Source organism: Streptomyces megasporus, assembly GCF_000718985.1.
In the GTDB taxonomy this organism is placed as follows: domain Bacteria; phylum Actinomycetota; class Actinomycetes; order Streptomycetales; family Streptomycetaceae; genus Streptomyces; species Streptomyces megasporus.
Genome location: NZ_JODL01000019.1, coordinates 1 through 55,846, shown reverse-complemented (window position 1 = coordinate 55,846; position 55,846 = coordinate 1). Strand labels below are relative to the sequence as shown.

Sequence of the window (55,846 nt, the reverse complement as noted above, 5' to 3'; positions counted from 1 at the left end):
GCGACGCAGAAAGGCATGGAACTGGTGTACGACGAGCCCGGGTTGCAGTCGGTGGAGAGCGCGACGGTGACGCCCGCGTCCAGCAGCCGGCGGGCGTCCGGGTAGGGCGCGCGGGTGGAGAAGTCGCAGCCGGGCAGCAGCGTGGCGACCGTGCGGCTGTTCGCCAGCGCGTCGACGTCGGCGTCGGTCAGGTGGGTGCAGTGGTCGGCGGAGGCGGCGTCGAGCTCGACGGCGAGCCGGACGCCGGGGCCGGGGCCGAGCTGACCCGCGTGGACGCGCGGGACCAGGCCGCGGGCGATCCCTGCGGTGAGGATCGCGCGGGCCTGGTCGCCGTCGAAGGCGCCCCGCTCGCAGAAGACGTCCACCCAACGGGCGTGGAGGGCGCAGGCGTCCAGCATCGGGCCCGTGACGAGGTCGACGTAGCCGTCCGGGTCGGACGCGTACTCGGGCGGGACGACGTGGGCGCCGAGGTAGGTGACCTCGTCCACGTGCTCCTCGGCGATCCGCAGGGCGCGGGCCTCGTCCTCGACGGTGAGGCCGTAGCCGGACTTGGTCTCCAGCGTGGTGGTGCCCTGGCGCAGCGCCTCGCGGACGTGGCGGACGAGGCCGGCGGCGAGTCGCTCGTCGTCGGCGGCGCGGGTGGCCTCGACCGTGGTGCGGATGCCGCCGGCGGTGTAGGGGCGGCCCGACATGCGGGCGGCGAACTCCTCGGTCCGGTCGCCGGCGAAGAGCAGGTGGGAGTGGGAGTCGACGAAGCCGGGCAGCAGCGTCCGGCCTCCCACGTCCACACGGCTGTCGGCGGCGGGCGCCCCGTCGGCCCGGCCGACCCAGGCGACGCGGTCGCCCTCGATGACGACGGCCGCGTCGCGGACCACGCCGAGGAGACCGTCCTCGGCCCCCTCGACGGTGTCGTGGTCGTTGGTGACCAGGCAGGCGACGCCCGTGACGAGGGTGCTGGTCTCGGCGCCGAGGGGGGCGGTCGTGGTGGTGGTCATCAGCGGGAGACTCCTTGCTGGATGGCGTCCGCCAGGGCCGCGGGGACGTCCGGCACGCTCCGGTGTACCCCGTCGCGGACCACATGGCGACCGCCGACGACCGTGTGGCGTACGTCGGCGCCGGTCGCCGCGAACACCGCGGTCTGGGCCGCCAGCCGGGGCGGGGGCCCGGCGGTGCGCACCGTGTCCAGGGCGATCGTGGTGAAGTCGGCGAGCCAACCGGCCTCCAACCGTCCGGCCTCGGGCCAGCCCAGGGCGGCGTGCCCGGACTCCCCGGCGAAGCGCAGCAGTTGGGCGGCGGTCCAGTGGCCACGGGTCCGGCTGCGCAGCCGCTCGTTCAGCTCCAGGGCGCGGGCTTCCTCGAACAGGTCGATCACGGCGTGGCTGTCGCTGCCCAGGCACAGCGGCGAGCCCGCGTGCATCAGGTCGACGGCCGGGCCGATGCCGTCGGCGAGGTCGCGTTCGGTGGTGGGGCACACGCACACCCGGGTGCGGGTCCCGCCGAGGAGTGCGGTGTCGGCGTCGGTGAGGTGGGTGGCGTGGACGGCGGTCGTGTCGGGACCGAGCACGCCGTGGTCGGCCAGGAGGCGGGTGGGCGTGCGGCCGTGGACGGCCAGGCACGCGTCGTTCTCGGCGGGCTGCTCGGAGAGGTGGACGTGCAGGGGAGCGCCCCGCCCCCGGGCCCACTCGGCGACGGTGCCCAGCTCGGCGGCGGGCACGGCGCGCACCGAGTGGATCGCCGCGCCCACCCGGGCGTGGTCCCCCGCCGGCGCCAGGGCGTCGATCCGCTCGGCCCAGGCCGCGGCGGTGCCGTCGCCGAAGCGGAGCTGGTGGCGGTCGAGGGCCTTGCCGCGGCGCTCGTCCAGGAGGCCGGAGGCCAGGTAGCAGGTGTCCAGGAGGGTGATGCGGATGCCCGCGTCGGCGGCGGCGGCTATCAGGGCGTGCCCCATGGCGTTGGGGTCGTCGTAGGGGGTGCCGCCGGGCGCGTGGTGGAGGTAGTGGAACTCGCCCACACAGGTGATGCCGGCCAGCGCCATCTCGGCGTACACGGCCCTGGCGAGGGCGGAGTAGCTCTCGGGGGTGAGGCGGTCGGCGACGGAGTACATCACCCGGCGCCAGGTCCAGAACGTGCCGGAGCCGATCTGGGCGGTGCCGCGCAGGGCGCGGTGGAAGGCGTGGGAGTGGGCGTTGGCCAGTCCGGGCAGGGTCAGGCCGCGCAGCGGCTCGGCGCCGTCCGGCGGGGTGGGCGCCCCGGTGCGGACGGCGGTGATCCGGCCGCCGGCCGTCTCGATCACCGTGCCCGGCTCGACGGTGCCGCCGACCCAGGCGTGCTCGGCCCAGTACACGGCCTCGGGCTCCACGGGGGCCGCTCGGCGAGGGGGTGTCGGGCGCGTGGGGTTCACCGGCATGCCAGGTCCTCCAGTACGGCGACGAGTGCCCGCACTCCGGCGGCGCAGTCGTCCTCCGTCGCGGTCTCGGCGGGCGAGTGCGAGACGCCGGTGGGGTTGCGCACGTGGAGCATGGCGGTGGGGACCACCGCGGACAGGACGCCCGCGTCGTGGCCCGCGCCGGTGGGCAGCACGGGCGCGCCGCCGAGCCGGGCGGCCAGACGGTCGCGCAGGGCGTGGTCGAACTCCACGACGGGGGCGAAGGACTCGCGGACGACCGTGACGCGCACCCCGTCGCGCGCGCCGCGTTCGACGGCCGCGCGTTCGACCTCGGCGACGACGGCGGCGAGGGTCTCCTCGTCGGGGGCGCGGGAGTCGAGCCAGCCGCGCACCAGGGAGGCGATGGCGTTGACGCCGTTCGGTTCCACGGCGACCTTGCCGAAGGTGGCCAGCGCCCCGGCCAGGCGGGCCTTCTTCCGGGCGGCCAGCACGGTGTTGGCGTAGGTCAGCATCGGGTCACGGCGGTCCTCCAGCCGGGTGGTCCCGGCATGGTTGGCCTCGCCGTGGAAGTCGAACCGCCAGCGGCCGTGCGGCCAGATCGCGGAGGCGACGCCCACCGGGTGGTCGCCGGGGGCCTCGGCGAGGAAGCGGCCCTGTTCGACGTGGAGTTCGACGAACGCGCCGACACGGGCGAGCCGTCGCGGGTCGGCGCCGATGGCGTCGGGGTCGTGTCCGGCGCGCTCCATGGCCTCCGGCAGGGTGACGCCGTCGGCGTCGCGCAGTGCGCGGGCCTGCTCGGCGGTGAGGGCGCCGGTGGCCAGGCGGGAGCCGACGCAGGCCGGTCCGAAGCGGGCGCCCTCCTCGTCGCAGAAGTTGACCACGGCCAGCGGCCGGACGGGCCGCGTGCCCCGCTCGTGGAGTTCGTCGAGCGCGGCGAAGGCCGAGACCACGCCGAGCGGGCCGTCGAAGGCGCCGCCGTCGGGCACGGAGTCCAGGTGGGAGCCGGTCACCACGGCGTCCCCGGCCTCCTCGTCGCCGAGCCAGGCCCACTGGTTGCCGTTCCGGTCCACCTCGTACGTCAGCCCGCGCGCTTCGGCCTGCTCCCGGAACCAGGCGCGGCACTCGGCGTCCGCGCTCGTCCAGGCGTGGCGCCGGTAGCCGCCGCCGGGGGACCGTCCGACGGGGAGCAGGTCCCGCCACATCTCCTGGAACGAGGCGCCCCTCCGCCACACCGTCGGGGTCGGCGGGGGCTGCGGGGTCGGCGGGGTCTGCGCGTCGGGGCTCACGCGGCGCTCCCGTCCGTGCCGTCCTCCCGCATGGGGACGCGGACGCCGCGCTCGGCGGCGACCTCCTCGGCGCGCTCGTATCCGGCGTCGACGTGGCGGATGACGCCCGTGCCCGGGTCGTTGGTCAGCACCCGGCGGATCTTCTCCCCGGCCAACGGCGTGCCGTCGGCGACGGTGACCTGACCGGCGTGGATCGAGCGGCCCATGCCGACGCCCCCGCCGTGGTGGACGGAGACCCAGGAGGCGCCGGAGGCCACGTTGACCATGGCGTTGAGGAGCGGCCAGTCGGCGATGGCGTCGGAGCCGTCGAGCATGGCCTCGGTCTCGCGGTAGGGGGAGGCCACCGAGCCGCAGTCCAGGTGGTCGCGGCCGATGACGATCGGCGCGGAGATCTCGCCGGAGGCGACCATGTCGTTGAAGCGCTCCCCGGCCTTGTCCCGCTCCCCGTAGCCGAGCCAGCAGATGCGGGCGGGCAGGCCCTGGAACCGCACGCGTTCCCCGGCCATCCGGATCCAGCGGGCCAGGGACTCGTTCTCGGGGAAGAGGTCGAGGACGGCGCGGTCGGTGGCGGCGATGTCCTTGGGGTCGCCCGAGAGCGCGACCCAGCGGAAGGGGCCCTTGCCCTCGCAGAACAGCGGTCGGATGTAGGCGGGTACGAAGCCGGGGAAGGCGAAGGCCCGCTCGTAGCCGGCGAGTTCCGCCTCGCCGCGGATGGAGTTGCCGTAGTCGAAGACCTCGGCGCCGGCGTCCATGAAGCCGACCATGGCCTCCACGTGGCGGGCCATCGACTCCCGTGCCCGCGTGGTGAAGTCGGCGGGCTTCTCGGCGGCGTGGGAGGCCATGTCCGCGAAGTCGACGCCCAACGGCAGGTAGCTCAGCGGGTCGTGGGCGGAGGTCTGGTCGGTGACGACGTCGATCGGGGCGCCCATGGCCAGCAGGCGCGGCACCACGTCGGCGGCGTTGCCCAACACGCCGATGGACAGCGGGCGTCGGGCGTCGCGCGCCTCCGTCGCCAGGCGGAGGGCGTGGTCGAGGGAGTCGGCGCGGACGTCGAGGTAGCGGTGTTCGATGCGGCGCTCGATGGCGCGCGGGTCGCAGTCGACGCAGAGGGCGACGCCGCCGTTCATGGTGACCGCCAAGGGCTGGGCGCCGCCCATGCCGCCGAGTCCGGCGGTGAGGGTGATCGTCCCGGCCAGGGAGCCGCCGAAGCGTTTGGCGGCGACGGCGGCGAAGGTCTCGTAGGTGCCCTGGAGGATGCCCTGGGTGCCGATGTAGATCCAGGAGCCGGCCGTCATCTGGCCGTACATGGTGAGCCCGAGTGCCTCCAGGCGGCGGAACTCCTCCCAGTTCGCCCAGTCGCCCACCAGGTTGGAGTTGGCGATCAGCACGCGCGGCGCCCATTCGTGGGTGGTGAGCACACCGACCGGGCGCCCCGACTGGACGAGCATCGTCTCGTCCGGCCCCAGGGTGGTGAGGGTGCGGACCATGGCGTCGAAGGAGCGCCAGTCGCGCGCCGCCTTGCCGGTGCCGCCGTAGACGACGAGCTTCTCGGGGTGCTCGGCGACCTCGGGGTCGAGGTTGTTCCGCAGCATCCGCAGCGCGGCCTCCTGCTGCCAGCCCCGGGCGGTCACGGTGGTGCCGCGCGGCGCTCGCACGGGTCGCGGTCCCGACGGCTCCGACGGTTGTGTCATGACCCCTGCCCTCCGTGTGAATTGGACACTACAGTCAGCCTATGCAGTGAATAGATCTAGTCAAGAGGAGGGGTCGTCCGCACGCCCCGACCGTGTTTGTCTTGTTCCATGGCTTCCCCGCATCACGCCGCCCCGCCCGCCGGTTCCCCGGACGTCACCCCGGGTGCCGCACGGGACGCCGCCATGGACGCCGCCTCGGACGCAGCCCCGGAGGTCACCGCGGACGCAACCCCGGACGTCACCGCGGCCGTCTCCCGCCGCCGCCTCGCCATCCGGGCGGCGGTGGAGCAGGGCCTGCTCTCCGACGCGCACCCGGTCGTCGCGCTGCTGGACGTGGCGTCCGTCCGGGAGTCGGCCGCCCGCCTGCGCGCCGCCTTCGCGGAGGTGACCGCCCCCGGCCGGCCCGTGCTCCACGCCTTCGCCGTCAAGGCGGCCTCCCTGGTCCCCGTGGTGCGTCTGCTCGCCGACTGCGGGCTGGGCTGCGAGGTCGCCGGCCCCGGCGAGCTGGCCCTGGCCAGGGCCGCCGGGGTCGCTCCGGAGCGCATCGTGCTGGACTCGCCCGCCAAGACCACCGGGGAGTTGCGCGAGGCCCTGGAGCTGGGCGTCGCCCTCAACGTCGACAACCGGCAGGAGCTGGAGCGCCTGGACGCCCTGCTGGCCCCCGGCGCCCTGCCCTCCCCTCCCGTCTCACCGGTCGGTCTGCGCGTCAACCCCCAGATCGGCGGTGGTGGCATCGCCGCGATGAGCACCGCGACGGCCACCTCGAAGTTCGGGTTCGCGCTGCGCGACGAGGGAGCGCGCGAGTTCGTCGTGCGCGCCTGCGTGGAGCGGCCCTGGATCACCCGGCTGCACTGCCACGTCGGCTCCCAGGGCATGCCCCTGGAGGCGATGGCGGCCGGGGTGGCCGCCACGTACGAGCTGGCCGAGGAGATCAACGCGGCCGTCGGGGAGCAGCGGATCGACACCCTGGACATCGGCGGCGGCCTCCCGGTGAACTTCGCCTCCGAGGAGATCACCCCGACCTTCGCCGAGTACGCCCGGCTGCTGCGCGACACCGTCCCCGGCCTGTTCGACGGGCGCTACGGGCTGGTCACCGAGTTCGGGCGGTCGCTGCTGGCCAAGTGCGGGCTGGTGCTGGCCCGCGTGGAGTACGCCAAGAGCGCCGGGGGCCGTCCCATCGCCGTCACCCACGCGGGTGCTCAGGTGGCCGTGCGGACGGTCTTCGCGCCCGAGGCGTGGCCGCTGCGGATCGCCGCCCACGACGGGCGGGGACGTCCCAAGGAGGGCCCCGGCCTGGTCCAGGACGTCGCCGGGCCCTGCTGCTTCGCCGGCGACCTGGTGGCCCGGGGCCGGGAGCTGCCCGAACTGGAGGCCGGCGACCTGGTGGCGCTGTTGGACACCGGGGCGTACTACTTCTCCACCCCGTTCGACTACAACAGCCTGCCCCGGCCGGGCGTGTACGGTTTCACCGTCGGCGGAGACGGCGGGGGCGGCGGGGGCATCGGAGACGGCGAGGACGGCGAGGCCCCGGGGAACGCCGACGGCGGCCGTACGGACACCGTGCGCTTCCTGACCGTACGACCGCCGCAGACCCTGGACGACGTCGTCGCCGCGTCCGGCGGGGCTCAGCGCGACGCGCTCATCGCGCCGCGGCCGTGACCTTGGCCCGAGGGCGGCGCTCCCGACCGGCCGCCGCCGAGGGACGGCGACGCGCACCGCCCGGCGCGGCGTCCCCGGCCAGCGGACCGGTGGTCATCCAGCCGCGCACCTTCTTCCGGGCCGGGCTGCGGCCCTCGGCCCACTCCGGACGGACCCACAGCAGCTTCTCGTTCGCCCGCTCCCAGGAGCCCAGCCACACCGCCTTGGCCCACAGACCGGCGCCGACCCCGGCCAGCAGCATCCCGCCCGCGGCGGGCAGGGCGGCGGAGGAGGCCACGGCCGCCAGGAAGGCGGCGGTCAGCCACCAGCGGCGGGTCCGCAGCCAGGTGCGGACCGTCACCGCCCGGTCGTGGAGCACCACCCACTTGCCCGCCGCGGACGCGCCCTCCACCAGGGTCGAGCAGCGACGGCGGCGCACCAGGAAGGTCACGGCGGCGGCGACGACGAAGAGCGCGGCACCGGCCGTCACCCCGATCCGTCGCCCGGTCAGGCCGGGCATCGCCACCCCGACCACGGCGGCCGCCAGGCCGGTCCACCACAGCGCGACGCCCGCCGTCCGCACGTACACCGCCACCCTCGCCAGCGCATAGGCTCCGCGTCCCACGGCAGTCCTCCTCGTCTCTCGGCGTTCTGCTCCGTTCACCTGCGTGACGTCACGGCTTTCCGTACGGAAAGCGTAGTGAACGAGCATGAGAGTCCGCTGAGAAACCGGTCAAGGGAGCGCGCACGGCGGCCCGCCGGCCGACCGGCCGACGCGGTCATTCGACGAACAGCCCCCGCTCGGCGGCGCGCGCGTCGAACTCCTCCAACCGGGCCTGCGCGTCCGGCAGTTCGTCGCACATCGCCTCCAGCAGCACCCGGCCCAGCAGCATGGGCGCGCAGGCGGTGTCGAAGGACAGCGCGGTGCCGACGGCGGCGGGCAGCAGCAGGTCCCCCGGACCGGCGACCGGAGCGAAGGCGCTGTCGGCGACGGTGACCACCCGCAGACCGGCCTCCCGCGCGTGGTCCAGCGCGGTCACCACCTCGCGCGGGTGGCGCGGCAGCGCGAAGCACAGCAGGGCGCTCGCCCCCGCCCGCACCGCCGCGTCGAGACGGTCGGCCAGCATCGACCCGCCCTCGTCCAGCAGCCGCACGTCGGGGTGCACCTTGGCGGCGAAGTACGCGAAGCCCCGCGCCTGCGCGGCGGCGGCCCGCAGGCCCAGGACGGGCAGGGGGCGGGAGGCGGCCAGCAGGCGTCCGGCCTCGGCCACGGGGGCGGGGTCGGCGAGCTGCGCGGCGAGCCGGCGCAGGTTCTCGATCTCGGCGTGCACGGCCTGCTGGTAGGCGTTGCGGTCGTCCCGCCCGTCCTCGCCGGCCGCGGGCTCCGCGCGGTCCTCGCGCAGGTGCCTGCGCAGCGCCGGGTAGCCGTCGAAGCCGAGCGCGACGGCGAAGCGGGTCACCGACGGCTGGCTCACCCCCGCCAGTTCCGCCAGCTCGACGCTGGAGAGGAACGGCGCGTCGTCGGCGCGCCGCACCATGCAGTGGGCGATCCGCCGCTGGGTCGGGGTCAGCCGGTGCCCCTCGAACAGTTTCAGCAGCCGCGCGCTCGCACCGCTCACCGCGCCCACCCGCACTCGTCCGCCCGCATCGGTCTGCCCCTCTTCAGCGCTCACCGCTCCGCATGACTCTATTCAGTATCGGCGCGGTCCGCCGTCCGGGCTCCGGCAGGGGCCGCCCCCCGCCCGTTCCGGGGGACAACCCCACTGACCCGACGGGCCGGTGTCCGTAGCGTGAGGCCATGGACGCACAGGGGCTCGGCCCGGAACTGAGGAAAGAGCTCGACGCGACCCTGCAGACGCGCGGGGAGCTCGGGCCGGAGTACGAGTCGGAGCTGGTCGACTCCTTCCTGGAGAAGGTGGACCGGCGTCTGGACTCCGTGATCGAACGCCGGGTGCGGCGGCAGGTGGCCGAGGAGCGGACGGCCGCGGCCCGGGGCGCCCGCGGGGCACGGGACGGCCACGCGCCGGACGGGCCCGGCGCCGTCTTCGGGCTGGCCGCGATCTCGCTGGTGCTGGCCGTCCCGCTGTCCGCGATCGCCGTGACGCACGCGGACCTGCCCGGGCTGCTGATCTGCTGGGCCGGGATCGTCGGCGTCAACGCCGTCCACTCCGCCGGGCGTCTGCCGTGGTTCCGCGACCGCCGGGAGCGCCACGGAACGTCCGACGCATGGGACTGAGCCCCCGTCCGGACGGACGGGGGCGGGGACGCGCGGGGACCGCCGCACCCCGGTGCGCGCACCGAGGGCGGGACGACGGCGGTCCCCGCGTGACGCGGGGCGGGTCGGGGACCCGGCCCGCGTCCGGGGCGCCCGAGGAAGTCCGGGAGCCGCTCCGGAGTTCCCGGCGCCGACACGTCCGACGATGCCCCACGAGTGTTGACCGCGCTTTGCGGGGCCGTGACACCCGGATTACTGGTTCTTCGTCGTGCCCCCCGCTCCCCGGGCCAGGAACGCCAGCAGGTCCTGCCGGCTGACCACTCCGGTCGGCTTCCCCTCGACCAGCACGATCGCCGCGTCGGCCCGCTCCAGCACCGGCATCAGGTCGGCGACCGGCTCGCCCGAGCCGACCTGCGGCAGCGGCGCGCTCATGTGCTTCTCCAGCGGGTCCTCCAGCTTGGCGCGCTGCGCGAACAGGGCGTCCAGCAGTTCACGCTCGACGATCGAGCCGACGACCTCCGCCGCCATCACGTCCGGGTGCCCGGCGCCGGGCTTGACCACGGGCATCTGCGAGACGCCGTACTCGCGCAGCACCTCGATGGCCTCGCCGACCGTCTCGTCCGGGTGCATGTGGACCAGCGACGGCATCGCGCCCTCCTTGTGGCTCAGCACGTCGCCGACCCGGGCCGCGGTGGGCTCGCCCTCCTCCAGGAAGCCGTAGTCCGCCATCCACTCGTCGCTGAAGATCTTCGAGAGGTAGCCGCGTCCGCCGTCCGGCAGCAGGACGACGACGGTGTCGTCCGGCCCGAGGCGCTCGGCCACGCGCAGCGCCGCCACCACCGCCATGCCGCAGGAGCCGCCGACCAGCAGGCCCTCCTCGCGGGCCAGCCGCCGCGTCATCTGGAAGGAGTCCTTGTCGGAGACGGCGATGATCTCGTCCGTCACCTCGCGGTCGTAGGCGCTGGGCCAGAAGTCCTCGCCGACGCCCTCGACCAGGTACGGCCGTCCGGAGCCGCCCGAGTACACCGATCCCTCCGGGTCGGCGCCGATCACCCTGACCTTCCCGTCGGAGACCTCCTTCAGGTACCGGCCGGTGCCGCTGATGGTGCCGCCGGTGCCGATGCCCGCCACGAAGTGGGTGATCCGCCCGTCCGTCTGCTTCCACAGCTCGGGGCCGGTGGTCTCGTAGTGGGAGCGCGGGTTGTTCGGGTTGCTGTACTGGTCGGGCTTCCAGGCGCCCGGCGTCTCGCGCACGAGCCGGTCGGAGACGTTGTAGTAGGAGTCGGGGTGCTCGGGGGCGACCGCGGTGGGGCAGACCACGACCTCCGCACCGTACGCGCGCAACACGTTGATCTTGTCCATGGACACCTTGTCCGGGCAGACGAAGATGCAGCGGTACCCCTTCTGCTGGGCGGCGATGGCCAGCCCGACCCCGGTGTTGCCGGAGGTGGGCTCGACGATGACGCCCCCCGGCTTCAACTCCCCGGAGCGCTCCGCGGCCTCGATCATCCGCACCGCGATCCGGTCCTTCACCGACCCACCGGGGTTGAAGTACTCGACTTTCGCCAGGACGGTGGCCCGGATTCCGGCCGTCACGCTGTTCAGCTTGACCAGCGGGGTGTCGCCGACAAGCTCGATCATCGACTCGTGATACTGCACCTGATTCTCCGCGATCGGGGGCAGTCGCCATCGCCTGCCCGTACGGCCCAGCCTAGGGGGGTGCCCGAGATCCGTTGACGCGCGTTGCGCGGCGGACCGCAGTGGGCAACACACCCATAGTGACGCGGACGGAACACGCGGGCGCACGGGGTGGCCGGGCCATGGGGCGCGGCGAGCGGAGCGGAGGTTCCCATGTCGAGAGCGAGAGTGGCGCGCAGGATCGCGACGGCCGCGGCGTACGGCGGCGGGGGCGTGGGGCTGCTCGGCGGGGCCGCCGTGGGCCTGCTGATGACCGAGGCACGGCTGGCGAGACGGCGGGTGGGCGACTCGGACGCCGTGCCGCCGACGGCGGACGGACTGTACGGCGCGTCCCTGGCTCACCAGGGGCCCGGCACGCAGCTCGGACCGCTGCGGCTGGCGCTGCTGGGCGACTCCACGGCCGCCGGGCTGGGGGTGCGCCGGGCGGGGCAGACGCCGGGCGCGCTGCTCGCCTCGGGGTTGGCGGCGGTGGCGGAGCGTCCGGTGCTGCTGCGCAACGTGGCGGTGCCCGGCGCGCGCTCGGAGGATCTGGACCGCCAGGTGACGGAACTGCTGGGCGTCGCCGACGCCGATACGGGCGGCGCCGGGGCGCCGGACGTGTGCGTGGTCATCGTCGGCGCGAACGACGTCACCCACCGCGTGCCGCCCGCCCGTTCGGTGCGGCTGCTGTCGGAGACGGTGGCGCGGTTGCGGACGGCCGGGTGCGAGGTCGTGGTGGGCACCTGCCCGGATCTGGGCACGATCGAGCCGGTCGCCCAGCCGCTGCGCTGGATCGCCCGTCGGGCGAGTCGCCGGCTCGCGGCGGCCCAGACGATCGCGGTGGTGGAGCTGGGCGGGCGCACCGTCTCGCTGGGCGACCTGCTGGGCCCGGAGTTCGAGGCCAACCCTCGGGAGCTGTTCGGCCCGGACCAGTACCACCCCTCGGCCGAGGGGTACGCGACCGCGGCCATGGCGTTCCTGCCCACGCTCTGCGCCGCGCTGGGCCTGTGGCCGGAGGACGAGCGGCCCGACGCCGCCCGCCGCGAGGGCATCCTGCCGGTGGACCGGGCGGCCGTGGTGGCCGCCGAGGAGGGCGGCACGGAGGTGACCGCGGTCCGCGGTCCCTGGGCGCTGCTGAAGCACCGCCGTCGGAGGCGGCTGCCGGAGGCCGAGGAGGCCCTCCCCGCGCCGCCCCAGGAGGCCGGGGCCCCTCCGCCGGCCCCCTGACCGTCCCCGACCGCCCCCGTCGCGGGGGCGCCCTCCCCGCAGACTGAGCAAGCGCTTAGAAAAGAGGCCCGGATCACACGCGGCGAGTCGTGACCGCCGTCTTACGTATGGGTAGGTTCCCAACCATCCACACCTCTCCGTCCTCGTTCCCTGGAGCCGTGATGCCCGAAGCAGTGATCGTCTCTGCCGCCCGCTCGCCGATCGGACGCGCCTTCAAGGGCTCGCTCAAAGACCTGCGGCCGGACGATCTGACCGCCGAGATCGTCAAGGCCGCGCTCGCCAAGGTCCCGCAACTGGACCCCACCGAGATCGACGACCTGATGCTCGGCTGCGGTCTGCCCGGCGGTGAGCAGGGCCACAACCTCGGCCGGGTCGTCGCCGTGCAGATGGGGATGGACCACCTGCCGGGCTGCACCATCACCCGCTACTGCTCGTCCTCGCTGCAGACCACGCGCATGGCGCTGCACGCCATCAAGGCGGGCGAGGGCGACGTGTTCGTCTCGGCCGGTGTGGAGATGGTCTCCCGGTCGGTCAAGGGCACCTCCGACGGTCTGCCCGACACCCACAACCCGCTCTTCGCCGAGGCCGAGGCCCGCACCGCCGCCCGCGCCGAGGCCGGCGGCGAGGGCTGGCACGACCCGCGCGAGGACGGCGAGCTACCCGACGTCTACATCGCCATGGGGCAGACCGCCGAGAACCTGGCCCGCCTCAAGGGCGTCACCCGCCAGGAGATGGACGAGTTCGGCGTGCGGTCGCAGAACCTCGCCGAGAAGGCCATCGCCGACGGCTTCTGGCAGCGCGAGATCACTCCGGTCACCCTGCCCGACGGCACGGTGGTCTCCTCCGACGACGGCCCCCGGCCGGGCGTGACCATGGAGGGCGTGCAGGGCCTCAAGCCGGTCTTCCGCCCCGACGGCCTGGTCACCGCGGGCAACTGCTGCCCCCTCAACGACGGCGCCGCCGCCCTGGTGATCATGTCCGACACCAAGGCGCGCGAGCTGGGGATCACCCCGCTGGCCCGGATCGTCTCCACCGGCGTCTCCGGCCTGTCTCCCGAGATCATGGGCCTCGGCCCGGTCGAGGCGTCGAAGCGGGCGCTGAAGCTGGCCGGGATGACCATCGACGACATCGACCTGGTCGAGATCAACGAGGCGTTCGCCGCCCAGGTCATCCCCTCCTACCGGGACCTGGGCATCGACCTGGACAAGCTCAACGTCAACGGCGGCGCCATCGCCGTCGGCCACCCGTTCGGCATGACCGGCGCCCGGCTCACCACCACGCTGATCAACTCCCTCCAGTGGCACGACAAGCAGTTCGGCCTGGAGACGATGTGCGTCGGCGGCGGCCAGGGCATGGCCATGGTCATCGAGCGGCTGAGCTGAACCGACCCGCCGGCGGTGTGACGCGGCCCACCGCCGGTGCGCCGGTGAGACCCCCGTGATACCGAAGCGCCCCCAGGATGTGACCTATGTCCTGGGGGCGCTGCGTTTTCCCTGCTCACAGGGGTGCCGGCACCCCGTCACGGGCCTCGAAAGCGGTCCCTGGGTGCCGTGCCGCAGCCCGCCGACAGGAGATTCCCGGCGGGCTGCGGTAGGAATTCAAGGGGTCGGATTCTCAACCGGGAGTACGTCAGTGAGCGCCATATCCATCCTTCTGCTGCTGGCCGCCGGCGTCGCCGCGGCGGTGGGCTGCGCGGCCCTGTGCGCCGTCCGCGGTCTGCGCCGCGAGCTCTCCGGGCTGCGCGCGCAGCTCGCCTCGGCAGAGGCACACGGCGCCCCGACGCACTCCACGGTGCCCCCGGCGCGCACGTCCCCCGACATCGAGGCCATCCGGTCCGCCGTCTTCGAGGCGCTCGCCGAGGAACGCGAGCGCGAACTGGCCGAGGCCCGCGCGTTCTGGGCCGCCCAGGAGGCGCGGGACGCCCTCGCCGAGGGTGCGCTGCTGGAGGGGCGCGGCGTCGAGTACGAGGGGACCGGCCTCGACGCCTCCCTGCTCGACGCGCTGCTGGAGCGCGCCCTGGGCGGCACGTACGAGGGCGAGGTCTTCGTCCCCCGCCGGCTCGACCTGGAGGGTGTGGAGCCCGGCCCGAGCGTCCCACGGCCCGCCGGCCCCGCGCACGGGCCCCGGACGGGCGAGGCGGGGACCGAGGAACCGGAGAGCGGGAGGACGGGGACCGACGGGGCCGACGAGGACCTCGACCCAACGGGAGACCCCACCGGACCGGCCGCCGCCCGCCGCCGTCACCCCTCCAACCCCGCCTACGGCCTCGACGGCGAGCCCGTCGACCACGGTCCCGGCCGCCCCGACGGCCCCGACGGGCCGGCCTCCGTCGACTCCACCCACCGGCGCCTGGTCGAGCTGGCCGACGCCGGCACGCCGCTGACCGACGTGCGGTCCGGCCCGCTGGGCACGCTGGACGTCTACGTCTTCGCCGACGGCACCACCGTCTGCATGACGCCGAGCCACCGCGAGCCCGTCGAACGGCTCGCCGCCGCGCTGCGCGAGGGAACCGAGCCGGTGCTGCTGGGGGGCTCGGGGGTCTTCGGCGCGTACACCCTGACCTTCGCCTGCGGCGAGGAGAACGTCTACGTCCTGGCGGACCGGGTCATCGCCTCGCTCTGAGCGCCCGCTCCTCCGCGGCCTCCACCAGGGCCACGGCCTCGGCCGACGCGGCCGAGGCGTCGAACCCGGTCCCGGCCGTGCCGGCGTCGGCCGTCCGCAGCGCCTCCGCCAGGTCGTGCCCGGCCACGGCCAGTTGATCGCCGACGGCGAAGACCCCCGCGTCGGGCAACACGCGCGGGGGGCGGTCGGGGAACTCCACGCGCTGGGCGCGCCGGGCCAGCTCCCTGGCCAGGGTCAGTCCCTCGGCCGCGGCCCCCCTCGTCAGGGCGCTCTGCGGCATGGCGCGCAGGCGGTCGGCGAAGCGGTCCACGGCGGCGAGCAGAGGGGTCACGTCGAGCACGGCGCAACCCTATGCGCCCCGCTCGGGCCGCCGCCAACGGAGCGGGCACGCCGGCGCGGGCGTACGGCGGGAGTGCGACAAGCGTGCGGCGGGGGCACGACGAAGAAGTCCACCGCCCTTCGCGAGAGGGGCGGTGCGGACGCGAAAGGGCCCGCGAGGCATGCGCCTCGCGGGCCCTGACCGCTCGGGGTGGGCCGGTCCCCCGGCCCACCCGGTCAGTCGCTGCTCTGCAGGATGGACACCAGCCGCAGGAGCTCCAGGTAGATCCAGACCAGGGTCATGGTCAGACCGAAGGCGGCCAGCCAGGACTCCTCGCGGGGAGCGCCGTAGGCGATGCCGTCCTCGACCTGCTTGAAGTCCATGGCGAGGAAGGCGGCGCCGAGCAGGACGCCGACGACGCCGAACAGGATGCCCAGGCCGCCGCTGCGGAAGCCCAGGCCGTCACCCCCGCCGAAGACCGCGAACAGCAGGTTCACCGAGGTCAGCAGGAGGAAGCCGATGGCGGCCGCCATCACGTAGCGGTAGAAGCGCCGCGTGACGCGGATGATGCGGGCCTTGTACATGATCAGGACACCGGCGAAGACCGCCATGGTGCCCAGCACCGCCTGCATCGCCGCACCGTTGACGAAGGTGTCGACGTAGTTGCTCAGGGCTCCGAGGAACAGACCCTCGAAGGCCGCGTACCCCAGGATCAGCGCGGGGGACGGCTTGCGCTTGAAGGACTGGACGAGGCCGAGGACGAACGCGACCAGCATGGCGCCGATGGCCAGGCCGAGCGTCATGTCCGTGACCCAGGCGACCGCCGCCATCACGACGACCAGGCCCAGCGTCATGCCCGTACGGGTCACGACGTCGTCCATCGTCATCCGGCCGGCGGCCGGCGGGGCCATCGGCGGGACGCCCTGGGGCATGCCGGCGGTCTGAGGCTGGGCGTAGGGGTTGGTCGCGTAGGGGTTGGTCGCATACGGGTTCGCGGCGTACGGGTTCCCGGCCTGCGGCTGCTGCGTGGCGTTGAAACCGGCGTAGCCGTTGTCTCGGCTGAATCCCCGTCGCGAGAAGACCGGGTTGCTGCTCCTCATCTCACTCCTCCATGGCCGCACCGCGCGGCCCTTCCTCAAGAGTAATGCTTTAGCAAAGACCGCACGGTAGTGCACTGGGACGAACGTTGGAAGGAGTCGCGATGTTCCTGATACCCGGCGCGACGCGCGAGAAGCCGGGGAGCCCGGTGTGCCCGGAGCCGGATTCGAACCCCCTCCGTCCAGCCCTGTGACCTGCGGCGATGCGCTGACCTGCCGCAACGCGCCCGCCCTGGCCCGTCCTGACCCGTTCCGACCCGCCCTGGCCCGCCATCGTGCTCCCGCGGGAACACACTTGGGGAACACACGCGGAGGGCCCGGCAGAAACTGCCGGGCCCACCTGCGGTCTTCTGTCCGAGCTTGCGGAGCATGGACCGAAGACCGCCCTGCCGCACCCCGCCGGGCACGGCACGCCTCACACCGCGACGGACCTTGACCGAAAGCCACGCCCCCGCCCGCGATAGCGCTCTCAACGAGAGAACTGACGATCCGTCTACTTCCACAGGATTTCACGATCCGCTGATACTTCAAAGCCGGGCCAAGACCCGTCAGGCCCCCTGCCCCAACTCCACCAGAGTGACCGGCGTCACTCCTACGGGCTGCACCACGCAACAGGCGGCCGCCATCTATCGCGGCTACTCCGAGAGGGCCGGGGCACTGGAAAGCTGTGGCCCGGCCTCGTGGCGGGGAGGCCGGGCCACTGGCGTGGGGGCCGCTACGGCGGCACCGCTACCAGGTCAGTGCCAGTCGGGTGCTGCGCTTGGTGATGACGAATGCCCCCGTGGCGATCTCCTCGTCGGGGGTGTCTGCCGGGTGGACGGCGACGGCGGGGGTGGCGTCCCGGTCCGCGTTCCAGGCGTGAATCTGCTCGCACAGGCGGTCGACGAGGTCCGGTCCGGCCGGGCCGTGGCCGATCGCTCCCAACTCCCAGCGCCGGTCATCACCGTCACGGTCGAGGGGGGTGAGCGCGAAGTAGGCGAGGGAGTCGCCTTCGACCAGGGCGGGGCTGCGGGCGGGAATGGCAGGGGTGCACAGGCCGCCGCCGACGGCCGCGGGATCGGCCGCGATCCGACAGGTGCCCGGCTCGGTGCCGGCCAGGCGGAGCCAGACCCCGTCGAACGGCTCCATCGGGCCAACGACCACGCCGCTCCAGGTGGTCGTCCTGGGCCGCTCCAGCACCCCGGCCAGGGACTGCGGGTCGATGGCCTGGTCGGTGTCCCAGTAGAGGGTGGCCCGTCCGTCGGCGTCGATGGGGGCGGAGCGTTCTCCGTCCTGGTCGGGGCCGAGCATGGGCACGAAGCCGCACAGCTCCGCCGAGTCCGCCCGCAGGCGGCCGTCCTCCTCCTTCACCAGGGCGAGGCAACGGGTGGTGCCGCGCCACCGCAGGGGCACCACCAGGCGCCCGCCGGGGGCGAGCTGGTCCTGGATGGCGCGGGGGATGTCCCACGCGCCGACGGTGAAGACGATCCGGTCGTAGGGGCCGTGCTCGGGGGCGCCGAGGGAGCCGTCCCGGGTGATGACCCGCACACGCTCGTGGCCGGTGGCGTCCAGCGCCCGGCGGGCTTGGGCGGTCACCTCCGGGTCGATGTCGATGGTGACGACCTGCCCGCCGGGGCCGGCCAGATGGGCGAGCAGGGCGGCGTTGTAGCCGGTGCCGGCGCCGATCTCCAGGATGCGGTGGCCGGGTTGGACGTCGAGCCAGTCGAGCATCGCGGCGACGAGGCTGGGCATGGACGCGCAGCTCAGGGATTCCCCGCCGGCGGCCCGCTTGGTGATCACCGCCTCGTCGGCGTAGGCGTTCTCCAGCGGCGCGTCGGGCACGTACCGGTGCCGGGGGATGGTGCGCAGGGCGTCGGTGACGCGGGGCGAGGGGGTGCGGCCGGCGTCCCGGATCAGATCGAGCATCCGGTCCCGGAGACGGTCGGCGAGTTCGTCGGGGGCGGTGGTGGTCATCGAAGGGTTCCTTGTTCGCAGTGTGATGGGCGGGTGGTTCAGCCGTCCAACAGGAGACAGGCGCCCCAGCGTGCGGCGACCGAGGCTTCCCCGAGGGAGGGGGCCATGCCCTCCTCCCTCGGGAGGCTCAGGCCGTCAGGAGCCTGGAGTCTTCCACGTCGAGGCGGGCGTGCCAGGTGTCCCCGTCACGGACGAGGCGAGCGGCGATCTCATGGGTACGCGGAGCCCCTGCGCTCTGCCAGCGGTGGACCAGCTCCAGCAACTTCCCGAGGGCCGGGGACGCCTGGTGTTCGGTGACGAGGCTGGTGTCGGTGAGAATGGCGGCACCGTCGGCGGCAGCCAGACCGATGCCGGTGCCCTCGGGGAGAGTGGCCTCACACAGCCCGTCTGGGGCTGCGGCGATCAGCCAGTTCTTGAAGTGGAAGTAGTGGTCGCCGGGCGCGGGGCTCGGTTGGGTGTGACGGCCGTTGAGCAGCGCCTTCAAGAGCGTTGCCGCGTAAGTGGTCTGGCCTGTGGTGGCGAGGGTGAGGGAGTGGTCCCCGGCTTCGGCGTGGGAGGTGCGGCGGTCCTCGCCAGGGGCGCGCATGGGGGTGTAGCCGCCGTGGTGGATGACGACCTGGTCGGGCTGGTACCCGTTCCCCACGCTGATGTGTGCGACGGCGTACGCGCCGGGCAGGTCGCCAACGCGGACTCCGGCCAGCAGGGCACCACCGGGGGCGAGTTGCCGAAGCCAGGCGGTGGGGACGGCGGGCGGGGTGGTGCCCACCAGGATGCGGTCGTACGGGGCGCCCTCGGGGTGGCCGAGGAGCCCGTCCCCGACGACGACCTCCACACGGTGACCGTGCTCGGCGTAGAGTTCGGCGGCGCGACCGGCGAGCCCGGGATCGATTTCAAGGGCGGTGACGTGCCCCTCCGGGCCCACGAGGTGGGCGGCCAGCGCCGCGGAGTACCCGGAGCCGATACCGATGTCCAGGACCCTCATGCCGGGCCGAAGGTCCAGCATCCGCAGATGCCGCCGAGTGACCGCGGCCGGGGTGCACGGGCGTACGGCCCGCCCGTCCGCACCGTGGAACCGCTCAACCGGAACAGCGTCGAAATCATGGGTGTCGTTGATCATTCTCGGTGTCCTCACAGGTCAGACGCGCAGAGTGATGTGGAAGGGACGATCAGGGGTGTCAGGCTCCCCGGCAGGACATCGGTCGGCTTCGATCCAGGCGTGGGCCTCGCACGGGTCGAAGCGGCACCCTATGCACCAGTCGACGCTCCGCCCATGCGCCACGCACACCAGGAGCGCGGCAAGAGATGTCTCGAGGCATGCCGCACGGCTTGGGAAGAACCGGCCGGCCCACCGCACCGCCTCCACAGCCTCACGGGCCTCCACCCGTGTCGCCGGGCGCCGTGACACACGCTTGGCGCCACGGGCAGCGGCCAGGGTGCAGCGCAGCGGAGCCGCGTGCACCAGCACTGTCGAGAGGGCCAGTGCGACCACAGACGTGACCCGGCATGTCAGCGGCGGCCTTGCGGCGGGCTCGGGGAGAGTCATGGGGATGCTCATGGACGCCACCGCTTCCTTCTGCTGGTGTTCGTCTTCAACAGCCCCCGGTCGGCAAGCTGCCGGCCCAGCCGCCGCATGTCGTCCCGCACTGTGTCGGCGGGGACGCCGTAGTACGCGGCCACCCGGTCGGCAGCCTCGTCCGGGCTGGCACCTTCGGTCAGGTAATGCCACCAGCGCGCGCCGGGCGGCGTGAGCACGTACCAGCGGCCCCGGCCGCGAACATCGAGGAGCATCCCGCCGCGCTCGGTGATCGTGGCGTGAACGTGCCGCGACGGGCTCAGGTCACGATGTGCCATGAGGGGTCTCCTCCCTCTGCTGTCGGATCCACAGTTCAGCCGCGATGACGGCCTCCAGTGCGGCGAACCGGCCGGGCACGCCGACCGCCAGGCGCTCAAGCTCGCGCAGCGCGGCGTCGCCGTCCAGCCACCCCTCGGCCGTGAGCCGTCCCCCGGTGATGAGCTCACGCAACTCGGCGGCGTGCCGGCGAATGCCGGTGCAGGCATTGCCGCTGTAAGAACCCTTGGTGCGCCGTGCCAGCAGCCAAAACGGCACCAGGCCGTCGAGTGCCGCACCGAGTAGAGGCTTCTGCACGGTCAGCGAGGCGTGTTCCCGAACGGACACGGCCATCGCGGCGCGGACGACCTGGTTGTCGAGGAACGGGGCGTGGTGCGGCAGGCCCATGGCGTGCGACTGGTTACGGAGTTCGGCCTCGTAGACGCCGTACTCGTACAGCTCTGACCGAGCGCAGTGCCGGCTGACTTCCTCGGCCGGGACCTCGGCCTCCTCGGCGATCTCCGCCGCCTCGGCCGCGCGGAGGGCGATGTGGCGGCGGGCCTGGGGTGTCAGCCACGCGCACACCGAAGACGGGCGGACCCATCCAACCTGCCCCGCTGGCTGGGGCCTGCCTGCGGCGATGTCCCCGGCAAGGTGTTGCAGCGTCAGCGAGTACGGGGTCCTCGACAACCGGATGGCTTCTGCCGCAACCGCGCCTTCGCACGGCTGTGCCGCAGCAGGGCAGCGAGATCACGTTCCCGGGCCAAGTCGGCCAGGTAAGTGCGGGGGGCGCTGAGCAGCATGTCGGCGCCCGAACCGCCAAGGTGGAGGTCGCTGCCGTACTCGATACAGACGCGCTGGTGGGCCGCCCGCAGCCGCCACCGTGCCGCGTCCGGGAACGGCTGGTCCGTGTGGGGTGCCTCCGGCAGTCCGGCGAAGAACAGTCCCTCGTCGTCCGTGACGAGGACGTGGCGCAGGTTCTTCCCCCGGGCGGCGCGCTGGGCGTACTGCACGTCTTCGTTCCGACTCGCCTCGTCCACATGCGTGACCGCCAGCAGGTCGGCGCCGGCGGCGTGAGCCAGCAGGGCGAGGGACGTCGAGTCGAGTCCTCCGGAGAAGTCCGCGGTGAGGCGCTCTGCGGTCTTCACCCGGTACGTGACCGCCTCCAACAGCGCCTCGCGCAGCTCCAGCGCCGCGTCCTCGAAGGGGAGGCGGCGCTGCTCCTCGTACGCCGTGATCGTGTGCCGACCGGTCCGGTCGGTGATGAGAACGTGGCCGCCTGGAACCCGCCGCACGCCCTCATAGGCGGTCTCGTCCCGGGTCACCTCGGCAACCGTCGGGCACACCAGCCGCGTCACCACGGCGGCGAAGTCCACCCCGGCGGCGATGTGCCGGGCGAGAGCCGAGGCCGACGTCGACCACAGCGCACCGCTCTCCGTCCGGGCCAGGTAGACCGGGCGGGTGCCGGCGACGTCGGTCAGCACGGCGGTGTGCTGTCCGTCATCCGCGATCACCCAGTAGCTTCCAGGCCACCGCGTCAGCTCCGCCCATCGCCCTGACCGGACATGCCGCAGGGCGTCCCGCAGTATCCGCTCGTCAGCGACACCACACGAGCCGACCACCGCCAAGTGCACCGGGCCATCAGCTGCACAGCGCACCTCATCGACCCCCGAGCCGCACACCACGGGGGCGTGCGGGCCGGTCCACAAAGGCGCGGCCGAACCGGTGCTGGCGCCCACTGCGCTACGAACATGGAACACGCCTTCCCCCTTTCCAGTCGGGCGCGGGGTGGGGCCGGCCGGGACCGACCCCACCCCGCTCAGCCGGTCACCGTCATTCGAAGTAGCGGCCCTGGTCCTGGCTGTCCTCGGCGTACCTGCCGAGCGTCACCGCCGGAACCGCGCCCAGCTCCACCAACTGCGGAGCCGCGTAATCTTCACGGGGCTCGGTCTCCCTGGCTTCGTGCTCGTTCATATGAACCTCCGGTTTCAGTGGTTGTCCTGTGCCTCTCCGCTCCGTCCGGGGACAGCAGCGGGCGGCACCTGGCCCCGCTCTGGTGAAGTCCAGAGCGGGACGAGGAACCCCGTCCCGGCGGCCCCCCGCCTGCCCCGCTGATGAACGGGGAAGGGCTGCCGGGACGGGAGTCTGTGACCGCGCTACTCGGGGGCGCGAGCGCGGACAAGAAGCGCGCCGACCGCGTCGCAGTGCGGCGGGACGGTGGGCATGCCGAGATCGGTCATGTCTGAGCCCTTCGATCGGATGGACGGTTGCGTGGTGCGTCGCTCTGCCCGATCGGGGCCATGCTCGCGCGGCTGGCTGCCGCGGGCCGCTTACCCGAAGGGCGGAGCCGGGGACGGGAAGATCAACGCTGCGGCGTCGGACGCCCGGAGCGAGGAGCGTCAGCCGCAAGAGCGCGGCGGTGGCCAGGACGGCGGGCGGGGCGTACCACCACCGGTGTAGCCACCGGGCCGTGACGCCCGCCCAGGTCAGTGGCGCGGACAGGATCGCGACCACCAGGGCCAGGCCCGCCGGGATGCCGGAGTGGGCGGCCACGTCCCGCTCCCACGGGTCGAACGTTCCGGCCGCGTACGCCAGGACCAGCAGGTATGCCGCGACCAGGTGCAGCAGCGCCAGGACGGTCGCGCTCACCATGGCGCCGATCCAGCCGACGCCGGAGCGCCGCCTGCCGGACGATGGGGAGTGAACAAGATCGCTGCCCATGTTTCTTGTCTCCTCACGCGGTCTGGCGTGACGGGGTGTCCAGGTGGGTGCGGACGCTGTTGCCCAGGCGGACCATCTCGTGGCCGATGACGGCCGCGTCCGCCTCCCTATCGGCGAGGACGGCCAGGCGGCTGCCGGCGCCGACGGTGCACACGTACAGCACCAGGGCACCCATCTCGCAGATGACCTGCCGGACCTGGGGGCGTCCGCCGGCGTCGACGTCGCCGAGCTGCTGGGCGGTGCCGGCGACGATGGCGTACAGGCCACTGGCGGCGGCGGCGAGACGGTCGACATCGTCCTGGTCCAGCCCGTGAAAGGTCTTGTGGATGCCGTCGCCGGACAGCAGCACCGCACCGCGGGCACCGGTGACGCGCTCGACGAAGCCCTCCAGCAGCCAAGCGAGTTCGGGGGCGGAGGCGGTGAAGCCGAAGGGAGAGGGAGGCACGATCCATCCTTCTTTCGGTCGAGAGAGGGGGTCAGGGGCTCCCCCGACCGGTGACGCCTACCGAGTACGCGCGTAAAACTCGGCAACCGGGCGGAGGAGCGGCTTGGACCTGCCCCGGCAGCGGGCCATAGGGGAGCCGCCGAAGGTAGGCAGCAGGATCGTCCGCAGCCAGGGCAGGGGTTCAGGAAACGGACTGGGCTACCGGGGCGGACAGGGCCTCTTCCAGCCGGGCCCGGTCGAGGTGGAAGACCAAGGGCATGTGGTCGGAGATCCCTCCCAGCTCCTTGGGGGCACCGACACGGAACCCGGTCAGGGCCGGGGCGAGCGTGTCGCTGAGGTACACGCGGTCGATGCGCCGAGGACCGCCCTGCGCGGCCTTGTCGGGCCGGTGACCGGCAGTGTCGGCGAGCACGCGGTGCGCCCCGCCGCAGTGCTTGGCCACCCACAGCGCGGCATCGACGTAGCCGGCGGTGGTGAGGGTGCGGTCGGGCAGGTCGTCGATGTACCGCCGCCCGTCCATCCCCGGGTAGGTGCGGTTGGCGAGGAACGCCCGGTCGGTGACCTTGTCCCAGTCCACGTGCGCACCGGCCGGGTAGCTGTTGAAGTCGCCTGCGATCAGGGCGAGTCGTCCGGGCCGGGTGAGGGTGGTGAACCAGTCGGCCTCGGCCAGCCGGATGGTGGGCGAGTAGTGGCACAGGTGGACGGAGGCCAGGCACAGGGTGCGCTCGGTCAGTGTCCCGTCGGGCCGGGGAAGGCGGACCTCGATGTTGGCCGGGGCGTGCCGGTCGGGCGCCGCCGGGTGCCGGTGTTCCCGGGCCAGGATGAACGGGCCGCCGTCGCGGACGAACAGGGCGTTGCCGTTGGTCGAGCCGGGTCGGGGCTCGGCCACGTACCCGATCATCCCGAGCCACTTCTGCACGTCGTCCTCTTGGCCGGGTTGGAGTTCCTGCCAGAACACCACGTCCGGGCTCCACTGCGTGACCCAGTCACATGCGGCCTCGACCTCGACGCCGTGTTCGACGTTCCAGCAGACGCCGGTGATCGTCTCGGCGCTCATGGTGTCCTCCGATGGGTGGTAGCGGTGGGGTCGGTCGCCGGCCGGCGGGTCGGGGCGTGGCACGGGGTGGGGTGGGAGAAGAGAGGGGAGTCCCGGGCCGCGCCCGCCGGGGGAAGTAGCGGGCGCGGCCCGGTGCCCGAGGAAACGGAGGGTGTCCTCCCGCTCGACCCTGCTTCGTCGGGCAGTCCCAACCGTGGCCGGCTCTCCCCAGGGCCGGCCCCTTCCGGTCGGGGGCTTTACACCACGGCGCGCGCCAGGGCAGCCGCCCGCGCGGCGGCCTTGGCGGCGGCCTCGGCGGCCGTGATGTAGGCGCGGCGCAACTCCACGCCGGGGGTCAGCGGATTGGAGCCGGGAGGCACCAGCCACGTGCGGCCACCGACCCGGACCCCCTTGGTAATGGACGGGTGAGGCATCAGCACCAGCGTGCCGGGACGAGCAACCGACCACGTGCCGCCAACGGGCTGGTGCGCGGTGCCGGGGACGACGAGGAACTCCGCGCCGAGCGGGCCGAGGAGGACCGGGCCGACCTGGATACGGTCGTCGCGGAGCTGCTCCACGGTGGGGGCGGCCAGGTCGGCGGGGAGCCGCACCACATCGAACACGGCACCGCAGGGGACTTCGGCGAGGTGACCGCCGGCCCAGGCCGCGACGGCGGCCTGGGTACGGCCGGTGGCGTCCAGCAAGTCCAGCGGCAGAAAACCGTGGGCGGCATCCGCGAGGACGGCACGGCGGACGCGGTCGCCAGGAGTACGGCGGATGGTGGTCATCGGGCGGCCTCGATCCGGTCAGCGCTCTGCAGATGCCGCAGCAACCACCGGCAGTCCAGGGCGAGCAGCCGCGTGTGGTCGACGGCCGAGCACAGGCCGGTGGTGGGGCCGTGGTGTAACTGAGCGACTGCGGTAGCGGTCCGCGCGGGCCCGGCGGTGGGGACGGCCTCCAGCAACGTGGCCAGGTGGCCGCGCAGTGCGGCCTCGAGGTCTTCCAGCATCTGGTGGGCGAGGGAGGACGGTCCCGATGCTCAGAGCCCGGTTGATGGTCTGCTCAATGCCGGCGGTGTCGACCCGCGCGGTGGCCGTGACGGTCCCAGCGGTCGCACCGTGCGGCACGTGCACGTCGGTGTCCATGCAGTGACCGTATGAACACAGCCCGTGGAAGCCAATGGCACTTCTGCCGAGCGTCCGGCAGGAGTGCCATTGAGCGTGAAACCCGCTGGTTACAGGGGCACTCCGATCACATCGGCGATGTGCTGCATCTTGGGTGTCAGGATGCGGCGTCGCTCGATCATGCCGCTGACGATGTCGCGGGCGTACCGCTGGTGCAACAGCCACTGCGGCGACTTCTCGTAGATGCCCTCAAGGACGTGGCATGCCTCCGCGTACTGCCGCTTGGTGGAATACGCGGCGGCTACGTCCAGCAGGTGCCGGTTCCAGTTCGTGGAAGTCGTCGGCACACGGCTGGAGGGAAGGGCAGCGGAGAGCTTGATGACCTGGTCGGGGCGGTCGTTGAGCGCTTCGTTCTCTGTCCGTTTGAGCGCCACCGTCACGGGGCCGAAAGTGCGCAGGAAGTCCGCGTGGGGCGCGTACTCGCGGCCGAGCGCGACGGCCGCCGACCGGGCCAGGCGCATGGCATCCTTGGCCTCGCCGGGGCGGTTGTCGCGCACGGCGGCGGCCGACAGACGCAGCAGCATCCACCCCCACAAGCTCAGCTCGTCCGGGGTGGCCTTGGACATGCGGGGCTCGATCTCATCGGCCCACCGGGTCGCCAGTTCCCGGGCCTCCGCGAGCTGTCCCTGGCGCAGCATCAGCCAGCACCGGGTGTTGACGGTGGCGGCGGCCTGGAGCCGGTCGGTGGCGTCGTCCAAGGAGCGATCCAGGGCCTCGGCAGCCGACTCGTACTGACGGGTCTGGGTCAGCAGCCAGCCGGTGAGCTGGAGTAGACGGACCCGCACCGCGCGGGCGTCCGGATCGGACTCATCCAGGGCGTCAGCGTCACGCAGCAGCGGCGGCAGAACGCTGCCCAGTTCCACGAACCGGTCACTGGCGAACAGCGGCAACGCCGCATTCAAGGCGTCCGTGACGCCTTCGATGGTGGGTTCCTCTCCCACCCTGTCCGGGAGGGGCGCAGTGAGAGCACGCCGGACGGGCTCCCACTGGTCGGTGGTGTCCTCGTCGTCAGGGCCCGCATCGCGGGCGATGAGCTTGCTGGTGGGCATGCGCAGCGCCGTGGCCAGTTTCCGCACGGTCTCCAACCGGGTGTCGTAATCCTCCCCCGGCTGCTCCAGTTTGCGGATGAGGGAGACGGACACGCCAGCGAGGCCGGCGAGTTCCTTTTGAGTCAAACCGCGGCGTGCGCGAGCCGCGCGAAGTCGTGTACCGATGGTGCTGTCCGTGTGTTCGGGCATACTTAGCTCCGTTCTGACCTCGACACTCAGAACAGTACCCACCGACAAACCGTCGGGGCGCATGTTCAGGCCCCCGCCTTGAAGGCGGGGGCCTGACGCGCCTACAGGGAACTTCCCCAGCCCCTCATTCGGGGCCCTATCGCCTAAACCACCAAACCGAAGCGCCTGTCCTAACCTCGCCATACGGTAGGAACATGACCCCCGCCCTCTGGCCTGACGGCCCCTACTGCCCTGCTCAGGAAGAGGTCAACGACCGCATCCGCCACCTGATGGAGCAGCCCGCCGACGAGCAACGCGCCGAGGAGTACGCGCGGCTCCTACACCTGTGGGCCGAGACGTCCCAGCCCTGCCGCTACGTCCGCGCCGCCTGACCCCGAACATGAACATGCCCCACCCGATTCCACCCGGGCGGGGCCCCGTTGCGAGCACCACAAGCCAGCCACGGACAGGGACCACGGTAGCCGCCGACACCGACACGACGCGCGGCCCCTGGAGGGAGGAGCACGCAGGACACAAACGAACTCGCCCACCGCCGCGACCGCCGGCATCCGCGCCCACAACTCGGCACAGTCCCGACACGAAACTCGGCCCTCCCCGCGAGTACACGACCGCTGCCCGCGCTCGTCGACCGCGTGACACACGATCGGATGCTCACAGACCGGGCACGCCGTGCCACGGATGTCCCGCTCGGCCTGCCGTCGGGCACGCACCGGATCGGGGCAGGAACGGTGACCCACAGGGCAACTCCTCGAACCGGGACCAGAAGAGGGGCGGCAGGGCCACACCCACCGCGCGCAGGAGGCGAGACGGTGGGACCGTGGGCCGGCATGGCACTCAACCAGTGATCAGATCGCCCCCGGACCGGCCGCTCGTCCTCGCCGTGGTCGCAGCCGAGGCGCCACCGAGCCCGGTAGCCGATGATCTCTCCGCGCTTGTTCGTGCGCGCGTACACGCTCACCATGCGGCATGAGAGTGGCCGCGCGTGTTCCCGCCGTGTTCCCCAGCACGGGGGCCCGAGCCGAAATCCGACCGTTTCGGCAGGTCGACCCGCACAAGTACCGGTGTGCCCGGAGCCGGATTCGAACCGGCACGGCCTGTAGGCCAACGAGGTTTAAGCTCGCCGTGTCTGCATTCCACCATCCGGGCACCGGCTCATGGACCGCGCGACTGGCTACGGCCCTCCCCTGGACGCTCGATGAGCCTAGCCGTGACGCCTGTTCGAACAACGGTGCCCTGGCTTGAAGTTGTCTGATTTTATTGGCAACTGATGGCGCGTCAGCGGTGAGCGCCCCTCATCGACGCAGGGCGCGCATCCCCGCCGAGCCCCCAGGAATGACGGAAAGTCGCTGCCCAACCACGCGATGGCATCAGGGTGGGGGATCATCCGTGAGGATGACTCGAAGGCTCCCTTCTCCCCCTGGAGACGCCCTCCGAGACCGGAGCCGGGGCTGATGTGGCCGGCCGGTTCGGCACGGATGATGGGAGGGATCGTCAAGCCGTCGTGACAGGAGCCACTTCCCGTGACCACCAGCACCCACTCCGACGCCCCCTCCGCGACATCCGCCTCCCCCGGCGTCGCGGCCGCCCGTGCCCGGGACCTGACCAAGGTCTACGGCCAGGGCGAGACCCGGGTGGTCGCCCTGGACTCCGTCTCCGTGGAGTTCCACCGGGGCCGGTTCACGGCGATCATGGGCCCCTCGGGCTCCGGCAAGTCCACGCTGATGCACTGCATGGCCGGACTGGACTCCATCTCCTCCGGTTCGGCCTGGATCGGCGACACCGAGCTGTCCTCCCTGAAGGAGAAGAAGCTCACCCGGCTGCGGCGCGACAAGATCGGGTTCATCTTCCAGGCGTTCAACCTGCTGCCCACCCTCAACGCGCTGGAGAACATCACGCTGCCGCTGGACATCGCCGGCCGCAAGGTCGACAAGGACTGGCTGGAGAGGGTCGTGGAGACCGTCGGCCTCTCCGGGCGGCTCAAGCACCGGCCGAACCAGCTCTCCGGCGGCCAGCAGCAGCGCGTCGCGGTCGCCCGCGCGCTGGTCTCCAGGCCGGACATCGTCTTCGGTGACGAGCCGACCGGGAACCTCGACTCGCGCTCCGGCGCCGAGGTGCTGGGCTTCCTGCGCAACTCCGTGCGGGAGCTGGGGCAGACCGTCGTCATGGTGACCCACGACCCGGTGGCCGCCTCCTACGCCGACCGGGTCGTCTTCCTCGCCGACGGCCGGATCGTCGACGACATGACCGACCCCACCGCCGAGAGCGTGCTGGACCGCATGAAGGCGTTCGACGCCCGGGGCCGCACGAGCTGAAGGCCCCGACGCCCGGTCCACCGTCCTTCGGCCACCGTGCCGCTCCCTCACGACACCAGGATCACGACACCCCATGTTCCGTACCGCCCTGCGCAACGTGCTCGCGCACAAGGCCAGGCTGTTGATGACCACGCTCGCCGTCATGCTCGGCGTGGCGTTCGTCGCCGGCACCCTCGTCTTCACCTCCACCCTCTCGGACGCCTACGCCAAGGGCTCCGCCAAGGGCTTCGAGGGCGTCGACGTCGCCGTCCGCCCCGGCGGCGGTGACGAGGACGAACCCCGCGGCCCCTCCGACCTCCCCCACGAACTGCTGGACCGGCTGGACCGGGTGCCCGGCGTCGAGTCGGCCACCGGAGTCGTCTCCGGCTTCGCCGCCCTCGCCGACAAGGACGGCGGGCTGGTCGGCGAGGGCTGGTCCACCCAGGGCGGCAACTACGACGCCGGCCCCGACGGGAAGAAGGAGGACCCGCGCCACGACCTGCGGGACGGCCGCGCCCCGCTGCGCTCCGGCGAGATCGCGCTGGACTCCAAGACCGCCGAGCGCACCGGCTTCGGCGTCGGCGACACCGTGCGGATGTCCGTCAACGGACCGATCCGCGAGGAGAAGGTCGTCGGCGTCTTCGACACCGACGACGGCGGCGTCGCCGCGGGCGGCACCCTCGTGCTGTTCGACACCGCCACCGCGCAGGAGCTGTTCTCCCAACCCGGCCGGTACAGCGAGATCGTCCTGACGGCCGAGGACGGTGTGAGCCAGCGGGAGTTGGAGAAGCGCGTCCGGGACGTCCTGCCCGCGAAGACCCTGACCTCCACCGGTGACGAGATGGCCGACGAGCAGGCCCGCATGATCGAGCAGGGCATGTCGGGCATGCGCACCGGGCTGCTGGTCTTCGCCGGGATCGCGCTGTTCGTGGGCGTCTTCATCATCGCCAACACCTTCACCATGCTGGTCGCCCAGCGCACCAAGGAACTGGCCCTGCTGCGCGCGGTGGGCGCCTCGCGCCGCCAGGTGACCCGCTCGGTCCTGGTGGAGGCCCTGGTCGTCGGCGTGGTCGCGGCCCTGATCGGTCTGTTGGCCGGCATCGGGATCGGGGCCGGGATGCGTTCGCTGATGGGCTCCGTCGGCGCCACCGTGCCGGACGGCCCGCTGGTCGTGGCCCCGTCCACCGTGCTCGCCTCGCTGGTCGTCGGCGTCGCCGTCACCATGGTCGCCGCCTGGCTGCCCGCCCGCCGCGCCGCCAAGGTCCCGCCGGTCGCCGCCATGGGCGGCGTCCACGCCCCCGCCACCCCGCGCGGCCTGCTCGTCCGCAACACCATCGGCGCGCTGCTGGCCGGCTCCGGTGCCGCGCTGGTGCTGTACGCGAGCGGCATCGGCATGGAGGACGGCAAGCTGCCGATGTCGGCCGGCGCCGGGCTGCTGGTGATCGGTGTGTTCGTGCTGACGCCGCTGCTGTCGCGTCCGGTCATCGCGGTGGCGGCGCCCGTGCTGCGCGTCTTCGGGACCTCGGGCAAGCTGGCCCGGTTGAACGCCGTGCGCAACCCGCGCCGCACCGCCGCCACCGCCGCCGCCCTGATGATCGGCCTCACCCTGATCACCGGCATGACCGTGATCGCGACCAGTGTCCAAAAGAGCATCGACAAGCTGGCCACCGCCGCGATCGAGGCCGACTACACCGTCTCGATGGCCAACTTCCTGCCCCTCTCCGCCGAGGTCGAGCAGACGCTGGCGAAGGAGGAGTCGGTCACGGCCCTCAGCCCGCTGCGCAACTCCCCGTCCCGGATCGACGGCGAGTACGAGCCGCTCACCGGCGTCGACGGCAAGGCCCTCGACGACCTGCTCGAACTGGACTTCGTCCAGGGGTCCTTCGCGGGGCTCGGCGGCGAGAACGTCATCGTGGACACCGCGACCGCGAAGGAGCACGGCTGGAAGGCCGGTTCCTCCTTCGACGTGGTGTACGAGGACGGCGAACGCGGCGAGCTGACCGTCTCGGGCGTCTACGAGGGCAACGAGATGATCCGCGGGATCATGCTCGACACCGCCACCCTCGACCCGCACCTGGAGCAGGTCACCAGCATGCAGGTGATGGTGAAGACCGCCGACGGCGCGAGCGACGCGACGAAGTCCTCGCTGCAGAAGGCGCTCGGCGACAACCCGGCGATCCTGGTCCAGGACAAGAAGGACCTCTCCGAGTCCATCGCCCAGATGTTCACGATGATGCTGAACATGCTCTACGGGCTGCTGGCCATGGCCGTGATCGTCGCGGTGCTGGGCGTGGTCAACACCCTGGCCATGTCCGTCTTCGAACGTTCGCAGGAGATCGGCATGCTGCGCGCGATCGGCCTGGACAGGCACGGCGTCAAGCGGATGGTCCGACTGGAGTCGCTGGTGATCTCCCTGTTCGGCGGGGTGCTCGGCATCGGCCTGGGCGTCTTCTTCGGCTGGGCGGCGGGCGAGCTGATCTCCGGTTCGCTGGCCACCTACGAGCTGGTCCTGCCGTGGTCCCGGATGGGCGTCTTCCTCGCCCTGGCGGCGCTGGTGGGCGTGCTGGCCGCGCTGTGGCCGGCGCGGCGGGCCGCGCGGTTGAACATGTTGGAGGCCATCAAGACCGAGTGACGCGCGGGAGCGTGTGCCGCGAGGCCCGGTCCGGTGCGCGGTCCGGGCCTCGCGGCGTCACCGCGACGTCACCGCCCCGTCGCCGCCGCTCCTACCGCCAGTCGCGGGTGCGCAGGGGCAGCCCCGAGGCCCCGCTGTCGGGCGTGCGGACGGCCAGGACCTGGTTGACGCCGATGCGGTTGCGCTCGAAGGAGAGCGCGGAGGCCGCCATGTACAGCCGCCACACCCGGGCCCGGCCCGGCCCCGCCAGCCGGGCGGCGCGGGGCAGGTCGGACTCCAGGTTGGCCACCCAGCGGCGCAGGGTCAGCGCGTAGTGCTCCCGGATCGACTCCAGGTCGCGGACCTCGAAACCGGCCTCCTCCAGGATCGTCACCGTGCGGCCGACGGGGGCCAGTTCGCCGTCGGGGAAGACGTACGCGTCGATGAAGGGGTCCACCTCGTACGCCTCCTCGTCCGGCAGCGGGCGCCGGGCGATCTGGTGGTTGAGCAGCCGTCCGCCGGGGCGCAGCAGGCCGTACAGGATGTCGGCGTACTGCCGGTAGCGCACCGCGCCGACGTGCTCGGCCATGCCGATCGAGGCGATGGCGTCGTACGGACCGTCGTCGACCCGGCGGTAGTCCTGGACGCGGATGTCGATCCGGTCGGCGAGCCCCTCCTCGGCGACGCGCTTGCGGGCGAAGGTCGCCTGCTCCCGCGAGAGCGTGATGCCCACGGCCCGCACGCCGTACTCGCGGACCGCGTGCAGGGCCAGGGAACCCCAACCGCAGCCGACGTCCAACAGCCGCTGACCGGGTCTCAGGGCCAGCTTGCGGCAGACGAGGTCCAGCTTGGCGCGCTGGGCGTCCTCCAGCGTGGTCTCCTCCCGCCCGTCCCAGTAGGCGCACGAGTAGACCATGGACGGCCCGAGCACCAGGGCGTAGAAGTCGTTGCCGACGTCGTAGTGGTGGCCGATGGCCCGCCGGTCGCGGCGCAGGCCGTGCCGGAGTCCGAGACGACCTCGGACCTCCTCGCGGGGCGGGGGCGGCGGGGGCAGCGGCCCGGCCAGCGCGAGGAGTTCGCGGCCGACGTCGAGCCTGCTCGCGAGGGTGGGGGCGGGCGCGGAGCCCCGGTCCCACACCAGTCCGACCAACCGGTCCAGGGCCTCGTACAGATCGCCCTCGACGTCGATCTCGCCGGCCACCCAGGCACGGACGAGCCCCAACTCGCCCGGCTTCCACAGCAGCCGCCGCAGCGCGCGCCGGTGCCGTACGACGACGGTGGGCGCTCCCGACGGTCCGACCTCGCTGCCGTCCCACGCCCGTACGCGTACGGGCAGGGAGGTGCCCAGCACCTTCTCCGCCGAGTCCACCAGTCGTGCGGCGGTATGAGCCATGGCGTCCACCTTCCGTCGAGCCGACCGTTTCTTCCCTCAAGAGCAGTAGCTACCCCTCCGTGTCCCGCCGGCCACCCCGCCACGCCACCGGGACCACCCGCGCGGAGCCGTGGGCAGGTCCGTACGGAGTCCCCCGCGGTCGGGGGCGGGAACGGCGAAGGGGCGTCCGTCCTCTCGGATTCCGGAGGACGGACGCCCCTTCGGGAACGTCCGGAACGCCTGGGCGTTCGGTGGGCGGGCCCCGTCGGGGACCCGCCGCGGGCCTGCTCAGGGCCTGGTCGGTGTCCGCTCGGCGCCTGCTCGGCGCCTGCTCAGGATGCCTTGGCCTTGGGCCGGGACTCCTGAACGGAGGCCGAGACCGGCGCGGCGGCCTCGTAGAACTCCCCGCGGGGGTTCTCCACCGCGCCGAGGGAGACGACCTCGCGCTTGAGGAACGTGGCCAGCGTCCAGTCCGCGAAGACGCGGATCTTGCGGTTCCAGGTGGGCATCGCCATGCCGTGGTAGCCGCGGTGCATGTACCAGGCCAGCCGGCCCCTCACCTTGAGCTTGAGCTTCTTGCCGAGCATGATCATCGCCACGCCCTTGTGGAGGCCCAGACCGGCCACCGCGCCCCGGTTGGCGTGGCGGTACTCGGTCTGCGGGAAGCCCCGCAGGCCCGAGATGACGTTGTCGCCGAGCACCTTGGCCTGGCGCAGCGCGTGCTGGGCGTTCGGCGGGCACCAGGCGTTCTCGTTGCCCGCATCGCGCCCGACGAGGTCCGGGACCTGGGCGTTGTCGCCCGCGGCCCAGATGTAGTCGGTGCCCTTGACCTGGAGGGTCGGCTCGGTGTCCACGTGACCGCGCGGACCCAGCGGCAGGCCGAAGCGGGCCAGCGCCGGGTTCGGCTTCACACCGGCCGTCCACACGATGGTGTCGGAGTCCACCTCGAGGCCGTTCTTGAGCACCACGTGGCCGTCGACGCAGGACTCCATCGACGTGGACAGGTAGACCTCGACGCCGCGCTTCTGGAGGTGCTCCAGGCCCCACTTGCCGAGCTCCGGACCGACCTCGGGGAGGATCTTGTCCGCGGCGTCGACGAGGACGAAGCGCATGTCCTCGCGACGGACGTTGGCGTAGTACTTGCAGGCGTCGCGCGCCATGTCCTCGACCTCGCCGATGGTCTCGGCACCGGCGAAGCCACCGCCGACGAAGACGAAGGTCAGCGCCCGGCGGCGGATCTCCTCGTCGTTGGTGGAGTCGGCCTTGTCGAGCTGTGCCAGGACGTGGTTGCGCAGTCCGATGGCCTCCTCGACGGTCTTCATCCCGATGCCGTTCTCGGCCAGGCCGGGGATCGGGAAGGTGCGGGAGACCGCGCCGAGCGCGATGACCAGGTAGTCGAAGGGCACCTCGTAGGACTCGCCGACCAGCGGCGTGACCGTGGCGACCTTGCGGTCCTGATCGATGCTCGTGACGCGTCCGGTGAGAACCTCCGCCTTGGGGAGCACACGTCGCAGCGGGACGACGACGTGGCGCGGGGAGATGGAGCCGGCGGCGGCTTCCGGCAGGAAGGGCTGGTACGTCATGTACGAGCGCGGGTCGACGACGGTCACGGTCGCCTCGCCGTACCGCATCTTCTTCAGGATGCGGCGCGCTGCGTACATACCGACGTACCCGCCACCCACTACGAGGATTCGCGGACGCTCCGTGGTGCTCATGCCATCGAGTATCCACCCCCGTTCGGGGGTGGGCTCGTGAGGGTCTTCACAAGCATCCGCGCCACTTATGCTACACTCCCCCGCCCCGTGACCAGAGCCACACCCGGCGGCGGGAACCCTGACCTCTCACGGAACGTTGCCCACCCCTTGTGAGCTGCGACGTCTCACCCGGAATCGATGTGCCGCGACCGTCGCGCCGCCCGACGGCCACCGCCCCACGCCGCCACTGAAACGGAAGATCAGGGGCCTGAGTGCCCCGGAATCCCTGTTACCGGTCAGTAGAGCGGCCCGCCACCGCGCTTTTCCTTGTGAAGAACTTCACGAACCTTCTCGGCGGGGCCCCGGCAAGAACCTCCACGGGACCCCGCCACTCCCTTCACCTCGCGTCATCCGCGGCGACGCCTCCACCCGGCGCCCGCCCCGCGTCCCGCACGACAGGACACCCCGAGAGGCTCGCCACAGGGCCGGAGTCGAGGGTCGAGGAGATCGCCCTGGACGTCGACGACCCGCGGGCGCGGGTGTCGCCGGGCGGCGTCCACCCGGACATCAGGGGCGTGGAGGCCAGGGCGCTGCTCAAGGTGCGGCTCGACAACGTCGCCGCGCTCGTCGACCGGGTGCTGACCACGGCGACCGCGCCGGGAGGACCCTCGAAGGCACCGGGGAGACCGTCGAACGGGCGGTCGGTGAGACCGCCGAAACGGCTCGTGGGTCACCGGGTCCACCAGAGGGCCACGGACCGCCCGACGCCATGCGCATCCTGACCGCGCCGACCGCGCTCGGCGACGATCCCTGCCGCGAGGACGCCGACGTCAAGAAGCTCGCCGGCCCGTCGGGCCGCCACCGGCTCCGGGGCGGCGACCGGCGCGACGTCCACCGCGATCCGTGAGACACGGCCACCCGACGGTCACCCGCCCTCGGCCACGCTCCAGACGATCCCGTCGAGGATGTCGTGCTCGCTCACCACGACCTCGTCGGCCCCGACCCGCTCCATGACCGACAGCAGGACGAGGGCCCCGGCCCCGATCACGTCCACCCGGCCCGGGTGCATCACGGGGATGGCGGCGCGCTCGTCGTGGGTGGCGGTCAGCAGGCGCTCGGTGATCTCGGCGACCTGCTCGATGGTGATCCGGGCGTGGTGGATGGCCTCCGAGTCGTACTCCGGCAGGTCCAGCGCGATACCGGCGACCGTGGTGACCGAGCCGGCCAGGCCCACCAGCGTCCGGGCGTCGGCCAGCGGGACGCTGCTCTCCACGAGGTCCAGGGCGGCGTCGACGTCGCTCCGCACCGCGGCGATCCGCTCGGGGGTGGGCGGGTCCACGACCTTCCTCCCGGACCCGTCTTCGCGCAGCAGGTGACGTTCGGTCAGCCGCACGCAGCCGATGTCCACGCTGCGGGCGGCCCGCACGGCGTCGTCGCCCACCACGAACTCCGTGGAGCCGCCGCCGATGTCCACCACCAGGTAGGGCTTCGGCAGGTGCTCCTGCCCGGCCAGTTCCCGGGTGGCGCCGGTGAAGGAGAAGGCGGCCTCCCGGTCGCCGGTGATCACCTCGGGCTCCACGCCCAGGATGTCCACCACTCCGCGCACGAAGTCGTCCCGGTTCTCGGCGTCGCGCGAGGCGGAGGTGGCGACGAAGCGGGTGCGGTCGGGGGTGACGCCGTGTCCGCGGATCACCTCGGCGTACTCGCGGCAGGCCGCGAAGGTGCGCTCCAACGCCTCGGGCGCCAGCCGTCCGGTGCGGTCCACGCCCTGGCCGAGGCGGACGATGGTCATCCGGCGGTCGAGGTCGGTCGCCTCGCCGGTGGCCGGGTCGAGTTCGGCGACGAGCAGCCTGATGGAGTTCGTGCCGCAGTCGATGGCGGCGGCCCGTGTCGTCACTCCGCGCCCTCCCGTGCTTCGACCCCGTCGCCCACGCACACACACGGGCCCTTCCGCCACCACTCGGGCAGCATGGCGATCGCCTCGTCGCCCAGCGGGTTCACGCCCGGTCCGGCGACCAGGGAGTGGGCCACCAGCACATGGAGGCACTTCACGCGGTCGGGCATCCCGCCCGCGCTGGGGAAGCCCTCCAGCACCTCGATCGCGTCACGGCGGGCGATGTAGTCCTCGTGCGCCCGGCGGTAGGCGGCGGCCAGTTCCGGGTCCGTCCCCAGCCGCTCGGTCATCTCCCTCATCACGCCCTCGGCCTCCAGCGTGCCGATCGCGGAGGCCGCGCGCGGGCAGGTGAGGTAGTACGTCGTCGGGAAGGGCGTGCCGTCCTCCAGCCGCGGCGCCGTCTCCACCACGTCGGGCAGGCCGCAGGGGCAGCGGTGCGCGATGGCGCGCAGGCCGCGCGGGGGGCGGCCGAGTTGCTTCTCGAAGGCCTCGACGTCCGCGTCGGTGGGCTCGGTGGGTTCGGTGCGGGGCGGGGGCGTGTCCATGGGTCTCTCGGATCTCGGGGCCGGCGGGTGTCGGGGGACGGTCCGTCGCCGGCGGGTCGGTGGTCAGGGACGCCGGTCCGCCTCGTCCACACCGTCCCACAGGTGCCGGTACCAGGCCTGTTCGGTGGGCTCTGGGCCGGCGGTGCGTCGGGAGCGGGAGGAGCCGTCGGACGGGCGGTCGAGGGTGCCGTCGGCGGTCTTGTCGGCCGTGCCCTCCGGCAGGGTGTAGCCGACCTCGCCGGGGCGGACGTACAGCAGGTGCTCGCGGATCATCCGCTCCACGTAGGCCGGGTCCTGCCAGCGGGCCTTCTCGTCGCGCTTCTTCTCCACGCGGTCGCGCAACTCCTCGACCAAGCGCCGCTGTTCGGCGATCTCCGCGCGCTGGGAGAGGTACTGGCGCATCGGGTAGGCGAGGGCGACCACCAGCGAGCACAGGACCAGGACGAGCAGGGCGGCACGGCCGGTCAGACGGCTGCGGCGCGGTGCGCGCATCCGGCGGTTCTGCGCGCGGTAGACGCGCTCCGCCGCCTGTGTGCCCAACGCCCTGAGCCTGGTCGCGGTGGAGAACCGGTCCCGGTCCGCGGCCACCTCGCCTCCCCTGTCGCCCCTGATCGTCCTCGTGCGTCCTCGGTGCGTCTCCGTACGCACCCGCGTGCCGTCGTGTCCCCGCCACCGTACGGGACGGCGGCGGGGACACGACGGGGGACGCGGCGCGGTCCGTCGGTCCGGCGGGCGACCGCGCCTTACTTCTCGGTGGGACGGAAGCGCGGGAACGCCGAGCGGCCGGCGTACACGGCGGCGTCGTCGAGGATCTCCTCGATGCGCAGCAACTGGTTGTACTTGGCGACGCGCTCGGAGCGGGCCGGGGCACCGGTCTTGATCTGGCCGCAGTTGGTGGCGACGGCCAGGTCGGCGATGGTGACGTCCTCGGTCTCGCCGGAGCGGTGGGACATCATGCACTTGAAGCCGTTGCGCTGGGCCAGCTCGACCGCGTCCAGGGTCTCGGTCAGGGAGCCGATCTGGTTCACCTTGACCAGCAGGGCGTTGCCGGCGCCCTCCTCGATGCCGCGGGCCAGCCGCTCGGGGTTGGTGACGAACAGGTCGTCACCGACGAGCTGGACCTTGTCGCCGAGTTCGGCGGTGATGGTCTTCCAGCCCTCCCAGTCCTCCTCGTTCAGCGGGTCCTCGATGGAGACCAGCGGGTAGGCGTCGACCAGTTCCGCGTAGTACGCGGTCATCTCGGCGGCGGTGCGCTCCTGGCCCTCGAAGACGTAGCGGCCGTCCTTGTGGAACTCGGTGGCGGCGACGTCCAGGGCGAGGGCGATGTCCTGGCCGGGGGTGTAACCGGCCTGCCGGATGGCCTCCATGATGAGGTCCAGCGCCTCGCGGTTGGAGCCCAGGTTCGGGGCGAAGCCGCCCTCGTCGCCCAGGCCGGTGGACAGGCCGCGCTCCTTCAGCACCTTCTTGAGGGTGTGGTAGACCTCGGTGCCCCAGCGCAGGGCCTCGGAGAAGGACTCCGCGCCGATGGGGGCGATCATGAACTCCTGGATGTCCACGTTGGAGTCCGCGTGCGCGCCGCCGTTGAGGATGTTCATCATCGGCACCGGCAGCAGGTGGGCGTTCGGGCCGCCGAGGTAGCGGAAGAGCGGCAGGTCGGACGCCTCGGAGGCGGCGTGCGCGACGGCCAGCGAGACGCCCAGGATGGCGTTGGCGCCCAGGGAGGACTTGTCCGGGGTGGCGTCCAGGTCGAACATCGCCTGGTCGATCAGGCGCTGCTCGGTGGCGTCGTACCCGACCAGCTCCGGGCCGATCTGCTCGATGACGGCGAGGACGGCCTTCTCCACGCCCTTGCCGCCGTAGCGGCCCTTGTCTCCGTCACGCAGTTCCAGGGCCTCGAAGGCGCCGGTCGAGGCACCGGACGGGACGGCCGCACGGCCGGTGCTGCCGTCGTCGAGGCCGACCTCGACCTCGACCGTGGGGTTGCCTCGCGAATCGAGGATCTCGCGGGCCACTACGACGTCGATGGACGGCACGAGGGTCTCCTTCGTGTGTGTCGGGCATGTGTGTCGGGTCTCAGCCCCCCTGAGCCTATCCGCATCGCGCGCACCAACCGGCCGACAGCCCGTGTCGTACGGCACAACGGCGGATGAAAGCCCAGCTCAAAGAGGTCATGAGCAATTTGTTTCCGGAATAAATAAACCCGGTGCGGGGCCCCTCCGCAAGAGAGGAGCGGCACACCGCACCGGGTCGGCGTCGCCGGGCCGTGGGGGCCGGGCGGGCCGCGCGCGTCAGACGCGGAGCTTCTGCCCCGGGAAGATCAGGTTGGGGTCGTCGCCCACCACGTCCTTGTTCTCCTCGTACAACTGCTGCCAGGTGGTGTCGTGTTCGGCGGCGATCGCGCGGAGGGTGTCGCCCGACCGCACGGTGTAGGTGCCGACCTCGTCCTCGCCGTCCTCGCCGTGGTGGCCGTGGGAGTCCGCGGACACCGACTGGGACTGCGACTGCGACGAGGAGTGGGACTGCGACTGGGACTGGGACTGGGACCCGGACCGCCCGCTCCACCCGTCGCCGGACGCGCCGTCCGGGTCCACCTCCGCCGCGGGCCCGCCGGAGGTGAGACCCCCCTCGTCGGCGCAGCCCCAGGCGCGCGGCCCCTGCATGGCCAGCAGACGCTCGGCGACGGCGATCTGCTGCTCCTTGGTGGCCAGATCGGCGCGCGGGGCGTACCGGAGACCACCGGCGGCCTCCCAGCTCGACTGCGCGAACTGGAGGCCGCCGTAGTAGCCGTTGCCGGTGTTGATGGACCAGTCGCCCCCGGACTCGCACTGGGCCACTCTCTCCCAGGTGTCCACGGACGCCGCCGACGCGCTCTGCGCGCCCGACAGCGGAACGGCGATGGCCGCGCCCGCGGCGCCGGTCAGGGCGGCCGCCCGGACGGCCTTGGCGGTGCGGCTGTCATGCCCCTTGCCGGTGAACAGCATGGACGTCCTTCTCACCGACGCCTACGAGGTGAGCTGTCGGGTTCGGACAGTGAGCAGCCCGGCCGGGCGGGGACTGTCGTCCCCTGACGGCTTCACCCCGAGCCGCTCCGGTCCGTGCGGACCTCGGCGGCGCCTACCTGGTTCCCCCGCTCCTGCCATCGGCGCTGGCGCGACGACTAGCCACCGGCCGCCGGCAGGATTCGGCGCTGCGGTCGGTGGCACTCGCGGTCGCGAGCGAGAAGACGGTAAGCACACCGGGGCATACACCTCAAAGCATGCCAGAAACCGACCATTCACCCTTCCTGACGCCGGGAAGGGTGAATCGCGCAGGTCAGGCAGTGCGCGTTAGGCCGGACAGAAAGGACACGCCGCAGTAGCCCAGGAGGGTCACTCCGCGCCTCCCGGTCATCGGCCGAGGGTGAGTTCCTGACCCGGCAGGATGAGGTCCGGATCGTCGCCCACGATCTCCTTGTTGGTCTCGTACAGCTCCGTCCAACCGCCCCTCAGCTCGTGCTCCCGGGCGATCGCCGAGAGTGAGTCGCCGGGCCGCACCAGGTAGCCCCCGCCCACCGTGAGGGGGCCCTCGCCGCTCAGCCCGGCCCGGGCCTCGGAGCGGTCCGTGCGGTCGTCCGCGGTCTCGGGCCGCCCGTCCTCGGCGGTCTCCCGTCCCTTTGCCCGCTCGGCGGCCTCCAGTTCCAGCTCGCGCGGGTCGCGCTCGCCGCGGTGCCGTCCGGTGCCCGCTCCCGGGGCGTCCGCGGCCTTCTCGCGTGCCTCGGCGCCGCCCTCGGGCGCCTTCCCCGCCCGCTCGTCCGTCGCCGCGCCGCCCTCGGGCTTCTCGGTCTTCTCGGCTTCTTGGGACTCCTGGGACCTCTGGGTCTTCCGGTCCCGCTCGGCGCCGTCGGCGGGCTCCGCGGGCTTCCCCGAGCCCTCCGTCCCACCGCTTCGGTCCCCGCCGTCCTTCCGCCCGGTGGAGGGGGAGGCCGACTCCTCCTCGGTGGGCAGGATGTTGTCCGGGTCGATGGCCGGCGCCTCGCCCGTGGAGTCGTAGCGCAACCCGGCGTTGACGCCGCAGCTCGGCCAGGCGTCCGGCCCCTGGTCGGCCAGGATCTTCTCGGCCACCGCGATCTGCTGGCTGCGGCTGGCGAGGTCGGGACGCTCCGCGTAGGCCGTGCCGCCGTACTCCTCCCAGGTCTCCTGGGTGAGTTGGAGGCCTCCGTAGTAGCCGTTGCCGGTGTCGGCGCTCCACAGCCCGCCGCTCTCGCACTGGGCGACCCGGTCCCAGGTGTCGAGGTCGGCCGCCTGGGCGCCCGTCGCGCCGAGGAGGGGCATGGCGATCCCCGCACCGGTCATCCCGGCCGTGACGAAGATGGCGGGAGCCTGGCGGGGGCGGCGGTGTCTACCGTTCCCGGAAAGCATGTGTGAGGCCTCTCGTACGTGGGGAGTGAGAAAGGTTCAGCAGTTGTCGGCCGAAGGTAGCGTCCCGGTCCGATCATCACAAGCCAGTGTCACGTAGATCACGTGAAGGTCACATAAGTGACCGAGCGTCACCCGCGTACCGGTTCGAACTCCACCGGCAGGTCGCGCAGTCCGCGCATGATGAGGCCGCCGCGTCGGCGCAGCGCGGACGGTTCCACCGCGAGCCGCAGGTCGGGGAGGCGTTCGAACAGGGCCGCGAGGGCGATCCGCCCCTCCAGCCGGGCCAGCGGCGCGCCCAGGCAGTAGTGGATGCCATGGCCGTACCCGAGGTGCGGGTTGTCACTGCGTGTAAGGTCCAACGTGTCCGGATCGTGGAACCTCGAAGGGTCGCGGTCGGCGGCGGCCAGCACCACCAGCACCGGTTCGCCGGTCTCCACTCGCTGCCCGCCGATCGTCATCGGTTCGGTGGCGAACCGCCAGGTCGCCAGCTCCACCGGTCCGTCGTAGCGCAGCAGTTCCTCCACCGCGGTCCGCAGCAGTCCGGTGTCCCCCGCCGCCAGCGCGTCCTGGAACAGCCGTCGTTGGTCGGGGTGTTCCAGCAGCGCGTACGTGCCGTTGCCGATGAGGTTGACGGTGGTCTCGAAACCGGCGAAGAGCAGGATGAACGCCATCGCCGCGGCCTCGTTCTCCGTCAACTGCTCACCGTGGTCACTGGCCCGGATCAGCCCCGAGATCAGGTCGTCGCCCAGGTCGCCGCGCTTGCGGTGGATCAGTTCGGCCAGGTACGCGCGTATCCGTTTCACCGCCCGGCCCACCCCGCCGCGCGGGCCGCCGCCGTGGCGGATCATCATGCCCGCCCAGTCGCGGAAGTCGTCCTGGTCCTCGGCGGGGACGCCGAGCATGTCGCAGATGGCGTAGATGGGCAGCGGGAAGGCGAACTCGTGGATGAGGTCCGCGTGCCCGCGCTCCGCGAAGCCGTCGATCAGCCGGTCGGCCAGCTCCCGCACGCGCGGTTCGAAGGCCGCCACCCGGCGCGGGGTGAACGCCTTGGACACCAGTCGCCGCAGCCGGGTGTGGTCGGGCGGGTCGATGTTGAGCAGGTGCGTCATCAGGTTCGCGCTGCGTTCCCCGGGAATGCCCACCTTCCCCTTGCCGTGCGCGGCCTCGCTGTGGTGTGCGGGGTTCTTGCTCAGCCGCGGGTCGGCCAGCACCTCGCGCGCGTCGGCGTACCGCGTCACCAGCCACGCCTCCACCCCGCTGGGCAGCACGGTCCTGTGCACCGGCGCGTGCTCGCGCAGCCAGGCGTAGGCGGGGTAGGGGTCGGTGGCGAATTCGTGGGTGAACAGGGCGGGCATGGGTGGGAGAGACGCTGCGGGCATGGGCGGGAGGGGCCCTGCGGACGGCGGCGTCCCGTGGGTGGCTTTCTCGTCGTGCACGCCCTCGACGCTAACGCGGTCGGTGTCCGGGGCCGCACGCCCGTCCGTCCCGCCGCTCCCGACCGGTCCGGGCCTCGTCGCGGCGTCGGCCCGCATGCCTGCCCGAGCGGCGGGTACGGCGGGAGGGACGGACCCGGAGAACCCCTCCGAAAGGAGGTCGCGGTGCCTTCGCACTCCTACCCTCCTCCACAGGACTGGGGCCCCTACTCGCAGGACTGGGGGCACCAGGAACCCGAGCCGCCCGCGTCCCCTCCCGCGCCCGAGGAACGGCCCCGGGACGGCATGGGCATCGCCGCCTTCGTGCTCGGGCTGATCGCCCTGGTGATGTTCTGGACCGTCCTCCTGGGCGTGGTGCCGGGGGTGCTGGCGCTCGTGTTCGGCGTCGTCGGTTACCGCCGCGGCAGGCGGGGCGAGGCGACCAACGGCTGGATGGCCCTCACCGGGGCGATCACGGGCTTCGTCGGGCTGGTGCTCTCGGTCGCCCTGATCTCCGCCGGCCTGGCCTTCCTCGGCTCCGACGCGTTCGACGACTTCCGGGCCTGCATGCGCGACGCCGGCACCTCCGCCGAGCAGGAGCGGTGCGTGGACGACCTCCGCGACCGGTACGGATGGTGATCGGCACGGGTACGGGGGCGGGGGGACGGCCGTCCGCCCCGTGCGCCGGGGTCAGCCCTCCCGTGCCGTGCGGCGGCTCTCTCCCGGAAGCGTGAACAGGATCAGCAGCAGCGAGCACGCCAGCACGGCCGAGCCGGTGCGGAAGGCGAGGGCGTAGCCGGGGACGAGGTCGGACGGGGCGTCGCCGGTGATGCGGGAGGCGGCGACGGTGGACAGGACCGCCAGGCCCAGGGAGCCGCCCATGGTGCGGGAGGTGTTCACCATCGCCGAGACCACGCCCGCGTCCCGGTACGGGGCTCCGGTGGTGGCCAGGGAGGCGAGCGGGGTGGCCAGCAGGCCGGTGCCGAGCATCGTGACGACCCCGGGCCCCAGGACCGTGCCCGCGTAGCCGCCGTCGACGTCCAGGACGAGGCCGTACCAGAGGAACCCGCAGGCGGACAGCGTCACGCCCGTCAGCGCGGTGCTCTTGGCCCCCGCCCAGTGCATCAGCCGGGGGGCGAGCTTGGAGCCGGTGACGACGGCCAGGGAGTGCGGCAGGAAGCCCAGGCCCGCCTGGAGGGGGGTGAACCGCAGCACGTTCTGCATGTGCAGGGACATGAAGTACCAGGAGGACACCAGGGCGGCGCCGCAGACGAACATCGCGAGGTTCGCGGCCGACACCGACGGGAGCCGGAACAGGCGCAGCGGCATCAGCGGAACCCTGGTCCGGGCCTCGACCGCGACGAACGCCCCGAGCAGCGCGAGCCCGCCCAGCAGGGGCAGGAGGGTGGCGACGTCCAGCCCGCCGGCGGCCTCCGTCTGCACGATCCCGTACGCCACCGCGCCGAGCCCACCGGTGACCAGCACCGCGCCGGGCACGTCGAGGCTCCCCCTCTCGCCGGCGCGGTCCTCCCTCAGCACGAACGCCGCCGCGGCGAGGACGAGCACCCCGACGGGCACGTTGACCAGCAGCACCCAGCGCCAGGACAGCGTGTCGGTGAGCACTCCGCCGACGAAGCCGCCCGCCGCGCCGCCTCCGGCGCCCACCGCCGTCCAGGTGCCGATGGCCCGCGCCCGGGCCGGTCCCTCGGGGACGGAGGTGGTGAGCAGGGTCAGGGTGGAGGGGGCGAGGACGGCGGCCCCCACGCCTTGGACGGCCCGTGCGGCCAGCAGTTGCCAGGGTTCCAGGGCGAGGCCGCCCGCGAGGCTCGCGGCGGTGAACAGGCCGAGTCCGAAGAGGAAGACGCGTTTGCGTCCGAAGAGGTCGCCGGCCCGTCCGCCGAGCAGCATGAACCCGGCGAAGGTCAGGCTGTAGGTGTTGACGACCCACTGCAGCCCGGTCTGGTCCATGCGCAGCTCGGCGCGGATGGAGGGCAGCGCGACGTTGACCACGGAGACGTCGAGGACGACGAGGAACTGGCCCGCGCAGGCGGCGAGGACCACCACCCACAGCGTCCCGGCCCGGCTTCCCGGTCGCTTCTCCCGTCCCTCCCGCTTCCCCTGCTTTCCCCGCTCTTCCCGCTCCGTCTCGTGGATGTCGGCGTCCGCCGGGCGTTCGACCATGCCGTCCATGCTAGGAAGGCGTCCCCGCGCGCCTCACCCGCGCGGGGGAGGGTCGGCGTCGAACGGGGAGCGGAGGCCGTCGAGCGGCAGGCACGCCGGGCCGAAGGCCACCTCGCCGGGCTCGCACGTCACGCCGGGAGGCGGAAGGTTCGGCGGGTACGAGACGTCCGTCGGGTACGCGGGCTCCGGCAGGCGAAAGGTGTCCGACACGCGCGGGGTGCCGGTCGGGACGGGGATGCCGGGAAGGGGCCGCTCCGGTTCGTCGGCGCCGAGGGCGCTCCACACGAAGACCGCCATGATCGCCCCCAGGGCGACCAGGGGCCAGACCGGGCGCCGGGGAGCGGGGGGCGTCGGGGGCGGCGACGAACGGGCCGGGCCCGGAGCCGGCGGGCCGGTGCGGTCCAGCGGGGCCGCGGTGTTGACGCCGCACAGGACGAGCCGGGCGCGGAGCCGGGAGACGGCGTCGGGGTCGGCCACCGCCCGACGGGCCAGCTCCATCGTCTCCCGGGCCTCGGCGTCGTACACGATCAGCGCGGCCGGGCCCGTCCAGCGCGCGGCCCACCCCGCCCGACCCGCGACGACCAGCCCCTGGCCGACCAGGGTGGTGAGCGCCCGCACCGGGGTTCCCGGGCCGCCCCACAGGTCCGATCCCCACCCCGTGTCGTGCAGCGCTCCGGCCAGTTCCGCGCCCCGCTCGTCGGCGAGCAGGTCCAGGAGGGCGTCGAGCGTGGGTTCCGCCGGTCCTCCGAGGAGGGCGAGGGGGTGGCGCAGCTCTTCGACGGCCCGGACGACCCGCGCCTCGGCGGCGTCGTCCAGCCACTCCTCCCACGGCTGCCCGGTGCCGCGCGCGACACCGGGCGGGAGGAGCGGACGCAGCAGGGACTCCCACACGCCCTCGGGGAGCCGGGCGTCCTCGCCCAGCAGGGTCCACCCGGGGCGGGGGTCCGCCGCCGGCCCGGCCGCGGGGCGGCGGTCGAGGGCGGCGAGGCGGCGGTCGAGCGAGGGGTGGGAGTCCAGGCGCGAGCGGGGCGGCTCCGGCCGGTGCCGCCACCGCTCCAGCGTCTCGGCGTACTCGGGGTCGGCCAGCATCAGGGCGAAGGGCCACAGCGGGTCGTCGGGCGTCCTGCCGCGCCCGGCCATGGGCTCCAGCAGGCGGGCGCGGAAGTCGGCCCAGGCCGCGGCGACGGCGTGGACGGCGGTCAGGGCGGACACCGTCGCCTCGCGCCCCGCCACGGCCGCGGCGGCGGCGTCCGCCTGGAACTCCTGGCGCCGCCGCACGCCGAACGTGATGGCGTCGTACAGCCAGGCGTACGCTCCCAGCAGCCGGAACTGCAGCCCCGAGTACATCGCCACCAGGGGGTTGCCCGCCGACGCCTCGGCGATGTCCGCCCGCGTCCGGTGCAGGGCGGACGAGCCCCGGTGGGCGATCGCCGCGAACCGGGTGTGCCGCCGCGCGTAGTGGCCCAGTTCGTGGCAGAGCACCGCCCGCAGCTCGTCCGCGCGCAGTCCCGCCAGCAGCGGGACGCCGATCTCCATGCGGCGGGCGAGGACCCCGAAGCCGTGGCGGGTCTCCTCGCTGACGGACGCGTTGGCCTCCAACGTCAGCCGGATCTCGGTCGGTTCGGGCGCGCCCACCGCGCGGGCCAGGTCGGCGACCGTCCGCCACAGCTCCGGCGCCCGCTCCCGGTCGACCGCCGGCGTGTCCCGTCCGGCGGCCGGCGGGCGACCGCCGGCGAACAGGCCGCGCAGGACCGCCGCGACGGCCGGGAGTCCGAAGACGGCGACGTAGAGCGGCGTCGGCGAGGTCAGTCGTGTCCCGTCGACCAGCACCACCCACGCCATCAGGGCCGTGTAGGCGCAGTAGAGCAGGACCAGCGCCCACGACAGCGTGTGGAACCCCGCCAGCAGCACGAGGGCGAGCGCCGTCCGCAGCGCCGCCTCCGGCGACGCCCTCATGTCCGCGTCTCCCCCCGGTCCGCGCCGGGCGTCCGGGCTCCCTCGGCGTCGCTCATCCCCGCTCCCCCTCCGGCCCGCCGCCGGCCCGGCCGCCGGTCCGCCCAGATCGCCTCGACGCGGGACCGTGGGGCGCGGGGCGCGGGTTCGGTGCGAGGGACGGATCGGAACCGGGCGTTCGACGCGCCACCGCGCATACGACCCCTCACCGAGAGTACCCGGCATCACGCCACGGACTCACGCCATACCGTCGACGACCACGACCCGGGGGTGGATCGCATGAGGCGCCGTCTCCCGCCGAGAGACGCGGACACCGCCGCGGACGCGACGCCGCGGGAGGAGACCGGGCCGCCCCGCTCCCCCGTGGTGCGGGCGCTGGCGATGGTGGTGGCCCTGGCGGCGACGGTGCTGTTCGCCGTGGTCCTCGCCAGGCTGACGCTGACCCCCTCGTACGCCTCGGAGTCCCTGACCCACGTCAACCTGCGTCCCGGGGACTCCATCCGCGCCTACCTCGACCAGCCGGCGTTCCGCGACACTGTCAAACAGCTCGGCGGGAACATCGCGCTGGGCGTGCCCTTCGGCGTGCTGCTGCCGGTGGCCTGGCCCCGCGCCCGCGGGCTGTTGCGGGTGGTCGCGCTGACCGCGGTGGCGATGATCGCGGTGGAGCTGACGCAGGGGGTCGTCGTCCCGGGCCGGGCGTTCGACATCGACGACGTCATCCTCAACACCACCGGCGCGCTCCTGGGTTATCTGCTGCTCGGCCGCCGGCTGGGCCGGGCCGTCCATCCGCCCCGCCGCCGGTGGCAGCGCCGCCGGGCCGGGACGGCCTGACGCCCCACCCCGGCCCGCGGCTTTCCGACGGACGCGCAGGAGAGCGGTGACGCCCCCTCCCCGACCCGAGCCCCGGTCTCCTATGCTCGGTGCCATGGTCATGCTCGTCAGCCGCCGCCACGTGGACCTGCTCCGCGTGGCCAGTGCCATCTGTCGCACTCCGGCCTGACACTCCGCCGCGCACCGCTCGGCTCACGCCGGCCCGGCGTCCTTCCCCTCCGCGACCGGCGTCGCGGAACTCCCGTCCCACCGACGCGGCGCGTCTCCCAGCGGGGACCGCCGTGCTCCCGACCATCGGATGCAACCATGCCCGGACATTCCCTTGCGCACGACCTGCCGGTGATCGACCTGTCCGCCGCGGACAGAGGAGAGGAGGAGCGGTCCCGTCTCCACCGGGACCTGCACACCGCCGCGCACGAGGTCGGCTTCTTCCACCTCGTCGGCCACGGTGTCGACGCGTCCCGGACCGAGGCCCTGATGACCGCGGTCCGCCGGTTCTTCGCCCTCCCCGAAGCCGACCGGCTCGCCATCGGCAACCTCAACTCGCCGCACTTCCGCGGCTACACCCGCATCGGCGACGAGCGCACCGGAGGCAGCCGCGACTGGCGCGACCAGCTCGACATAGGCGCCGAACGCCCGGCGCGCACACCCGGCCCCGACGAGCCGCCCTACTGGTGGCTGGAGGGCCCCAACCAGTGGCCCGCCGCCCTGCCGGAGCTGCGCACCATCGCGCTGGAGTGGATCGACACCCTGAGCGGGGTGGCCGGACGGCTGCTGCGCGAGCTGCTGGCGTCCATCGGCGCGCCGCCGGACTTCTACGCCGACGCCTTCGCCGAACGGCCGCACCTGCACCTGAAGCTGGTCCGCTACCCCGGCCGCGCGCCCGACGGGGGCGACCAGGGGGTCGGCGCCCACAAGGACTACGGCTTCCTCACCCTGCTGCTCCAGGACGACGTGGGCGGCCTCCAGGTGCGGCGGCCGGACGGGACGTTCCTGGACGTGCCCCCGCTGCCCGGGGCGTTCGTGGTCAACCTGGGCGAACTGCTGGAGGTGGCCACCGACGGCTACCTGAAGGCCACCGACCACCGCGTCGTCAGCCCGCCCGGCAGCCGCGAGCGGTTCTCGGTGCCGTTCTTCTACAACCCGCGACTGGACGCGCGCATCGAGCCGGTGCCCTTCGCGTACGCCGACCGGGCCCCGGGCGCCACCGAGGACCCGACCAACCCGCTGTTCGCCGAGTACGGCCGCAACGAGCTCAAGGGGTGGCTCAGGGCCCACCCCGAGGTCGCCCGGCGCCACCACGCCGATCTCGTCGCCGCCCACGGCGACTGACCACCGGCCCGGACCCGCCGCGGGGGTCCGGGGGCGGGCCGCGCGCCGAACGCGACGAGCGCGGCCCGGCCGGGCCCGTCGAGACGGGTCCGGCCGGGCCGCCGCCCGAGGCATGGGAGCGCGCCGCGTCCGAGGATCGTCGTGAGGGTCACCGAGGGCGGTTCGACCGCCCCCGGATCCTCCGGGGACGCTCAGGTGCGGCCGGGGCCGCCGGAGCCGAAGCCTCCGCTACTGCCCGGACTCCACCTGCGCCGGTCGTCGGGGCCGACGGGATGGGTGTCCTCGTGTTCCTGGAGTTCGTGTGGGTACCGGCGTCGGCCGTCGACGGGGAGTGATTCGTCGTCGCGGACGCCCTCCTCATAGCCGCGGGGGCGCTCGGGGCGAGGGTTGGGTGTGGAGATGCCCTCGTCGCCTCGGTTCAGCAGGCGCAGCCCGAACAGCACGGCCAGGATGAGCACGGCCGCGACCACGATTCCGGCCAGGAACGGGCCGAGACCGATCAACAGATCGGAAGCGGCCAGGGGTGTGTGGTCCGCTACGTATGCGTATGTGCCGTTCATGCCCAGCGGGTACCCCCTGCCGGTCGAGTCACTCGCCCGGCCCCGCGGGGCCGGTCACCCCGCCCCGCCGGCCTCCGCCGCCAGGATGGCGTCCCGGTAGGCGCGGGCCGCCGCCCGCAGGGCCGTCTCCGGGTCGGTGCCCTCGGCCTCGGCGCGCGCGGCCAGGGCCAGCAGTTCGTAGCCGACGCCCTCGCCCGCGGGCAGGGCGTCGATGCCCGCCGTGCGCGCCCGGCCGGCCAGCTTCGCGGCCAGGGCCAGGGCGGGCTGCCCCATCGGCACGCCCTCGGTCACGGACGTGCGCCGCTTCTCGATCGCCTTGGTGCGCAGCCAGTGGGCCTTGACCTCCTCGGGCGTCTCGGCGGTCTCCTCGCCGAAGACGTGGGGGTGGCGGTGGATCAGCTTCTCGACGATCCCGCCCGCCACGTCGTCGATCGTGAACGGCTCGTCGGGGTCGTCCTGGGCGATCCGGGCGTGGAAGACCACCTGGAGCAGCACGTCGCCCAGCTCCTCGCGGAGGGTCTCGCGGTCGCCGTCCTCGATGGCCTCGATCAGCTCGTACGCCTCCTCCAGGCCGTACTTGGCCAGCTCCTGATGGGTGCGCGACTCGCTCCACGGGCACTCGCGACGGATGCGGTCCATGACCCGCACCAGGTCCAGCAGGCGGGCGCCGGGCAGGTCGTAGGAGCCGGGGAGCAGTTCCAGCTCCGGCATCGCCTCGCGGCCCGAGCCGGCCAGCCGGGCGAGCCCGTCGGTCAGCTCCGGCTCGCCCTCGGCCCCGGCGACGACCGCCACCGTGAGACCGCCGTCCGCGCAGACGTCCACCAGCTCACGGGCCGTGGGCCGGGCGATCTCCACCGTGACGCCCGCCTCGCGGACGTACGGGAGCTGCGGGTGGTCGGGGTCCGCGCACAGGACGCGGTCGGCGGTGCGCAGCGCCTGCCAGGCGGGCCAGGACAGCAGTCCGGGGGCGACGCGGTGGCTGGTGGTGAGCAGGACGACGCGGCCGGTGGCGGGGGCCGGTGCGGCAGGGGAAGCGTTCACGCTCCGAACGTAACCGATCCGCCCGCCCGGCCGCCGCGTGCCCTGTGTGACGCCAGGGCACCCCACGGTGAACGAGGGGGCGCCGGCGGGGACGGGCGGCCGGGCGGGACCCGCGACCGGTCGGGGCGCGGCGGGCCGTCAGGCGGCTCGCAGCGGCTCCGGGTTGCTGATCTCCTTGATCCACGGCTGCTTCAGGTCGGCCAGGGTGATCTGCTCGTCGTCCCAGGTGCCGTAGCGCGGGTTGACGGTCACGTCCATGTCCCTGGACGCCTCCTCCAGCGCCGTCCTCAACTTCTCCTGGCCCTGGGGGGTCCGCTGGTCGGCGCCCAGCCGCTCGCCCAGCTTCTGGAGCAGGAGCTGGACGCGGACCATGTCGTCGACCTCGTCCGGGGCGGCGGCCCGCTGCTGGAGCATCATCGCCTCGAGCTGCTCGGCACCGCCCAGTTGACGCTCGGCGTCCTCGCGGGCCAGTTGGACGTCCCGGCGGGTCACCTTCACCCCGGCGTCCTCGGCGGCCTTCTCCAGCACCCGTCCGAAGACCATCCCGTGGAGGGTGCCGCGGGTGAGCTGCTCGGTGTTCCTGATCAGTTGGGCGCCCTGGCCGGTCTCGCGCTGCGCCTCCCGCACGGCCCGCACCTTCTCCTGGACCTGCGACACGGTGATCCGTTCGCCGTCGACGACGGCCGCCGCCCCGGCGTGGGCGTCACTGCCGCACGCGGTCAGCAGCGGGGCCACGACGAGCGCCGCTGCCGCGGCGGAGAGGGAGAGCGAGGTCCTGCGGCGGAACATTGAGCCTCCTGATAGCGGCTGTGGAACGGTTGGTACGGACGGTGCGGGGGAACACCGGTGTGCAATGCCGTCCCGGCGATGATCGATGCTAGGCAGTCGGCGTGACTCCCACCACCGTTTCGGCACCACCGTTTCGGTGCCGCCGTCCGACCACGGCTCGGCACCGCCGTCTCGGGTCGCCGTCTCGGGTCGCCGTTTCGGCACCTCTCCGGCCAACGAGCCAAGGGCGAGGGGGATGCGGCCCGGCCGGACCAGTGTTCGCCCGTCGTTCCCGCTCCGTACACCCCGGTGCCCAAGAGTTGGCCCGTGTCCAACGAAACAGCCGTGCAGCTTCCGGAGCGCGGCCCTGGTCCGGGCCCCGGAAGCAGTGATTCCCCGCAGTCCACGATCGGCGCCCCGAGGGTGTCCCCCGACCCGCCGGCAGCCGCCGCCTCCGCCGGGCCGCCGCCGCGGGAACACCGGCACGACATCGACCTGATGCGGCTGATCTGCTCCTGCTCGGTGATGCTCGGGCACATCGGCGGCGTGTTCATCGCCGCGGTGGAGCGCGAGGAGGCGAACGGCCCCGGCGTCTACTGGACCGGGCACATCGTGGAGGCGCTCAACCCCTTCGCGGTGCCGATGTACTTCGCCATCGCGGGCTGGGCGGTGCTGGTGGGCGCGCCGCCGCGCGACGGCCGCCGGATGTGGCAGCGGGTCGTGCGGAACACGGTGCCGCTGTTCGTCTGGTCGGCGCTCTACCTGGCCTGGGGATGGTGGTGGGGCACCAACGACGGCCCCGTCTCCCGCCTGGCGGTGGACGCCGTCTTCGGCTCCGTCCGGCCCGCGTACCACCTGTGGTTCATGTACGCCTACATACCCCTCGTCATCGCGCTGGCCTTCGCGGTGCTCCTGCGGGCCGGGAAGCGGCCGTGGGGGCTGGGGGCCGTGCTGCTGCTGCTCGCCGCCGCCCCGAGCCTGCTGGGCGACCTGGAGAGGTGGACCGACTGGGACCTGCCCCGCTTCGGCTGGGGCTTCGGCGTCTACCAGTTGATGTACGCGCTGGCCGGCGCGTTCCTGTTCGCCCTTCCGGCCGGCGTGCCGGGCCGGCGGCGGTGGCCGTGGGCGGTGCCGATGGCGCTGACGATGGTCGGGGTGCTCTGGTACCACACCCAGGTCCACTACGTGATCCCCAACGCGCACCTCCTCGTCGCCGTGATGACCGGCTGCCTGCTGGTCATGGTCACCCGGGTGCGGGTTCCCGAGCGGTGGCGTCCGACGCTGTCGAAGCTGGCGGGGGCGTCGCTGGGCGCCTACATGGTGCACGTCATGGTGATCTCGGCGATCGTGGAGCCGCTGGTCTCCCCCGACCTGTCCGGGGCCGTGGCGGGCCCGCTGTTCGTGGTCCTGCTCGCCGCGACGGTCGCGGTGTCGTTCGGCGCCAGCCTGCTGTGGGGGAGGCTGGGGCTCCGCAAGTACCTGGGTTAGCCGAGTACCCGGGTCAGCGGCTCGGGGAACGCCTCGGGGCCGGGACCGTCGGGTCCCGGCCCCGCACGTCGTCCCCGCCGCCGGCGCGCCGGTGTGGCCCGGTCGCCGGCGGGGACGTGCGTCAGCGCCTGCGGCCGTGGGCGGCGGCCCGCTTCATCCGGCGGGCGGCGCGCAGCGCGGTGTCGCTGCCGGGCAGGCGGCGCACCAGGCCGGGGGTGAGGCCGCCGGGCAGGCCGAGGGCGGTCAGTCGGCGCCGCTTGAAGTAGCGGGCGGTGTCCTCGCCGAAGTGGGCGGTCAGCCAGGCTTCGGCCTCGGCGCGCAGCTCGGGGTGGCGGTCGGCCTGCATGCAGTACCCGACCGTCCTGACCAGCGGCTCGATCCGCCGCCCCGCGTCCGCGGAGTCGGTGACGACCTCGCCCCGCGCGCCCTCGCCCGCGTCGGGGGCCTCCAGGTCGGGGACGAGGGCGTCGACGATGGTCACCGGGATCCGGTTGCTGTTCTGGTACGGCGCCAGCCGGTCCAGCAGCAGCTCGGTGCCCACCCGGGCGATGGGCACCCCGTACAGGGCGGAGGCGGTGAGCATCGCCGTGGAGAAGCAGCCCACCACCAGGCGGGGACGGTAGCGCCGGAACACCGCCTCGGCCAGCATCGGCCGGTCGAGGATCTCCAACCGCACGCCCGTGTCCGCGGCGGCCTTGTCCAGCACCTTGGAGTACCGCGCCGGCGCGGTGGGGTGGGGTTTGAAGAGGATCGCGCGGTGCCCGGCCGCGGCGGCGCCGCGCAGCATCCGCTCGTGGAGGGCCTCCTCCTCGTCCACGGTGAGGATGCCCAGCGCCGCCAGGTACTGGCCCAGCAGCACGGCGGTGGGTGCGCCGGAGGCGTCCGCGTCGTCCGCACCGGTCGCGGCTGCGTCTTCGATGTCGTCGGCGGCGTCGTCGAGTTCGTCCAGGACGGATCGGAAGGTGTCGCTCGGCACCAGTTCGGACGGCACCCCGTACTCGGTGAGCAGCAGCGGTGTCAGTCCGGGCACGAGGTCGAGGTGGAGCAGGCGCCGGATGCGGCAGGCGATGCTCTGCGGCAGCTTCTCGCGGGTCGGTCCGTAGCTCATCAGACCGTCGGCGTACACGTGCACGGAGGCGTCGGCGAAGATCGTGGCCAGTGCCCGGGCCGGGCTGACGTGGACGGACTCCACGGCGAGGTCGATCGGCCCGTCGCCCAGGTCCCAGCTCGCGCGGAACATCCGCTCCCACAGCGGGGCGTCGTTGCCGGCCGGCGTCCAGGTGCCGGGGTGGTGCGGGCGGATGGTGTCGTTCCAGTCCACCACCCGGTCGAAGCGGGCGGCGAGCCGATGCCAGCCGGCCATCCCGTCCAGCCGGGAGGCGGTCTCGGGCACCTCGGCGTTGTTGGAGACCAGCAGCACGCGCAGGGCCCGGTGTCGAGGCCCGAACAGGCCCGCGTCCAGGGCCGCGGCCAGGGTCGCGGCGCCGTAGAGGGTGGAGACCTCGAAGAGCTGGACGCGGGGGCGCGCCCCGGCGCCGGCCTCGGTGCGGAAAGAACGGTCGAAGGAGGTGCCGAAGATGGTGCCGAAAGGGGTGTCGAAAGAGGACGTCGTCTCCGCCATGTCAGGCCGCCTTCCGTGCCGCGCCGCCCAGCAGCCGCCGCAGCGTCCTGGCGCGCTCGTGGTCCATGGAGGTCAGGGTCCTCTCCAGCACGTCACGCGGCATCCGCCGCAGCGCCGCGGCCGACTCGTGTTTCAACCGGCGTGCGGCGGAGGGCTCGTAGCGCTGCGCCCCGGCCGCGTGGAAGGCGATCATGGCGCAGTAGGTCCGCACGATCTTGGGCAGGAAGCGCTCGGCCTCCCGGTCGGCGGTGACCTCGGCCAGGATCAGGTCGTGGGCCGGGATGAAGTCCAACTGCCGGACGTCGCGGATCTGGGTGAGGGAGGTGGTCACCCCGCGCCGGTAGAAGACGCCCAGCAGGCCGACGGTGGCGAAGCTCTTCGCCCGCAGGTGGAGTTGCCAGGTGAACACGCGGTCCTCGGCGGTGCGCAGGTGCGTGGCGAACCGCAGGCCGGGGCCGCCGCCGTCGGTGTCGAACAGGCCGCGCCGGTAGATCCCGGCCCAGACGAAGGGGTAGTCCACCATCGTCTCCATCTCGGGCGGCGCGATGGCGTCCCGCGGGTCGAGCACCTCGTCCCGGGCGCGGGCCGGGGCTCTTTTGACGACGCGTTCGCGGCCCGTGGACTGCACGTGGTCGGTGCGGACGAAGTCGCAGCCCAACTCCTCGATGGAACGGACCAGATCGTCCAGGTGGCCGGGCGCGTACCAGTCGTCGCCGTCGAGGAAGGTGACGTAGTCGCCCTCGGCGGCCTCGATGCCGGTGTTGCGGGCCTGGGCGATGCCCCGGTTCTCCTCGTGGCGCAGCAGTCTGGCACGCGGCAGTTCGCGCACCGCGTGGTCGAGGATCTCCGAGGTGGCGTCCGTCGAGCAGTCGTCGACCAGGATGAACTCCGTCCCCGGGCGCGCGTTGTTCGCGAGGCTGCGCAGGGTGTCCTGCGCGTAGTCCTGAACGTTGTGGAAGGGGACGATGACTGAGAGCTTCGGCACGTGGTTTCCAGACGCTGCGGACAGGACGGCACGGCCGGGCGCCGACTGACCACACCCCCGGCCTGCAGGTGGACGCTAGCCACGCCCCGTTCGCACCGGATGCCCATCAGGGGACGGTCGGGTGAACTCTGGGCGTACGGTCGTCGACGTCGCCCGCCCGCTCGGGCGCGCCCCTCGACGGCGTCCGAGGCCCGGTGCGTCCGGGTGTCCGGCTAGATGAATGAGTCCGATGTCTTCAGTGGTCATAGGCGATCAGGGATCGCTTGACCGGGGCGCCGGTGGTCCAGTTGTGCCAGATGGCGGTGGCCAG

Annotated in this window: 51 protein-coding genes, 1 tRNA gene, 1 pseudogene and 1 riboswitch (1 of these 54 cut by a window edge); of the genes and pseudogenes, 15 read left to right on the top strand and 38 right to left on the bottom strand. The window is 73.1% G+C overall.

Annotated elements, in window-relative coordinates:
* The 4 genes from hutI to hutU all read right to left on the bottom strand — a co-directional run.
* Nucleotides 1-995, bottom strand: partial view of an imidazolonepropionase gene (hutI, locus tag IF47_RS0117420; protein WP_051717817.1) — the 5' portion only. Its footprint begins 220 nt before the window's first position; the window shows 995 of its 1,215 coding nt (coding positions 1-995); it begins with the start codon at nt 993-995; the stop codon falls past the left edge of the window.
* On the bottom strand, nt 995-2,404 hold the full coding sequence (locus IF47_RS0117415; RefSeq protein WP_078591909.1) for a formimidoylglutamate deiminase: 1,410 nt from the start codon (nt 2,402-2,404) through the stop codon (nt 995-997). The genes hutI and IF47_RS0117415 overlap by 1 nt, the downstream gene beginning before the upstream one ends.
* The gene (locus IF47_RS0117410) at nt 2,395-3,585 is read right to left on the bottom strand and encodes an allantoate amidohydrolase (RefSeq protein ID WP_031509730.1); all 1,191 of its coding nucleotides are present in this window, start codon (nt 3,583-3,585) and stop codon (nt 2,395-2,397) included. The genes IF47_RS0117415 and IF47_RS0117410 overlap by 10 nt, the downstream gene beginning before the upstream one ends.
* Nucleotides 3,586-3,665: 80 nt before the next feature.
* Nucleotides 3,666-5,360, bottom strand: coding sequence for a urocanate hydratase (gene hutU / locus IF47_RS0117405; protein WP_031509729.1), 1,695 nt, complete (start codon nt 5,358-5,360; stop codon nt 3,666-3,668).
* 183 nt (nt 5,361-5,543) lie between these two features.
* Here hutU and IF47_RS0117400 point away from each other — a divergent pair, with 183 nt between their 5' ends.
* A complete protein-coding gene (locus tag IF47_RS0117400) occupies nt 5,544-7,019 on the top strand; it encodes a type III PLP-dependent enzyme domain-containing protein (protein WP_078591907.1) in 1,476 nt (491 codons plus the stop codon).
* On the opposite strand, the gene IF47_RS0117395 is transcribed toward IF47_RS0117400, so the two are convergent.
* Both IF47_RS0117395 and IF47_RS0117390 read right to left on the bottom strand, forming a co-directional pair.
* Nucleotides 7,000-7,623 carry a hypothetical protein gene (locus tag IF47_RS0117395; protein WP_037732811.1) on the bottom strand — a complete coding sequence of 208 codons (624 nt, stop codon included), beginning with the start codon at nt 7,621-7,623 and terminating at the stop codon, nt 7,000-7,002. The genes IF47_RS0117400 and IF47_RS0117395 overlap by 20 nt on opposite strands.
* Nucleotides 7,624-7,777: 154 nt before the next feature.
* Nucleotides 7,778-8,671 carry a MurR/RpiR family transcriptional regulator gene (locus tag IF47_RS0117390; protein ID WP_425423604.1) on the bottom strand — a complete coding sequence of 298 codons (894 nt, stop codon included), beginning with the start codon at nt 8,669-8,671 and terminating at the stop codon, nt 7,778-7,780.
* A 125-nt stretch (nt 8,672-8,796) separates the two neighbouring features.
* On the opposite strand from IF47_RS0117390, the gene IF47_RS0117385 reads away from it, so the two are divergent.
* A complete protein-coding gene (locus IF47_RS0117385; RefSeq protein ID WP_031509725.1) occupies nt 8,797-9,234 on the top strand; it encodes a hypothetical protein in 438 nt (145 codons plus the stop codon).
* Nucleotides 9,235-9,465: 231 nt separating this feature from the next.
* On the opposite strand, the gene IF47_RS0117380 is transcribed toward IF47_RS0117385, so the two are convergent.
* Entirely contained in the window at nt 9,466-10,872 is a 1,407-nt protein-coding gene (locus IF47_RS0117380; RefSeq protein WP_031509724.1) for a cystathionine beta-synthase, read from the bottom strand.
* A gap of 192 nt (nt 10,873-11,064) precedes the next feature.
* On the opposite strand from IF47_RS0117380, the gene IF47_RS0117375 reads away from it, so the two are divergent.
* The 3 genes from IF47_RS0117375 to IF47_RS0117365 all read left to right on the top strand — a co-directional run bounded on the left by IF47_RS0117375 (nt 11,065) and on the right by IF47_RS0117365 (nt 14,739).
* Nucleotides 11,065-12,117, top strand: coding sequence for an SGNH/GDSL hydrolase family protein (locus IF47_RS0117375; protein WP_078591905.1), 1,053 nt, complete (start codon nt 11,065-11,067; stop codon nt 12,115-12,117).
* Nucleotides 12,118-12,278: 161 nt separating this feature from the next.
* Nucleotides 12,279-13,499: an acetyl-CoA C-acetyltransferase gene (locus IF47_RS0117370; protein ID WP_031509722.1), complete on the top strand. Its 1,221-nt coding sequence runs from the start codon at nt 12,279-12,281 to the stop codon at nt 13,497-13,499.
* 250 nt (nt 13,500-13,749) lie between these two features.
* On the top strand, nt 13,750-14,739 hold the full coding sequence (locus IF47_RS0117365; protein WP_031509721.1) for a collagen-like domain-containing protein: 990 nt from the start codon (nt 13,750-13,752) through the stop codon (nt 14,737-14,739).
* On the opposite strand, the gene IF47_RS0117360 is transcribed toward IF47_RS0117365, so the two are convergent.
* The 9 genes from IF47_RS0117360 to IF47_RS30250 form a co-directional block, all read right to left on the bottom strand.
* Nucleotides 14,723-15,079 carry a hypothetical protein gene (locus tag IF47_RS0117360; protein ID WP_031509720.1) on the bottom strand — a complete coding sequence of 119 codons (357 nt, stop codon included), beginning with the start codon at nt 15,077-15,079 and terminating at the stop codon, nt 14,723-14,725. The two genes, IF47_RS0117365 and IF47_RS0117360, sit on opposite strands and share 17 nt — an antisense overlap.
* A 215-nt stretch (nt 15,080-15,294) precedes the next feature.
* Nucleotides 15,295-16,158, bottom strand: a complete 864-nt coding sequence (locus tag IF47_RS0117355) for a Bax inhibitor-1/YccA family protein (protein WP_031509719.1) — start codon at nt 16,156-16,158, stop codon at nt 15,295-15,297.
* Nucleotides 16,159-16,884: 726 nt separating this feature from the next.
* Nucleotides 16,885-18,108, bottom strand: coding sequence for a methyltransferase, FxLD system (gene fxlM / locus IF47_RS0117350; protein ID WP_031509718.1), 1,224 nt, complete (start codon nt 18,106-18,108; stop codon nt 16,885-16,887).
* Between the two features lie 127 nt (nt 18,109-18,235).
* Complete coding sequence (locus IF47_RS28830; protein WP_169745224.1) at nt 18,236-19,111, bottom strand: methyltransferase domain-containing protein; 876 nt, start codon at nt 19,109-19,111, stop codon at nt 18,236-18,238.
* A gap of 132 nt (nt 19,112-19,243) precedes the next feature.
* Entirely contained in the window at nt 19,244-19,651 is a 408-nt protein-coding gene (locus IF47_RS32150; protein ID WP_106982592.1) for a lasso peptide biosynthesis B2 protein, read from the bottom strand.
* Between the two features lie 8 nt (nt 19,652-19,659).
* Nucleotides 19,660-19,959, bottom strand: a complete 300-nt coding sequence (locus IF47_RS27945; RefSeq protein ID WP_051717815.1) for a PqqD family protein — start codon at nt 19,957-19,959, stop codon at nt 19,660-19,662.
* On the bottom strand, nt 19,946-20,521 hold the full coding sequence (locus IF47_RS27940) for an asparagine synthase-related protein (protein WP_051717814.1): 576 nt from the start codon (nt 20,519-20,521) through the stop codon (nt 19,946-19,948). The genes IF47_RS27945 and IF47_RS27940 overlap by 14 nt, the downstream gene beginning before the upstream one ends.
* Nucleotides 20,522-20,601: 80 nt before the next feature.
* Complete coding sequence (locus tag IF47_RS0117330) at nt 20,602-21,450, bottom strand: asparagine synthase-related protein (protein WP_031509715.1); 849 nt, start codon at nt 21,448-21,450, stop codon at nt 20,602-20,604.
* Nucleotides 21,451-21,769: 319 nt separating this feature from the next.
* The gene (locus IF47_RS30250) at nt 21,770-21,910 is read right to left on the bottom strand and encodes a lasso RiPP family leader peptide-containing protein (protein WP_106982589.1); all 141 of its coding nucleotides are present in this window, start codon (nt 21,908-21,910) and stop codon (nt 21,770-21,772) included.
* A 496-nt stretch (nt 21,911-22,406) separates the two neighbouring features.
* On the opposite strand from IF47_RS30250, the gene IF47_RS0117320 reads away from it, so the two are divergent.
* Nucleotides 22,407-22,640, top strand: coding sequence for a hypothetical protein (locus IF47_RS0117320; protein ID WP_157839996.1), 234 nt, complete (start codon nt 22,407-22,409; stop codon nt 22,638-22,640).
* Between the two features lie 30 nt (nt 22,641-22,670).
* Here IF47_RS0117320 and IF47_RS0117315 read toward each other — a convergent pair whose 3' ends face one another.
* The 5 genes from IF47_RS0117315 to IF47_RS0117290 form a co-directional block, all read right to left on the bottom strand.
* The gene (locus IF47_RS0117315; RefSeq protein WP_031509713.1) at nt 22,671-23,102 is read right to left on the bottom strand and encodes a roadblock/LC7 domain-containing protein; all 432 of its coding nucleotides are present in this window, start codon (nt 23,100-23,102) and stop codon (nt 22,671-22,673) included.
* Nucleotides 23,103-23,283: 181 nt separating this feature from the next.
* Nucleotides 23,284-24,159, bottom strand: coding sequence for an endonuclease/exonuclease/phosphatase family protein (locus tag IF47_RS28825; protein WP_051717813.1), 876 nt, complete (start codon nt 24,157-24,159; stop codon nt 23,284-23,286).
* A 236-nt stretch (nt 24,160-24,395) separates the two neighbouring features.
* On the bottom strand, nt 24,396-24,926 hold the full coding sequence (locus IF47_RS28820; protein ID WP_051717812.1) for a hypothetical protein: 531 nt from the start codon (nt 24,924-24,926) through the stop codon (nt 24,396-24,398).
* Nucleotides 24,923-25,147, bottom strand: coding sequence for a DUF6415 family natural product biosynthesis protein (locus IF47_RS0117300; RefSeq protein WP_031509710.1), 225 nt, complete (start codon nt 25,145-25,147; stop codon nt 24,923-24,925). Before IF47_RS0117300 ends, IF47_RS28820 begins: the two co-directional genes overlap by 4 nt.
* 225 nt (nt 25,148-25,372) lie before the next feature.
* Entirely contained in the window at nt 25,373-26,560 is a 1,188-nt protein-coding gene (locus IF47_RS0117290; protein ID WP_031509709.1) for a helix-turn-helix domain-containing protein, read from the bottom strand.
* A 194-nt stretch (nt 26,561-26,754) separates the two neighbouring features.
* Between IF47_RS0117290 and IF47_RS30770 the strand changes: the two genes are divergently transcribed.
* Nucleotides 26,755-26,931: a hypothetical protein gene (locus IF47_RS30770; RefSeq protein ID WP_157839995.1), complete on the top strand. Its 177-nt coding sequence runs from the start codon at nt 26,755-26,757 to the stop codon at nt 26,929-26,931.
* A gap of 693 nt (nt 26,932-27,624) precedes the next feature.
* Here IF47_RS30770 and IF47_RS0117280 read toward each other — a convergent pair.
* A tRNA-Leu gene (locus IF47_RS0117280) sits at nt 27,625-27,706 on the bottom strand.
* A gap of 374 nt (nt 27,707-28,080) precedes the next feature.
* On the opposite strand from IF47_RS0117280, the gene IF47_RS0117275 reads away from it, so the two are divergent.
* The gene (locus IF47_RS0117275; protein WP_031509708.1) at nt 28,081-28,872 is read left to right on the top strand and encodes an ABC transporter ATP-binding protein; all 792 of its coding nucleotides are present in this window, start codon (nt 28,081-28,083) and stop codon (nt 28,870-28,872) included.
* A gap of 73 nt (nt 28,873-28,945) precedes the next feature.
* Complete coding sequence (locus IF47_RS0117270; protein ID WP_031509707.1) at nt 28,946-31,483, top strand: ABC transporter permease; 2,538 nt, start codon at nt 28,946-28,948, stop codon at nt 31,481-31,483.
* A 91-nt stretch (nt 31,484-31,574) separates the two neighbouring features.
* On the opposite strand, the gene IF47_RS0117265 is transcribed toward IF47_RS0117270, so the two are convergent.
* Nucleotides 31,575-32,855: an SAM-dependent methyltransferase gene (locus tag IF47_RS0117265; RefSeq protein WP_031509706.1), complete on the bottom strand. Its 1,281-nt coding sequence runs from the start codon at nt 32,853-32,855 to the stop codon at nt 31,575-31,577.
* A gap of 311 nt (nt 32,856-33,166) precedes the next feature.
* Nucleotides 33,167-34,549, bottom strand: coding sequence for an NAD(P)/FAD-dependent oxidoreductase (locus IF47_RS0117260; RefSeq protein ID WP_031509705.1), 1,383 nt, complete (start codon nt 34,547-34,549; stop codon nt 33,167-33,169).
* 742 nt (nt 34,550-35,291) lie between these two features.
* Here IF47_RS0117260 and IF47_RS0117250 point away from each other — a divergent pair.
* A pseudogene (locus tag IF47_RS0117250) lies at nt 35,292-35,435 on the top strand (type II toxin-antitoxin system RelE/ParE family toxin); the annotation flags it as partial.
* Between the two features lie 18 nt (nt 35,436-35,453).
* Here IF47_RS0117250 and IF47_RS0117245 read toward each other — a convergent pair.
* The 7 genes from IF47_RS0117245 to IF47_RS0117215 all read right to left on the bottom strand — a co-directional run bounded on the left by IF47_RS0117245 (nt 35,454) and on the right by IF47_RS0117215 (nt 42,743).
* Entirely contained in the window at nt 35,454-36,425 is a 972-nt protein-coding gene (locus IF47_RS0117245) for a Ppx/GppA phosphatase family protein (protein WP_031509702.1), read from the bottom strand.
* Nucleotides 36,422-36,967: a DUF501 domain-containing protein gene (locus tag IF47_RS0117240; RefSeq protein WP_031509700.1), complete on the bottom strand. Its 546-nt coding sequence runs from the start codon at nt 36,965-36,967 to the stop codon at nt 36,422-36,424. The genes IF47_RS0117245 and IF47_RS0117240 overlap by 4 nt, the downstream gene beginning before the upstream one ends.
* Before the next feature lie 63 nt (nt 36,968-37,030).
* A complete protein-coding gene (locus IF47_RS0117235; RefSeq protein ID WP_031509699.1) occupies nt 37,031-37,555 on the bottom strand; it encodes an FtsB family cell division protein in 525 nt (174 codons plus the stop codon).
* Nucleotides 37,556-37,710: 155 nt separating this feature from the next.
* Nucleotides 37,711-39,000 (bottom strand): phosphopyruvate hydratase, encoded by a 1,290-nt coding sequence (gene eno, locus IF47_RS0117230; protein ID WP_031509697.1) that lies wholly within the window; start codon nt 38,998-39,000, stop codon nt 37,711-37,713.
* A 255-nt stretch (nt 39,001-39,255) separates the two neighbouring features.
* Complete coding sequence (locus tag IF47_RS0117225) at nt 39,256-39,948, bottom strand: LysM peptidoglycan-binding domain-containing protein (protein ID WP_031509696.1); 693 nt, start codon at nt 39,946-39,948, stop codon at nt 39,256-39,258.
* 3 nt (nt 39,949-39,951) lie between these two features.
* Nucleotides 39,952-40,128, bottom strand: a riboswitch (cyclic di-AMP (ydaO/yuaA leader).
* 225 nt (nt 40,129-40,353) lie between these two features.
* The gene (locus tag IF47_RS31935; protein WP_281179474.1) at nt 40,354-41,277 is read right to left on the bottom strand and encodes a transglycosylase family protein; all 924 of its coding nucleotides are present in this window, start codon (nt 41,275-41,277) and stop codon (nt 40,354-40,356) included.
* A gap of 215 nt (nt 41,278-41,492) precedes the next feature.
* Complete coding sequence (locus tag IF47_RS0117215; protein ID WP_031509694.1) at nt 41,493-42,743, bottom strand: cytochrome P450 family protein; 1,251 nt, start codon at nt 42,741-42,743, stop codon at nt 41,493-41,495.
* Between the two features lie 219 nt (nt 42,744-42,962).
* Here IF47_RS0117215 and IF47_RS0117210 point away from each other — a divergent pair, with 219 nt between their 5' ends.
* The gene (locus IF47_RS0117210; RefSeq protein WP_157839994.1) at nt 42,963-43,415 is read left to right on the top strand and encodes a DUF4190 domain-containing protein; all 453 of its coding nucleotides are present in this window, start codon (nt 42,963-42,965) and stop codon (nt 43,413-43,415) included.
* Between the two features lie 51 nt (nt 43,416-43,466).
* Here IF47_RS0117210 and IF47_RS0117205 read toward each other — a convergent pair whose 3' ends face one another.
* Nucleotides 43,467-44,957 carry an MFS transporter gene (locus IF47_RS0117205; RefSeq protein ID WP_078591919.1) on the bottom strand — a complete coding sequence of 497 codons (1,491 nt, stop codon included), beginning with the start codon at nt 44,955-44,957 and terminating at the stop codon, nt 43,467-43,469.
* Between the two features lie 33 nt (nt 44,958-44,990).
* On the bottom strand, nt 44,991-46,913 hold the full coding sequence (locus IF47_RS28815) for a M48 family metallopeptidase (protein ID WP_051717810.1): 1,923 nt from the start codon (nt 46,911-46,913) through the stop codon (nt 44,991-44,993).
* A 276-nt stretch (nt 46,914-47,189) separates the two neighbouring features.
* Between IF47_RS28815 and IF47_RS0117195 the strand changes: the two genes are divergently transcribed.
* From IF47_RS0117195 to IF47_RS0117185, 3 genes are all read left to right on the top strand, one after another.
* Nucleotides 47,190-47,741, top strand: a complete 552-nt coding sequence (locus IF47_RS0117195) for a VanZ family protein (protein ID WP_245641144.1) — start codon at nt 47,190-47,192, stop codon at nt 47,739-47,741.
* Between the two features lie 82 nt (nt 47,742-47,823).
* Nucleotides 47,824-47,910, top strand: coding sequence for a putative leader peptide (locus IF47_RS32145; protein ID WP_425423608.1), 87 nt, complete (start codon nt 47,824-47,826; stop codon nt 47,908-47,910).
* Between the two features lie 137 nt (nt 47,911-48,047).
* Nucleotides 48,048-49,073 (top strand): isopenicillin N synthase family dioxygenase, encoded by a 1,026-nt coding sequence (locus tag IF47_RS0117185; RefSeq protein WP_031509689.1) that lies wholly within the window; start codon nt 48,048-48,050, stop codon nt 49,071-49,073.
* 191 nt (nt 49,074-49,264) lie between these two features.
* Here IF47_RS0117185 and IF47_RS0117180 read toward each other — a convergent pair whose 3' ends face one another.
* The 3 genes from IF47_RS0117180 to IF47_RS0117170 form a co-directional block, all read right to left on the bottom strand.
* Nucleotides 49,265-49,633: a DUF6479 family protein gene (locus tag IF47_RS0117180; protein ID WP_031509688.1), complete on the bottom strand. Its 369-nt coding sequence runs from the start codon at nt 49,631-49,633 to the stop codon at nt 49,265-49,267.
* Nucleotides 49,634-49,687: 54 nt separating this feature from the next.
* Nucleotides 49,688-50,674, bottom strand: a complete 987-nt coding sequence (locus IF47_RS0117175; protein WP_031509687.1) for a nucleoside triphosphate pyrophosphohydrolase — start codon at nt 50,672-50,674, stop codon at nt 49,688-49,690.
* Between the two features lie 138 nt (nt 50,675-50,812).
* Nucleotides 50,813-51,463, bottom strand: coding sequence for a SurA N-terminal domain-containing protein (locus IF47_RS0117170; protein ID WP_031509686.1), 651 nt, complete (start codon nt 51,461-51,463; stop codon nt 50,813-50,815).
* Between the two features lie 306 nt (nt 51,464-51,769).
* On the opposite strand from IF47_RS0117170, the gene IF47_RS0117165 reads away from it, so the two are divergent.
* Nucleotides 51,770-52,930, top strand: a complete 1,161-nt coding sequence (locus IF47_RS0117165) for an acyltransferase (protein ID WP_342667273.1) — start codon at nt 51,770-51,772, stop codon at nt 52,928-52,930.
* A gap of 121 nt (nt 52,931-53,051) precedes the next feature.
* On the opposite strand, the gene IF47_RS0117160 is transcribed toward IF47_RS0117165, so the two are convergent.
* Both IF47_RS0117160 and IF47_RS0117155 read right to left on the bottom strand, forming a co-directional pair.
* Entirely contained in the window at nt 53,052-54,551 is a 1,500-nt protein-coding gene (locus IF47_RS0117160; RefSeq protein WP_245641143.1) for an alpha-2,8-polysialyltransferase family protein, read from the bottom strand.
* A gap of 1 nt (nt 54,552) precedes the next feature.
* Nucleotides 54,553-55,536 (bottom strand): glycosyltransferase family 2 protein, encoded by a 984-nt coding sequence (locus tag IF47_RS0117155; RefSeq protein ID WP_031509683.1) that lies wholly within the window; start codon nt 55,534-55,536, stop codon nt 54,553-54,555.
* Between the last annotated feature and the right edge of the window lie 310 nt (nt 55,537-55,846).

What these genes read in the sequence shown, in the direction of transcription:
- IF47_RS0117195 (WP_245641144.1), top strand. Translation starts at nt 47,190, where the DNA reads ATGAGGCGCCGTCTCCCGCCGAGAGACGCGGACACCGCCGCGGACGCG.
- IF47_RS0117160 (WP_245641143.1), bottom strand. Translation starts at nt 54,551, where the DNA reads ATGGCGGAGACGACGTCCTCTTTCGACACCCCTTTCGGCACCATCTTC.
- IF47_RS0117170 (WP_031509686.1), bottom strand. Translation starts at nt 51,463, where the DNA reads ATGTTCCGCCGCAGGACCTCGCTCTCCCTCTCCGCCGCGGCAGCGGCG.
- IF47_RS28830 (WP_169745224.1), bottom strand. Translation starts at nt 19,111, where the DNA reads ATGCTGGACCTTCGGCCCGGCATGAGGGTCCTGGACATCGGTATCGGC.
- IF47_RS0117400 (WP_078591907.1), top strand. Translation starts at nt 5,544, where the DNA reads ATGGACGCCGCCTCGGACGCAGCCCCGGAGGTCACCGCGGACGCAACC.
- IF47_RS0117240 (WP_031509700.1), bottom strand. Translation starts at nt 36,967, where the DNA reads ATGGACACGCCCCCGCCCCGCACCGAACCCACCGAGCCCACCGACGCG.
- IF47_RS30250 (WP_106982589.1), bottom strand. Translation starts at nt 21,910, where the DNA reads ATGAACGAGCACGAAGCCAGGGAGACCGAGCCCCGTGAAGATTACGCG.
- IF47_RS32145 (WP_425423608.1), top strand. Translation starts at nt 47,824, where the DNA reads ATGCTCGGTGCCATGGTCATGCTCGTCAGCCGCCGCCACGTGGACCTG.
- IF47_RS0117355 (WP_031509719.1), bottom strand. Translation starts at nt 16,158, where the DNA reads ATGAGGAGCAGCAACCCGGTCTTCTCGCGACGGGGATTCAGCCGAGAC.
- IF47_RS0117260 (WP_031509705.1), bottom strand. Translation starts at nt 34,549, where the DNA reads ATGAGCACCACGGAGCGTCCGCGAATCCTCGTAGTGGGTGGCGGGTAC.
- IF47_RS28825 (WP_051717813.1), bottom strand. Translation starts at nt 24,159, where the DNA reads ATGAGCGCCGAGACGATCACCGGCGTCTGCTGGAACGTCGAACACGGC.
- IF47_RS0117270 (WP_031509707.1), top strand. Translation starts at nt 28,946, where the DNA reads ATGTTCCGTACCGCCCTGCGCAACGTGCTCGCGCACAAGGCCAGGCTG.
- IF47_RS30770 (WP_157839995.1), top strand. Translation starts at nt 26,755, where the DNA reads ATGACCCCCGCCCTCTGGCCTGACGGCCCCTACTGCCCTGCTCAGGAA.
- IF47_RS0117385 (WP_031509725.1), top strand. Translation starts at nt 8,797, where the DNA reads ATGGACGCACAGGGGCTCGGCCCGGAACTGAGGAAAGAGCTCGACGCG.
- IF47_RS28820 (WP_051717812.1), bottom strand. Translation starts at nt 24,926, where the DNA reads ATGACCACCATCCGCCGTACTCCTGGCGACCGCGTCCGCCGTGCCGTC.
- IF47_RS0117225 (WP_031509696.1), bottom strand. Translation starts at nt 39,948, where the DNA reads ATGCTGTTCACCGGCAAGGGGCATGACAGCCGCACCGCCAAGGCCGTC.
- IF47_RS32150 (WP_106982592.1), bottom strand. Translation starts at nt 19,651, where the DNA reads ATGACTCTCCCCGAGCCCGCCGCAAGGCCGCCGCTGACATGCCGGGTC.
- IF47_RS0117215 (WP_031509694.1), bottom strand. Translation starts at nt 42,743, where the DNA reads ATGCCCGCAGCGTCTCTCCCACCCATGCCCGCCCTGTTCACCCACGAA.
- IF47_RS0117290 (WP_031509709.1), bottom strand. Translation starts at nt 26,560, where the DNA reads ATGCCCGAACACACGGACAGCACCATCGGTACACGACTTCGCGCGGCT.
- IF47_RS0117375 (WP_078591905.1), top strand. Translation starts at nt 11,065, where the DNA reads ATGTCGAGAGCGAGAGTGGCGCGCAGGATCGCGACGGCCGCGGCGTAC.
- IF47_RS0117205 (WP_078591919.1), bottom strand. Translation starts at nt 44,957, where the DNA reads ATGGTCGAACGCCCGGCGGACGCCGACATCCACGAGACGGAGCGGGAA.
- IF47_RS0117410 (WP_031509730.1), bottom strand. Translation starts at nt 3,585, where the DNA reads ATGTGGCGGGACCTGCTCCCCGTCGGACGGTCCCCCGGCGGCGGCTAC.
- IF47_RS0117185 (WP_031509689.1), top strand. Translation starts at nt 48,048, where the DNA reads ATGCCCGGACATTCCCTTGCGCACGACCTGCCGGTGATCGACCTGTCC.
- IF47_RS0117370 (WP_031509722.1), top strand. Translation starts at nt 12,279, where the DNA reads ATGCCCGAAGCAGTGATCGTCTCTGCCGCCCGCTCGCCGATCGGACGC.
- IF47_RS0117415 (WP_078591909.1), bottom strand. Translation starts at nt 2,404, where the DNA reads ATGCCGGTGAACCCCACGCGCCCGACACCCCCTCGCCGAGCGGCCCCC.
- IF47_RS28815 (WP_051717810.1), bottom strand. Translation starts at nt 46,913, where the DNA reads ATGAGGGCGTCGCCGGAGGCGGCGCTGCGGACGGCGCTCGCCCTCGTG.
- IF47_RS0117180 (WP_031509688.1), bottom strand. Translation starts at nt 49,633, where the DNA reads ATGAACGGCACATACGCATACGTAGCGGACCACACACCCCTGGCCGCT.
- IF47_RS0117300 (WP_031509710.1), bottom strand. Translation starts at nt 25,147, where the DNA reads ATGCTGGAAGACCTCGAGGCCGCACTGCGCGGCCACCTGGCCACGTTG.
- IF47_RS27945 (WP_051717815.1), bottom strand. Translation starts at nt 19,959, where the DNA reads ATGGCACATCGTGACCTGAGCCCGTCGCGGCACGTTCACGCCACGATC.
- fxlM (WP_031509718.1), bottom strand. Translation starts at nt 18,108, where the DNA reads ATGACCACCACCGCCCCCGACGAACTCGCCGACCGTCTCCGGGACCGG.
- IF47_RS0117265 (WP_031509706.1), bottom strand. Translation starts at nt 32,855, where the DNA reads ATGGCTCATACCGCCGCACGACTGGTGGACTCGGCGGAGAAGGTGCTG.
- hutU (WP_031509729.1), bottom strand. Translation starts at nt 5,360, where the DNA reads ATGACACAACCGTCGGAGCCGTCGGGACCGCGACCCGTGCGAGCGCCG.
- IF47_RS31935 (WP_281179474.1), bottom strand. Translation starts at nt 41,277, where the DNA reads ATGCCCCTCCTCGGCGCGACGGGCGCCCAGGCGGCCGACCTCGACACC.